Source organism: Ramlibacter sp. AN1133 (genome assembly GCF_037890035.1).
Classification (GTDB): Bacteria; Pseudomonadota; Gammaproteobacteria; order Burkholderiales; family Burkholderiaceae_C; genus Ramlibacter.
Genome location: NZ_JBBKTQ010000014.1, coordinates 55940 through 111976 on the forward strand (window position 1 = coordinate 55940; position 56037 = coordinate 111976).

At 70.0% G+C, this 56037-nt stretch carries 51 protein-coding genes (2 of these 51 only partly in view); 19 read left to right on the plus strand and 32 right to left on the minus strand.

The genetic code is table 11. From position 1 onward, the window contains the following. Window positions 1-1517, plus strand: partial view of a Na/Pi cotransporter family protein gene (locus WG923_RS19050; RefSeq protein WP_340352567.1) — the 3' portion only. Its footprint begins 154 nt before the window's first position; 1517 of the gene's 1671 nt are visible here — the last part of the coding sequence; its start codon lies off the left edge, out of view; the stop codon is at window positions 1515-1517. Here the strand turns inward: WG923_RS19050 and WG923_RS19055 are convergent. The 5 genes from WG923_RS19055 to WG923_RS19075 all read right to left on the minus strand — a co-directional run bounded on the left by WG923_RS19055 (window position 1474) and on the right by WG923_RS19075 (window position 7373). Then, window positions 1474-1920 carry a response regulator gene (locus WG923_RS19055; protein ID WP_340352568.1) on the minus strand — a complete coding sequence of 149 codons (447 nt, stop codon included), beginning with the start codon at window positions 1918-1920 and terminating at the stop codon, window positions 1474-1476. The two genes, WG923_RS19050 and WG923_RS19055, sit on opposite strands and share 44 nt — an antisense overlap. 885 nt (window positions 1921-2805) lie before the next feature. Then, a complete protein-coding gene (locus WG923_RS19060) occupies window positions 2806-3909 on the minus strand; it encodes a flavin reductase (RefSeq protein WP_340352569.1) in 1104 nt (367 codons plus the stop codon). Window positions 3910-3914: 5 nt separating this feature from the next. Further along, on the minus strand, window positions 3915-5066 hold the full coding sequence (locus WG923_RS19065; RefSeq protein ID WP_340352570.1) for an amidohydrolase family protein: 1152 nt from the start codon (window positions 5064-5066) through the stop codon (window positions 3915-3917). A gap of 10 nt (window positions 5067-5076) precedes the next feature. After that, window positions 5077-6132, minus strand: coding sequence for a CobW family GTP-binding protein (locus WG923_RS19070; protein ID WP_340352643.1), 1056 nt, complete (start codon window positions 6130-6132; stop codon window positions 5077-5079). After that, entirely contained in the window at window positions 6129-7373 is a 1245-nt protein-coding gene (locus WG923_RS19075; RefSeq protein WP_340352571.1) for an LVIVD repeat-containing protein, read from the minus strand. Before WG923_RS19075 ends, WG923_RS19070 begins: the two co-directional genes overlap by 4 nt. 114 nt (window positions 7374-7487) lie before the next feature. Here WG923_RS19075 and WG923_RS19080 point away from each other — a divergent pair, with 114 nt between their 5' ends. Both WG923_RS19080 and WG923_RS19085 read left to right on the plus strand, forming a co-directional pair. Next, window positions 7488-8477 carry a Bug family tripartite tricarboxylate transporter substrate binding protein gene (locus WG923_RS19080; protein ID WP_340352572.1) on the plus strand — a complete coding sequence of 330 codons (990 nt, stop codon included), beginning with the start codon at window positions 7488-7490 and terminating at the stop codon, window positions 8475-8477. A 51-nt stretch (window positions 8478-8528) separates the two neighbouring features. Further along, window positions 8529-9464 carry an NAD(P)-dependent oxidoreductase gene (locus WG923_RS19085; RefSeq protein ID WP_340352573.1) on the plus strand — a complete coding sequence of 312 codons (936 nt, stop codon included), beginning with the start codon at window positions 8529-8531 and terminating at the stop codon, window positions 9462-9464. A gap of 101 nt (window positions 9465-9565) precedes the next feature. Here WG923_RS19085 and WG923_RS19090 read toward each other — a convergent pair whose 3' ends face one another. Together WG923_RS19090 and WG923_RS19095 are read right to left on the minus strand one after the other, a co-directional pair. Then, window positions 9566-10354 carry an NUDIX hydrolase gene (locus tag WG923_RS19090; RefSeq protein WP_340352574.1) on the minus strand — a complete coding sequence of 263 codons (789 nt, stop codon included), beginning with the start codon at window positions 10352-10354 and terminating at the stop codon, window positions 9566-9568. Then, complete coding sequence (locus tag WG923_RS19095; RefSeq protein ID WP_340352575.1) at window positions 10354-11337, minus strand: quinone oxidoreductase family protein; 984 nt, start codon at window positions 11335-11337, stop codon at window positions 10354-10356. Before WG923_RS19095 ends, WG923_RS19090 begins: the two co-directional genes overlap by 1 nt. Window positions 11338-11449: 112 nt before the next feature. Between WG923_RS19095 and WG923_RS19100 the strand changes: the two genes are divergently transcribed. Next, the gene (locus WG923_RS19100) at window positions 11450-12349 is read left to right on the plus strand and encodes a DMT family transporter (protein ID WP_340352576.1); all 900 of its coding nucleotides are present in this window, start codon (window positions 11450-11452) and stop codon (window positions 12347-12349) included. A 142-nt stretch (window positions 12350-12491) separates the two neighbouring features. Here WG923_RS19100 and WG923_RS19105 read toward each other — a convergent pair whose 3' ends face one another. Next, window positions 12492-13289 (minus strand): SDR family oxidoreductase, encoded by a 798-nt coding sequence (locus WG923_RS19105; RefSeq protein ID WP_340352577.1) that lies wholly within the window; start codon window positions 13287-13289, stop codon window positions 12492-12494. Window positions 13290-13318: 29 nt separating this feature from the next. Here WG923_RS19105 and WG923_RS19110 point away from each other — a divergent pair, with 29 nt between their 5' ends. Together WG923_RS19110 and WG923_RS19115 are read left to right on the plus strand one after the other, a co-directional pair. Then, window positions 13319-13837 (plus strand): SH3 domain-containing protein, encoded by a 519-nt coding sequence (locus tag WG923_RS19110; protein ID WP_340352578.1) that lies wholly within the window; start codon window positions 13319-13321, stop codon window positions 13835-13837. Next, complete coding sequence (locus WG923_RS19115; protein ID WP_340352579.1) at window positions 13834-14739, plus strand: M48 family metalloprotease; 906 nt, start codon at window positions 13834-13836, stop codon at window positions 14737-14739. Before WG923_RS19110 ends, WG923_RS19115 begins: the two co-directional genes overlap by 4 nt. 104 nt (window positions 14740-14843) lie before the next feature. Here the strand turns inward: WG923_RS19115 and WG923_RS19120 are convergent, their stop codons facing one another. The 6 genes from WG923_RS19120 to WG923_RS19145 form a co-directional block, all read right to left on the minus strand. Next, on the minus strand, window positions 14844-16130 hold the full coding sequence (locus WG923_RS19120; RefSeq protein ID WP_340352580.1) for a DUF3422 family protein: 1287 nt from the start codon (window positions 16128-16130) through the stop codon (window positions 14844-14846). A 63-nt stretch (window positions 16131-16193) separates the two neighbouring features. Then, window positions 16194-16649, minus strand: coding sequence for a hypothetical protein (locus WG923_RS19125; RefSeq protein WP_340352581.1), 456 nt, complete (start codon window positions 16647-16649; stop codon window positions 16194-16196). Window positions 16650-16736: 87 nt separating this feature from the next. Beyond that, window positions 16737-18248 (minus strand): tripartite tricarboxylate transporter permease, encoded by a 1512-nt coding sequence (locus WG923_RS19130; RefSeq protein ID WP_340352582.1) that lies wholly within the window; start codon window positions 18246-18248, stop codon window positions 16737-16739. Between the two features lie 13 nt (window positions 18249-18261). After that, the gene (locus tag WG923_RS19135; RefSeq protein ID WP_340352583.1) at window positions 18262-18750 is read right to left on the minus strand and encodes a tripartite tricarboxylate transporter TctB family protein; all 489 of its coding nucleotides are present in this window, start codon (window positions 18748-18750) and stop codon (window positions 18262-18264) included. A gap of 132 nt (window positions 18751-18882) precedes the next feature. Further along, window positions 18883-20673 carry a GspE/PulE family protein gene (locus WG923_RS19140; RefSeq protein ID WP_340352584.1) on the minus strand — a complete coding sequence of 597 codons (1791 nt, stop codon included), beginning with the start codon at window positions 20671-20673 and terminating at the stop codon, window positions 18883-18885. Window positions 20674-20865: 192 nt separating this feature from the next. Continuing rightward, complete coding sequence (locus tag WG923_RS19145) at window positions 20866-21621, minus strand: spermine/spermidine synthase domain-containing protein (protein WP_340352585.1); 756 nt, start codon at window positions 21619-21621, stop codon at window positions 20866-20868. 191 nt (window positions 21622-21812) lie between these two features. On the opposite strand from WG923_RS19145, the gene WG923_RS19150 reads away from it, so the two are divergent. Then, a complete protein-coding gene (locus tag WG923_RS19150; RefSeq protein ID WP_340352586.1) occupies window positions 21813-22778 on the plus strand; it encodes a hypothetical protein in 966 nt (321 codons plus the stop codon). On the opposite strand, the gene WG923_RS19155 is transcribed toward WG923_RS19150, so the two are convergent. Next, window positions 22768-23610, minus strand: coding sequence for a TatD family hydrolase (locus WG923_RS19155; RefSeq protein WP_340352587.1), 843 nt, complete (start codon window positions 23608-23610; stop codon window positions 22768-22770). The genes WG923_RS19150 and WG923_RS19155 overlap by 11 nt on opposite strands. A 111-nt stretch (window positions 23611-23721) precedes the next feature. Between WG923_RS19155 and WG923_RS19160 the strand changes: the two genes are divergently transcribed. From WG923_RS19160 to WG923_RS19175, 4 genes are read left to right on the plus strand one after another with little or no spacing between them, the layout of a single operon-like run. Then, complete coding sequence (locus tag WG923_RS19160; protein ID WP_340352588.1) at window positions 23722-24720, plus strand: S1C family serine protease; 999 nt, start codon at window positions 23722-23724, stop codon at window positions 24718-24720. Between the two features lie 34 nt (window positions 24721-24754). Beyond that, window positions 24755-25765, plus strand: coding sequence for an AAA family ATPase (locus WG923_RS19165; RefSeq protein WP_340352589.1), 1011 nt, complete (start codon window positions 24755-24757; stop codon window positions 25763-25765). Next, window positions 25746-26735 (plus strand): DUF58 domain-containing protein, encoded by a 990-nt coding sequence (locus WG923_RS19170; protein WP_340352590.1) that lies wholly within the window; start codon window positions 25746-25748, stop codon window positions 26733-26735. Before WG923_RS19165 ends, WG923_RS19170 begins: the two co-directional genes overlap by 20 nt. A gap of 15 nt (window positions 26736-26750) precedes the next feature. Continuing rightward, complete coding sequence (locus WG923_RS19175) at window positions 26751-27791, plus strand: VWA domain-containing protein (RefSeq protein WP_340352591.1); 1041 nt, start codon at window positions 26751-26753, stop codon at window positions 27789-27791. A gap of 413 nt (window positions 27792-28204) precedes the next feature. Here WG923_RS19175 and lolD read toward each other — a convergent pair whose 3' ends face one another. Together lolD and WG923_RS19185 are read right to left on the minus strand one after the other, a co-directional pair. Next, the gene (gene lolD / locus WG923_RS19180) at window positions 28205-28933 is read right to left on the minus strand and encodes a lipoprotein-releasing ABC transporter ATP-binding protein LolD (protein WP_445322949.1); all 729 of its coding nucleotides are present in this window, start codon (window positions 28931-28933) and stop codon (window positions 28205-28207) included. Continuing rightward, a complete protein-coding gene (locus WG923_RS19185) occupies window positions 28926-30182 on the minus strand; it encodes a lipoprotein-releasing ABC transporter permease subunit (protein WP_340352592.1) in 1257 nt (418 codons plus the stop codon). The genes lolD and WG923_RS19185 overlap by 8 nt, the downstream gene beginning before the upstream one ends. A 78-nt stretch (window positions 30183-30260) precedes the next feature. On the opposite strand from WG923_RS19185, the gene WG923_RS19190 reads away from it, so the two are divergent. From WG923_RS19190 to WG923_RS19200, 3 genes are read left to right on the plus strand one after another with little or no spacing between them, the layout of a single operon-like run. After that, on the plus strand, window positions 30261-31199 hold the full coding sequence (locus WG923_RS19190; RefSeq protein ID WP_340352593.1) for a phosphoglycerate mutase: 939 nt from the start codon (window positions 30261-30263) through the stop codon (window positions 31197-31199). Beyond that, the gene (gene recJ, locus WG923_RS19195) at window positions 31196-32905 is read left to right on the plus strand and encodes a single-stranded-DNA-specific exonuclease RecJ (protein ID WP_340352594.1); all 1710 of its coding nucleotides are present in this window, start codon (window positions 31196-31198) and stop codon (window positions 32903-32905) included. The genes WG923_RS19190 and recJ overlap by 4 nt, the downstream gene beginning before the upstream one ends. 41 nt (window positions 32906-32946) lie before the next feature. Beyond that, on the plus strand, window positions 32947-34203 hold the full coding sequence (locus WG923_RS19200) for a 6-phosphofructokinase (RefSeq protein WP_340352595.1): 1257 nt from the start codon (window positions 32947-32949) through the stop codon (window positions 34201-34203). Between the two features lie 62 nt (window positions 34204-34265). On the opposite strand, the gene WG923_RS19205 is transcribed toward WG923_RS19200, so the two are convergent. The 7 genes from WG923_RS19205 to WG923_RS19235 form a co-directional block, all read right to left on the minus strand. Beyond that, window positions 34266-34595: a hypothetical protein gene (locus tag WG923_RS19205; RefSeq protein WP_340352596.1), complete on the minus strand. Its 330-nt coding sequence runs from the start codon at window positions 34593-34595 to the stop codon at window positions 34266-34268. A 7-nt stretch (window positions 34596-34602) separates the two neighbouring features. After that, complete coding sequence (locus tag WG923_RS19210; RefSeq protein ID WP_340352597.1) at window positions 34603-34917, minus strand: hypothetical protein; 315 nt, start codon at window positions 34915-34917, stop codon at window positions 34603-34605. A 536-nt stretch (window positions 34918-35453) separates the two neighbouring features. Further along, complete coding sequence (gene dcd, locus WG923_RS19215) at window positions 35454-36020, minus strand: dCTP deaminase (protein WP_340352598.1); 567 nt, start codon at window positions 36018-36020, stop codon at window positions 35454-35456. Between the two features lie 73 nt (window positions 36021-36093). Next, a complete protein-coding gene (locus tag WG923_RS19220; protein ID WP_340352599.1) occupies window positions 36094-37071 on the minus strand; it encodes a tripartite tricarboxylate transporter substrate-binding protein in 978 nt (325 codons plus the stop codon). Between the two features lie 28 nt (window positions 37072-37099). Continuing rightward, the gene (guaD, locus tag WG923_RS19225; protein WP_340352600.1) at window positions 37100-38410 is read right to left on the minus strand and encodes a guanine deaminase; all 1311 of its coding nucleotides are present in this window, start codon (window positions 38408-38410) and stop codon (window positions 37100-37102) included. 5 nt (window positions 38411-38415) lie between these two features. After that, window positions 38416-39489, minus strand: a complete 1074-nt coding sequence (locus WG923_RS19230; RefSeq protein ID WP_340352601.1) for a BMP family ABC transporter substrate-binding protein — start codon at window positions 39487-39489, stop codon at window positions 38416-38418. Between the two features lie 187 nt (window positions 39490-39676). Continuing rightward, window positions 39677-40750 carry a D-alanyl-D-alanine carboxypeptidase family protein gene (locus tag WG923_RS19235; RefSeq protein ID WP_340352602.1) on the minus strand — a complete coding sequence of 358 codons (1074 nt, stop codon included), beginning with the start codon at window positions 40748-40750 and terminating at the stop codon, window positions 39677-39679. Between the two features lie 139 nt (window positions 40751-40889). Here WG923_RS19235 and WG923_RS19240 point away from each other — a divergent pair, with 139 nt between their 5' ends. Then, window positions 40890-42584, plus strand: coding sequence for a thiamine pyrophosphate-binding protein (locus WG923_RS19240; protein ID WP_340352603.1), 1695 nt, complete (start codon window positions 40890-40892; stop codon window positions 42582-42584). 34 nt (window positions 42585-42618) lie between these two features. After that, window positions 42619-43590 (plus strand): Bug family tripartite tricarboxylate transporter substrate binding protein, encoded by a 972-nt coding sequence (locus WG923_RS19245; protein WP_340352604.1) that lies wholly within the window; start codon window positions 42619-42621, stop codon window positions 43588-43590. A 73-nt stretch (window positions 43591-43663) separates the two neighbouring features. On the opposite strand, the gene WG923_RS19250 is transcribed toward WG923_RS19245, so the two are convergent. The 8 genes from WG923_RS19250 to WG923_RS19285 all read right to left on the minus strand — a co-directional run bounded on the left by WG923_RS19250 (window position 43664) and on the right by WG923_RS19285 (window position 51195). Further along, on the minus strand, window positions 43664-44689 hold the full coding sequence (locus tag WG923_RS19250; protein WP_340352605.1) for an adenosine deaminase: 1026 nt from the start codon (window positions 44687-44689) through the stop codon (window positions 43664-43666). A 137-nt stretch (window positions 44690-44826) separates the two neighbouring features. Beyond that, on the minus strand, window positions 44827-45084 hold the full coding sequence (locus WG923_RS19255) for a DUF2442 domain-containing protein (RefSeq protein WP_340352606.1): 258 nt from the start codon (window positions 45082-45084) through the stop codon (window positions 44827-44829). After that, window positions 45056-45295, minus strand: a complete 240-nt coding sequence (locus WG923_RS19260; RefSeq protein WP_340352607.1) for a DUF4160 domain-containing protein — start codon at window positions 45293-45295, stop codon at window positions 45056-45058. The genes WG923_RS19255 and WG923_RS19260 overlap by 29 nt, the downstream gene beginning before the upstream one ends. Window positions 45296-45423: 128 nt before the next feature. After that, the gene (locus tag WG923_RS19265) at window positions 45424-46593 is read right to left on the minus strand and encodes a BMP family ABC transporter substrate-binding protein (RefSeq protein WP_340352608.1); all 1170 of its coding nucleotides are present in this window, start codon (window positions 46591-46593) and stop codon (window positions 45424-45426) included. Window positions 46594-46631: 38 nt separating this feature from the next. Continuing rightward, window positions 46632-47552, minus strand: coding sequence for an ABC transporter permease (locus tag WG923_RS19270; RefSeq protein WP_340352609.1), 921 nt, complete (start codon window positions 47550-47552; stop codon window positions 46632-46634). Next, complete coding sequence (locus WG923_RS19275) at window positions 47552-48625, minus strand: ABC transporter permease (protein WP_340352610.1); 1074 nt, start codon at window positions 48623-48625, stop codon at window positions 47552-47554. Before WG923_RS19275 ends, WG923_RS19270 begins: the two co-directional genes overlap by 1 nt. Further along, window positions 48618-50246, minus strand: coding sequence for an ABC transporter ATP-binding protein (locus WG923_RS19280; protein WP_340352611.1), 1629 nt, complete (start codon window positions 50244-50246; stop codon window positions 48618-48620). Before WG923_RS19280 ends, WG923_RS19275 begins: the two co-directional genes overlap by 8 nt. Window positions 50247-50262: 16 nt before the next feature. Beyond that, window positions 50263-51195, minus strand: coding sequence for a LysR family transcriptional regulator (locus tag WG923_RS19285; protein ID WP_340352612.1), 933 nt, complete (start codon window positions 51193-51195; stop codon window positions 50263-50265). 116 nt (window positions 51196-51311) lie between these two features. Between WG923_RS19285 and xdhA the strand changes: the two genes are divergently transcribed. The 3 genes from xdhA to WG923_RS19300 all read left to right on the plus strand — a co-directional run. After that, a complete protein-coding gene (gene xdhA, locus WG923_RS19290) occupies window positions 51312-52850 on the plus strand; it encodes a xanthine dehydrogenase small subunit (protein ID WP_340352613.1) in 1539 nt (512 codons plus the stop codon). Then, window positions 52847-55156, plus strand: a complete 2310-nt coding sequence (xdhB, locus tag WG923_RS19295; protein WP_340352614.1) for a xanthine dehydrogenase molybdopterin binding subunit — start codon at window positions 52847-52849, stop codon at window positions 55154-55156. Before xdhA ends, xdhB begins: the two co-directional genes overlap by 4 nt. Before the next feature lie 141 nt (window positions 55157-55297). Then, on the plus strand, window positions 55298-56037 hold the start of the coding sequence (locus tag WG923_RS19300; protein WP_340352615.1) for a DUF2339 domain-containing protein. It continues 2146 nt past the right edge of the window; the window shows 740 of its 2886 coding nt (coding positions 1-740); its start codon is at window positions 55298-55300; its stop codon lies off the right edge, out of view.

Consider the following 56037-nt stretch of genomic DNA (forward strand, 5'->3'; position numbering starts at 1 on the left):
TCGGCGTCACCGCGCTGGTGCAGTCCAGCACTGCCACGGCGCTGATCGTTTCCGCCTTCGTCGGCCAGGGGCTGGTGCCGCTGTCGACCGCGCTCGCGATGATGCTGGGTGCGGACGTGGGCAGCAGCCTGATGGCGGTCGTCTTCTCGTTCGACCTGTCCTGGCTGTCGCCGCTGTTCATCTTCGTCGGCGTGGTGCTGTTCATCACGCGGCAGTCCACGCCGCTGGGCCGCTTCGGCCGGGTGCTGATCGGCCTGGGCCTCATGCTGCTGGCGCTGCGGCTCGTCTCGGAATCGACGGCGATCATGGTCCGGTCGCCCGCCGTGAAGGCGCTGCTGGAGTCCCTGTACAGCGACATCCTGCTGGAGATCACCGTCGGCGCGGTGATGGCGGTGGTGGCCTATTCCAGCCTCGCGATCGTGCTGCTCACCGCCACGCTGGCGGCCTCCGGCGGCATCCCGCTGGACGTGGCGCTGGGCCTGACGATCGGCGCCAACCTGGGCAGCGGCCTGCTGGGCGTGCTGGCCACGGCGAAATCGGCGGTGCCGGTGCGGCAGGTCCCGATCGGCAACCTCGTGTTCAAGTGCTTCGGGGTGGTGCTGGCCGCGCCCTTCGTGAGCTACTGGGTGAAGTACCTGCGGCCCTACGTGCCGGACCACGCGACGGCCGTGGTGCTGTACCACCTGGCCTTCAACATCCTGATCGCCATCCTGTTCATCGGCTTCACGCAGTACGTGGCGCGCTGGGTCGAGCAGTGGCTGCCCAAGCCGGACCGCAGCATGGTCGCCGGGCGGCCGCACCACCTGGATCCCTCGGCGCTGGCCACGCCCTCGCTGGCCATTTCGAACGCCGCGCGCGAGGCGCTGCACCAGGCCGACGTGGTCGAGACGATGCTGCTCGGGATGCTGCGCGTGATCAAGGACAACGACCTGCGCCTGGCCGAGGAACTGCGCAAGATGGACGACACTGTCGACCAGCTGTACTCCGCGATCAAGTACTACCTGACCAAGATCTCGCGCGAGGCGCTGGGCGAGGAGGAAAGCCGCCGCTGGACGGACATCATCAGCTTCACGATCAACATGGAGCAGATCGGCGACATCGTCGAGCGCATCCTGCTGGACATCGAGGACAAGAAGATCCGCAAGGGCCGCAACTTCTCGGATGCCGGCATGGCGGAAATCTGCGAGCTGCACGCCCGGCTGGTCGACAACCTGCGCCTGGGCATGAGCGTGTTCCTCAACAACTCGGTGCGCGACGCGCAGAAGCTGCTGGAGGAAAAGGCGCGCTTCCGCGACCTCGAGCGCGCCTACGCGGGCACGCACCTCACGCGGCTGACGGAGAACACGGCGCAGAGCATCGAGACGAGCTCACTGCACCTGGACCTGATCAGCGACTTGAAGCGGATCAACTCGCACATCTGCTCGATCGCCTATCCGATCCTCGACTCGGCGGGCGCGCTCGCGCCCAGCCGGCTCAAGCAGGTGTTGCCGGAAGAGCCGTCGCGGGCGTTGCAGTAGCCACTGCGCCGGGCTGGCCGGCGGCGTCGTGCTGCACGTCGCGGCGGTGCTGCACGCAGTAGTCCACCAGCGCTTCCAGCTCGGTGGACTTGTCGAACACGGCATCCGCGCCGAGCTGCTTGCAGCGCCAGCGCACGTCGCGCGAGGAATGGTTGCTCAAGACGACCACCTTCTGGCCCGGCCTGCGGTTGCGGCAGGCTTCCAGCACGTTGAGGCCGCTGCCTTCCCGCAGGAACAGGTCGATGATGGCCAGGTCCCACTCGTTGCGCGCCAGCCAGCGCCTGGCCTCGTGCTCGGTCTCGGTCGTGCCCACCGGCTCGAAATGCGCGAGCTCCTTCAGGGTCTCGATCAGGTTGTCCCGGATCGTCGAGCTGTCCTCGACGATGAAGACGCGGAAGGCCATTTTGTGCTTCTCCATCGTGCCCGCGTGATGTCGCGGCGCATCGTATGGGCAGGTACTTTAGGCGCCGCGTCATGGTCCGGCTGAGAGGTTCGAGGCCAAGGTGATGTAGGAGAGGGCTACTCAGGGGTGGCATCGGCGGGGCGCTCGTCGTGCTTCCGGGGGCGTCGCGGCAGGCGCGGTGCGGTGCAGGCCCGCGGGGCGTCGGTCCGGCGGCTTCGCGCGCCGGACTTCCCCGAGAGACCGGTCCCGCTGGCACGCGCAACATAACTCCCTCCGAGTTCGCCGCGAACGGCGAACTCGGAGGGAGTTATGTTGCGGGCAGGTCCACGTACGCGAGGCTCGCGTCGCTGCGCTGCGTAGCCTCGCTGTGCCAGCGGGCCCGGTCTCTCGGGCTCGGCCCCTGATTGCGGGCCAGCACCCCACCGCGCCTGCCGCGACGTTGGGCATCGTGCGCGTTGGCGTCATGAACGCCGTTTGAAACGTCGGGCCCGGGGGCTTCGCGCTCTGGATTCCCGCCTCCGCGGGAATGACGAGGCGGTCCGGAAGGGCGCGACGCTCAACGTCGCGGCAGGCGGTGCGTGGTGCGGGACCGCGTTGGGGGCGCCCGGAAAATCGGGCCCGCTGGCACAGCATGGCTACGCAGCGCAGCGATGCGAGCCATGCGTACGTGGACATGCCCGCAACATCTGTTTGACCGGAGAGTCTGCCGCGCGCGGCAGACTCGGAGGGAGTTATGTTGCGCGTGCCGGCGGGCCCGATTTTTCGGGGAAGTCCGGCGCGCGAAGCCGCCGGACCGTCACCTTCGCGGTCACGCGCCACGCACCGCCTGCCGCGACGCCCCCGGACACCCCCGGACGCCCCCGGACGCCCCCGGACCCCAAGGAATCAGATCGCCTGCAACGGATCGTTCGAAGCCGGCGCCGAGAGACTGCGACCCCCAAGCCGGAACGAGAGCGCGGCCGCGCAATGCCGCAGCCCCATCACCAATGGGCTGCCTTCGCCCAGGTCCAGCCGCTGCGAACTGCCGATCGCCGTCAGCGCCAGCACCATCGCCCCGGTGTTGTCGAACACCGGCACGCTCGCTGCGCTGATGTTCGTGCCGTACAGGTCGGAGAACTTGTCGGTGCCCACCAGCCGCACGATGCCCGTGGCACGGACCTGCGCGAGTTCCTGCTCCACCTGCAGCAGGTCCATGCCCTGCGCCAGCTCCGCCTCGATGAAGGGCGCGGTCGTCTCGCGCGGCAGCCACGCCGCGAACGCGAGGCCGGTGGCCGAGGTGAGCACGGGCAGCACGAGCCCGGTGCGCAGGTTGTCGCTCACCGGCTGGCTCGCCTCCTCCCAGCGCACGATGGTCGGCCCCTTGTTGCCCCACACGCCGAGGCCCAGGGTTTCGTCGAGTTCGTCCGAGAGCTCCACCAGCGCCCGCGTGGCCAGCCGCACCGCCTTCAGGCGCGCGATGTTCGCCCCGCCCGGGGCTGCCATCAGGCCCAGGTCGTGCGGCTGCGCGACGAGGTACTTGCCGCCGCCGAAGACGAGGGGTTGCAGGCCGGTCCGCTCGATGCGCTCCACCTGGCCGAGGAAGACGAGGTGGTCGCCGCCGGGAAAGCTGTTGATGCGCCGGCATTCGAGGTACGCGGCGCAGCCCTCGATCAGCGGCACGCCGCCGAGGCCGGTGCGCGTCACGCAGCCGGCGAACTTGTCGCCTCCGCCGCGGGCGAACTTGTTGGAGATTTCCACCTGGTCGTCGGCCAGGATGTTGACCACGAAGCGCTCCGACTCGCGGAACACCGGATGGCTGGGCGCCGTGAGCGACTGGCTCCAGAGGATCAGCGGCGGGTCCAGCGAGACCGAGGTGAAGGAATTGGCCGTCAGGCCGTGCGGCTTGCCGTTCTTGTCGACGGTGGTGATCACGGTCACGCCCGTCACGAAGGCGCCGAGCACCTGGCGCAACGCGCGCGCATCGAAGGTCTGGGCGGCGGGCGCGTTCATGGTGCTCACTTCAGCTTGAGCAGCCGCGCCGCATTGCCGCCGGCGATCAGCTCACGCTCCGCCTTGGGCAGGCGCTTGACCTGCGCGAGCAGGCCCAGCGGATCGTCTTCGCCCATGTCGTACGGATAGTCGGTGCCCAGCACGACGTGGTCGGCGCCGAAGCGGTCGACGAGGTGCTTGAGCATCTGCGGATCGTGCGTGATCGTGTCGAAGAAGAACTTCTCCAGGTACTTCGACGGCGGCCGCTTGATCACCGTGCGGCAGTCGGGCCGCGCGCGCCACGCGTGGTCCATGCGCGCCCAGTAGTGCGCCACGAAGCCGCCGCCGTGCGCCACCAGCACCTTCAGCTTCGGGTGCCGCGCCATCGTGCCGTCGAAGATCAGGTGCGACACCGCCACCGTCGAATCGAGCGGGTTGCCGATCACGTTGTTGAAGTAGTGCTGCGTGAGGCGGTCCGCCTGCGTGTAGCCCAGCGGATGCATGAACACCAGGATGCCCAGTTCCTCCGCGCGGGCGAAGAACTTCTCCAGCCCCAGCGACGGGTCGGTCAGGTTCTTGCCGTTGACGTTGGTGCAGATCTCCACGCCGCGCAGCCCGAGGTTCTGCACGGCGTGCTCGAGCTCGCGCACGGCCAGCTCCGCGTCCTGCAGCGGCACGGAGCCCAGGCCGACGAAGCGGTCGGGCGTGTCGGCCACCAGCTTGGCGATGCCCTCGTTCACCTCGCGCGCGAGCTGCGCGCCGTAATCTGGTTCGGTGAAGTAGAAGAAGTGGTACGGCGCCGGGCAGACCGCCTGCACGTCCACGCCCATGCGGTCCATGTCCTTCAGGCGCTGGTCGACGCCGGTGAGCTTGGGCGCGCGCGTCTTCATCTGGCGCACGTTGGTCTCGCGCGTGAGCTCGTTGGCGAAGATCACCGTGGGGTCGTGCTGCGCCGCGTTCAGGTGCGCCGTCTTCGCGTTCACCTCGGGATTGAGGTAGTGGCAATGCAGGTCGACGACCTTGGTCTTGCCCTTGCGCCCCCGGACCGCGACGCTGGCTGCGGCGGCGCGCAGCGACGGGGCCTTCAGGTGGGCGGACCGGCCCGGTGCGGCATGGTGGTGCCGCGGGTCGGTGCAATCCGGTGAGCACGAATACAGCAAGTCGCCTCCTGGGTTCACGGTCGGATCATCATAGCGGGTCGGCCACCCGGGCCACCGCCTGCAGCAGGTCCCGGATCGTGCCGGCCTCGATGCGCCGCGTGATGAACACCAGCCGCGTGCGCCTGTCCTCGCCCGGCCAGCGGTCCAGCGTGACGGGCGGATGGAAGATGTGCTGCACGCCCTGCACCACCACCGGCGCGCCTTCGACGTTGACGATGCCCTTCACGCGCAGCAGGTCCGGCCCGCGCAGGGTGGCGAGCAGCTCCAGCGCGGCGGAAAAACCGTTCCAGGTGAACGGCGCGTCGAAGTGCAGCGACAGCGTGCGGATCGAGCCGTCATGCAGCGGCGGCCGCGCGCCCAGGTGCTTCGCGCCCGCGGAGCCCTCGCCCCGCAGCGGCTCGCCCAGGAAGCGCAGCGTCGCCTCGCCGGCGCGCGCGCTCGCCAGGCCCAGCCCGGTCAGCGCCTGCGGCTCGACCTCGCCGTGCAGGACCAGCCGCACCTCGGCGCCGGGGTTGATCTGCGCGATCGCGGAACGCAGGTCGTCGACCGCCTCGCGCGACGCGATGTCGCTCTTGGTGACGAACACGCGGTCCGCCAGCGCGATCTGCTTGGCCGGCTCGGCATGGTTGGCGAGCTGCTGCGCGCCGTTGGCCGCATCCACCAGCGTGACGAGGCCGTCGAGGCGGAAGTGCGCCGCCACCAGGTTGTCCGCCAGCAGCGTCTGCACCACCGGTGCCGGATCCGCCAGGCCGGTGGTCTCGATGATCACGCGGTCGAAGTCCGCGATCTCGCCGGCACGGCGGCGGGCGAACAGATCGCGCAGCGTCTCCTGCAGGTCCGTGCGCACCGAGCAGCAGATGCAGCCATTGGCGAGCAGCGCGATGTTCTCGGTCGACATCGCGACCAGGTCGTGGTCGATGCCGATCTCGCCCAGCTCGTTGATCACGACGGCCACCCGGTCCATGCCGGGGTGGCGCACCAGCCTGGCGATCAGGGTGGTCTTGCCGCTGCCCAGGAAGCCGGTGACGAGCGTGACGGGCAGCTTGCCGGCGAGCGGGTCGCGCGAAGGGCCCGGTGTGTTCAGAGGGTCAGCTCCAGGATGTAGAGCCCGCCCGTGAAGCGGTCCACCGTGTACACGATGCGGCGCTCGTCCACGTACACGTCGTTGAGCTGCACGGCCCCCGCGGGCGACAGGCGCGGCGCGCCGGGGACGTAGTACGCGATCTCCTCCACGCGGTACGGATTGCTGGTGTCGTACACGCGCACGCCGGCGTTGAAGAAGGTGCCGACGATGATCGTGTCGGAGCGGAACGAGGCCGGCCCCGGCAGGTTCTCGTGCAGGTTGTGCGCGCCGAAGCGGCCGCCGCGCCGGGCGAAGGCCTCGTACGGCGGTGCCGGGAAGGTGCCGATCGGCACCGGGTTCGCCTCGTTGCGCGCGTCGATCACCCACACCAGCTTGGGCCAGTCCGCGCCCTCGTCCTGCACGCACTCGTCGCTCACGATCCACAGCCTGCGCTCGAACAGGGGCAGCACCGTGTGCGTGAAGCCGTTGAAGGGCGGCGAGGGATTCCAGTGCGAGACGACCTTGATCGCCGAAGGATCGGCGATGTCCAGCACGAAGGCGCCGCCGTCGATGTAGCCCACGTAGGCGCGGTCGGGCCGCTCGGGGAACACGTTGGTGTTGTGGGCGCGGAATCCCATGTCGAACTTCTTCGCCAGCCGGGCGGGGGCTGGCGCTTCGTCGCCTTCGCGGGTGCCGGGGTACCACCAGCGCCCGGCCTCCACCGGTTTCGCCGGGTTCGACACGTCGAGGATGCGGTAGAACTGGTCGTCCAGCGGGTGGCGGGGCGTGAAGTCCGGCGCCCCGGAGGACATGTGGATGGTCTTGCCGTCGACGAACCACAGCGCGTGCACGCCGCGCGAATGCGGGCCCGAACAGTCGAAGTGCGAGATCCGCTTCGGGTCTTCGGGCGTGCTCACGTCGAACAGGTCCACGCCGGCGGGCGTGAGGCCCACCGTGCTGGTCTGGTACGCCACCGCGAGCGTGTCGCCCACCAGGTCCAGCGAGTTGGAGCGCACCTTGTTGTGCGGCAGCTCCGTCTGCACGATCAGGCGCGGCGCGCGCGGATCCGTCACGTCGACGCCGGAGAAGTTCTTGGGCGCCGACTCGTGCGCCAGCCACAGGATGCGGCGGCCGTCACGGGTGAGCTGCAGCGCCATGCCCTCGCCGATGCCGCCGTGGCCCTGCAGTTCGTGCTGCGCCAGCAGCTTCATGTTGAAGGACAGGGTCTGGTCGGCGCGCGCGCCGGGAGCGGAATGCAGCATGCGGGAAAGTACGGGAGTGCGGGGCTGCGAACGATCTTAGAGTGCATCGCGACGTGGCGCCACGCCGTGTTTTCCCCGGGGGCGCACACCGTGTTGCAACAAGGAGTGAATCGGATGAGAGCTGCCTTCCCCTCCCGCCGTGATGCGCACCGCCTCGTGCTCGCACTGGCGTGCGCGTGCCTCGCACCGCTCGCAGCCCACGCGCAGGCCTTCCCCGCGAAGCCCGTGCACCTGGTCGTGACCTATCCGGCCGGCGGCAGCTCCGACCTCATGGCGCGCATCATGGGCCAGAAGCTGCAGGAACACTGGGGCCAGCCGGTGGTGATCGAAAGCAAGCCGGGCGCCGCCGGTTCCATCGGCATGGAATACGCGGCCCGCCAGCCGGCCGACGGCTACACCTTCGTGGTGGGCAATCTGGGGCCGGTCGCGGTCAACCCCCTGATCAGCAAGGTGCCCTACAGCATGGACAAGGACTTCGTGCCGGTGGCCCTCACCGCCACGGGCGCCAACATCCTCGTGGTGCCGGCCAACTCGCCGTACAGGAACCTGCAGGAGATCCTCGCCGCCGCGCGCGCGAAGCCGGGGCAGGTCAGCTTCGGCACCAGCGGCCCCGGCAGCATGGCGCACCTGGGCGGCGAGCTGATCATGCGGCAGGCCAAGGTGAAGATGAACGGCATCAACTACAAGGGCGGCGGCCAGGCGGTGAACGACCTGCTGGCGGGCCACATCGACATGATGGTCGCCGACGCACTGCCCGTCTCGCAGTTCATCAAGACCAGCAAGCTGCGCCCGATCGCCAGCACCGGCGCCGCGCGCTCGAGGATGTTCCCGGACATCCCCACGTTCACGGAGGCGGGCCTTGCCGGCATCGTGGCCGAGAACTGGTGGGGCGTGTTCCTGCCCGCCGGCACGCCCAAGGCGATCGTGGACAACTACCACGCGGCCCTGGTGAAGATCATGGCCGACCCCGACCTGAAGGCGAAGTTCGCGGACCTCGGCGTCGAAGCGCAGGCCAGCACGCAGGACGAATTCCGCGCGTTCCTGGCGGCGGAGACCTCCAAGTACTCGAAGCTGGTCGCGGACAATAACATCAAGGGCGAGTGAAGCCCGTGGCCTGAGGGCGCCGGCCCTGGCGGCGCCGGCCAAGAACAACGAATGAACAACAGCAAGAACAAGGCCCCGGCGCGCAGCGCCGTGGGCGTGGTGGGACTCGGCATCATGGGCTCGGCGATGTCCGCCAACCTCCTGAAGGCGGGCTTCGAGGTCTTCGGCAGCGACCCGGTGGCGCGCGCGCGGCGCCGGCTCGCGGACGCCGGCGGCACCGCCTTCACCAGCGCCACCGAGGTCGCGCGCGCGGCGCGCTTCATCGTGCTCTCGCTGCCCAGCGAGGCCGCGCTGGAGGCGGTGTGCGAGGAACTGGTCGCCGCCGCCGCGAAGCGGCTGGTGGTGGCCGAAACCAGCACGCTGCCGGAAGGCGCGAAGCGGCGCGCGCACGACCTGCTGGCGCAGCACGGCATCACCCTGCTGGATTGCCCGCTGTCCGGGACGGGTGCGCAGGCGGTGAACCGCGACCTGGCCGTCTACGCGAGCGGCGAGGCCGCGGCGATCAAGGCCTTCGCGCCGGTGTTCGAGGGCTTCGCGCGGGCGCGCTACGACGTCGGCGCCTTCGGCAACGGCACCCGCATGAAGCTGGTCGCCAACCTGCTGGTGGCGATCCACAACGTGTCCACCGCCGAAGCGATCCTGATGGGTGCGCGCGCCGGGCTCGATCCGGCCCAGATCGTCAAGGTCGTGGCCGATGGCGCCGGCGGCTCGCGCATGTTCCAGGTGCGCGGCCCGGTGATGGTGGAGCGCTCCTGGGACCAGGCCACGATGAAGGTGTCGACCTGGCAGAAGGACATGCGCCTCATCAACGACCTGCTGCAGGCCACCGGCACGCCCGCGCCGCTGTTCGCGGCCTGCATGCCGGTCTACAACGCCGCGATGGCATTGGGCCACGGCGACGCCGACACGGCCGCCGTGTTCGCGGTGCTGGAGCAGATGGTGGGCGGCGCGCCTGCGACCGGCAAGCGCAGGAAGGCACGCTCGTAGGCTGGCGGTGGAGCGCCAGCGAAACCCCAGCGATCGGCGAGCCGCCGCAAGCTGGGGTTCCCTCCGGTCACCGCCAGCCTACGACCTCCCGCGCCTGCCCCCTACCCGAACGCCGCGACCAGCACCAGCGAAGCGTCGATCGTGAAAGCTTCGCGTTCCAGCAGCATCTCCACTTCCGGCGGCGGCATGCAGCGGAAGCCCGCCACCTCGCCGTCCTGGTTGGCGGGCTCCACGCCCGCGGGCAGCGCGCAGGCATACCAGTCGAGGACCTCGACGACGTAGCCGTGCGGCAGCTCGCGAAACGGACGGCGTGTGAGCAGCCGCCCGCCGTAGCGCAGCTCGCGCACCTGCTCCAGGCGCAGGCCCGCTTCCTCCCAGGTCTCGCGCGCCAGCGCATCCTCCACCGCTTCGTTCGCCGGCACCATGCCGCCGACGAGCGTGTCCCACAGGCCCGGGTCGCTGGGCTTGTCGAAGGCGCGCTGCTGGACCCAGTGCGCGCCGCGCGGATCGGTCGCGACGAGGTGCACCGCATGCGTCGCGATGCCCAGCGGCCGCACCACCGCGCGCTCCACCGTGCCGAGCAGGCGCCCTGCTTCATTGCGCACGGCGAGCTGCTCGTCGCGCCACGCATGCGCGAGGCCGCGCTCGCGCAGCACGAACGCGATGCGCGCCAGCGAGTCGGTGAGGTCGCCCACCACTTCCCACGTGCCCTGCGCATCGCGCCAGCGCAGGAGCGGGCTGGCGGCCATTCCCGCGCGATCGAACAGGTCGGCTTCGACCGAGCCGATGCGCTCGCCGCGCCAGGCGAGCGGCACGCGCGGGTGCCGCGGCGCGCAGTCGGCCGCGGCGTGCAGGTGCGCGCGCCACGCCGGTGCCAGCCGCAGCGGCATCAGACCGTCAGGATCGTGCAGCCCGTGGTCTTGCGCGCTTCCAGGGCCTGGTGCGCCTCGCGCACCTGCGCCAGCGGGAAGCGCTGGTCGATGCGGATCTGCACCTTGCCGCTGGTGACGGCCTCGAACAGGTCGTCGGCCATTTCCTGGTTGGACTCGCGCGTGGCGATGTGCGTGAACAGCGTCTGGCGCGTGACGTACAGCGAGCCCTTGTTGCCCAGGATGCCGGGCGCGAAGGGCGGCACCGGGCCGGACGCATTGCCGAAGCTCGCCATCAGGCCGAAGGGCCGCAGGCAGTCGAGCGACTTGTCCCAGGTGTCCTTGCCGACGGAGTCGTACACCACCTTCACGCCCTGCCCGCCCGTGATCTCCTTGACGCGCGGCAGGAAGTCTTCCTTGCTGTAGTTGATCATGAACTCGGCGCCCAGCGACTTCGCCAGCTCGCACTTCTCGTCGCTGCCCGCCGTGCCGATCAGGCGCAGGCCCATGGCCTTGGCCCATTGCACGGCGATCAGGCCGACGCCCCCGGCGGCGGCGTGGAACAGCACGAAGTCGCCGGGCTTCAGGCCGCCCTGCGGCAGCGTGCGCTTGAGCAGGTACTGCGCCGTGAGGCCCTTAAGCATCATGGCCGCGCCGGTCTCGAAGCTGATCGCGTCGGGCAGCTTGCAGACGTTCTTCGCCGGCATCACGCGCGCTTCCGAGTAGGAGCCCGGCGGGTGGCTGGCGTAGGCCGCGCGGTCGCCCGCCTTCAGGTGCGTGACGCCCTCGCCCACGGCTTCCACGACGCCGGAGCCTTCCATGCCCAGCGTCAGCGGCATCTGCTGCGGATACAGGCCGGTGCGCTGGTAAACGTCGATGAAGTTCAGGCCGATGGCCTGGTGGCGGATGCGGATCTGGCCCGGGCCGGGCTGGCCCACTTCGATGTCGACCAGCTCCATCTGCTCGGGGCCGCCATGCTGGCGAATCTGGACTGCCTTGACCATGTGAGTGTCTCCTTGCCGTTGGCTGTGCACGAATGCGGCGGATGGTGCCACGAATCCGTCAGCACCGCCTCAGCGCGGGGAACACCCCCGGGCGTAAAGTCGCGGGCTTCCCATGACCCAGCGCCTGACCCTCCCCACCGCCCTGCTGCTCACGCTGCCGCCGATGCTGTGGGCGGGCAATGCCGTCGTCGGGCGGCTCGTGTCGCCGCTGGTGCCGCCGCTCACGCTGAACTTCCTGCGCTGGGGCCTGGCCTTCCTGCTGCTGCTGCCGTTCGCGTGGCGGCTGCTGCGGCCCACCAGCCCGATCTGGCCGCGCATGGGGCGCTACGCCGTGCTGGGGCTGCTGGGCGTGGGCTGCTACAACGCGCTGCAGTACATGGCCGTCAGGACCTCGACGCCGATCAACGTCACGCTGGTGGCTTCGAGCATGCCGTTCTTCATGCTGGGGTTCGGGGCGCTGTTCTTCCACCAGCGCATCACGGGCCGGCAGGTGCTGGGCGCCGCGCTCTCCATCGCGGGCGTGCTGGTGGTGCTGTGCCGCGGCGACGCCGCGCACCTGGCCGAGGTGCGCTTCGTGCCGGGGGACCTCTACATGCTGCTGGCCACCGCGGCGTGGTCCGTGTACAGCTGGCTGCTCACCCGCCCGGGCGATCCGCCGGAGGTGCGATCGGACTGGGCCGGCTTCCTGATGGCGCAACTGGTGCCGGGCGTGGCGTGGTCGGCGCTGTTCGCCGCCGGCGAGACGGCCGTCACCACGCAGCAGATCCAGTGGGGGTGGCCGCTGGCCGCGGCGCTCGCTTATGTGGCGATGGGTCCCGCGCTGCTGGCGTACCGCTGCTGGGGCCTGGGCGTGCAGCGCGTGGGGCCCAACATCGCGGGCTTCTTCTCCAACCTCACGCCCCTCTTCGCGGCGCTGTTCTCGGCGGCCTTCCTGGGCGAGCCCCCGCGCCTCTTCCACGCCCTGGCCTTCGTGCTGATCGTGGCAGGCATCGTGGTTTCGTCGCGGCGGTGAGGGAAAACCGAATACCGGACGCAGAGGACGCGAAGGGTACGCAGAGGACGCAAAAAGAAATCCTTTAAAGGTATTCTTTGCGTCCTCTGCGTACCCTTTGCGTCCTCTGCGTCCGGAAGTCCGCCTTCAGCGGAAGTCGATCCTAATAAGTGCCCGGATACGCCCCGCCGTCGATCAGGACGTTCTGGCCGGTGATGTAGCTGGCTTGCGCGCTGCACAGGAAGGCGCAGGCGGTGCCGAATTCGTCGGGGGTGCCGAAGCGGCGGGCGGGGATGGTGTTCATGCGCTGCTGGCGCATTTCCTCCACCGTCTTGCCGGTCTTCTTCGCGCTGCCTTCCAGCGTGGTCTTGATGCGGTCGGTGTCGAACACCCCCGGCAGCAGGTTGTTGATCGTCACGTTGCCGGACGCCAGCTTGGTCGTGCGCGCCACGCCGGCCACGAAGCCGGTCAGGCCGCTGCGCGCGCCATTGGACAGGCCCAGGATGTCGATCGGCGCCTTCACCGCGCTCGACGTGATGTTCACGATGCGGCCGAAGCCGCGCGCGGCCATCCCGTCCACCGTCGCCTTGATCAGCTCGATGGGCGTGAGCATGTTGGCGTCCACCGCCTTGATCCACGCCTCGCGGTCCCAGTCGCGGAAGTCGCCGGGCGGCGGGCCGCCCGCATTGGTGACGACGATGTCGTAGTCCTTGCGGAAGGCGAACACCTTGGCGCGGCCTTCCGGCGTGGTGATGTCGACGGCGATCGGCTCGACCTGCGTGCCCTGCGGCACCTGCGGATCCTTGCGCAGCCTCTCTGCCGCGGCCTGCAGCGCCTCGGCGCCGCGGGCCACGATCACGACGTTGGCGCCTTCGCGCGCGAGCGCCTGCGCGCAGCCCCAGCCCAGTCCCTTGCTGGCCCCGCAGACCAGCGCCCATTTGCCCGTGATGCCCAGGTTCATACAATCCCGCCTGTTTGGAAGAAGCACGCATGATACGCATCGCAGTTCGCGCCGTCGCACTCGCGCTGGCCCTGGCGGGGGCCGCGTCGGCCCAGGAGGCCGCCGTCACCCGCCGCGCGACCGAGTTGCGCGAAGCCCCGGCCGAAACCGCGCGCAGCCTGGCGGCGCTGCCCGCGCAGGCGCCCGTGACGCGCGGCACCGGGCGCAGCGGCCCCTGGGTGCAGGTCCGCACCGAGGCGGGCGCCAGCGGCTGGCTGCACCTGTTCGACCTCGGCCCGGCCGGCACGGCCTCCGCCTCGGGTGCGAGCGATGTCGTCGGCAGCGCGCTGCGCGGCGTCACCGGCCTGTTCGGCAACCGCCAGCCGCCGCAGGCGTCCGCCAGCGCCGGCATCCGCGGCCTCGAAGCCCAGGACATCGCGCGGGCCAACCCCGAACCCGCCGCCGTCACCCGCATGGAAGCGCTGCGCCAGAACGAGGCCGACGCGCGCGCCTTCGCCGCCGGTGCCCAGCTGCAGCCCGTGGCCATCCAGCCCCTGCCCGCGCCATGAACCCGTCCCGCATCCTCCTCGCCGCGCTCTGCGCCGGCTCCTTTGCACTGGCGGCGCAGGCCCAGGACCCGGGCAAGGCGCTCGGCGGCCTGCTGCGACAGATCGTGCCGGGCGGCCTGCCGAACCTGCCGCAAGCCGCGCCGCGCCCCTCGCCCGCCACCGGCGACCTGGTGCAGATGCTCACCGAATCCTTGGCCCAGATCGACGAGCCGCGCGAGATCGAGATCGGGCGCCAGCTCGCAGCGGTGCTGCTCGGAAGCAAGCCCCTGCATGGCGACATGGCGCTGCAGCGCTACGTGAACCGCCTGGGCCGCTGGGTCTCGCTGCAGTCGACGCGGCCGCAGCTGCCCTGGACTTTCGGCGTGCTCGACGATCCGGGCTTCAACGCCTTCGCGGCACCGGGCGGCTACGTCTTCGTGACGCGCGGGCTGGTGGACCGTGTCGACGAGGCCGAGCTCGCGGGCATCCTCGCGCACGAGATCACGCACGTCACGGGCAAGCACCACCTGAAGGCGCTCGCCGCCAAGGCACGCGCCGGGCTCGCGACGCAGCTCGTGGCCTCGCAACTGCGCGGCAACGCGCAGGGCGCCATCTCGGCGCAGATGCTCGCGCTGGGGCGCAACCTGTATTCCAGCGGGCTGGACCAGGGCGACGAATACGAGGCCGACCGCGAGGGCGTGGCGCTGGCGGCGCGCGCGGGCTTCGATCCGTACGGGCTGCCGGCCGTGCTGCAGCAACTGCGCGCCGCGGCGCCGGACAATCCGCTGTTCACGCTGACGCTGGCCACGCATCCGCCGGCGCAGCAGCGGCTCGAGCGGCTGGAGGTGGCGATGGGTGCGCGGCTGGATGCGCTCTCGGGCAAGCCCTCGGTTCCGATCGCGCAGCGGCTGGGGCAGCGCTGACGGGCGCCTCGTAGGCTGGTGCTGAGCCGCGAAGCGCGCGAAGCCCAGCGCTTGTGGCGACGCAGGAACGCTGGGCTTCGCGCGCTGCGCGGCTCAGCGCCAGCCTACCGGTGCGCCAGCACGCGCGCGTGCAGGCGCCGCAGCGACAGCCAGACGCCGCCCGCCACGATGGGGATCGCGCAGGCCGCCGTCACCTCCGGGCTGAACGGCCAGCCGAGCGCACCGGCGCCCTTGGCGAGGTAGCTGACCAGGCCGACGATGTAGTAGGTGATCGCCGCCACCGACAGGCCTTCCACCGTGGCCTGCAACTGCAATTGCAGGTCCTGCCGCCGGTTCATCGTGGCCAGCAGGGCCTGGCTGCTTTGCTGCTGCTCGATCTCCACCCGCGTGCGCAGCAGGTTGCTGATGCGCGAGACGCGCTGCGACAGCGCGTCCTGCCGCCGCACCGACCAGGCGCAGGTGGCGCGCGCCGGCGACAGCCGCCGCTCGAAGAATTCGCCCAGCGGCTGCAGGCCCGGCAGGCGCTGCTCGTGGATGTCCTGCAGGCGCTGGTCCACCAGCTCGAAATAGGCGGCACTGGCCGAGAAGCGCGAATGCGTCGCCGCGTAGTGGCTCTCCACCTGGCCCGCCAGGCGGGTGAGCCGGTCCAGCAACTGCGGCTCCTCGTGCGGGCCCGCCAGCCGGATCGCCTCGGCCAGCGCGGCGAGTTCGCCCTCCGCCACCGCCAGCAGCGCCGACGATTCGCGCGCGGCCGGCAGGCCCAGCAGCGCCGCCATGCGGTAGGTGTCGATCTCCAGCAGGCGCTGCACCAGCCGGCCCAGGCGCCGGGGCGGCAGGTGGTCGGCCAGCAGCACCATGCGCGACCAGCCGTCGGCATGCAGCGCGAAATCCGTGAACACGCGGGCATTGCCATCGGACACCGCGCAGCCGACCAGCGTCTCCTCGTGCAGCACGTGCCGGGTGAGCGGCACCTCGCCTTCCGGGTCGCCGGGCAGCACCCACAGGTGCAGGGCCGCGAGCGTCTGCCCCGGCAGGGCCGCCAGCCACTCCTGCGGCACCGATTGCACCGCGGCCACCGGCTCCTGCTGGCCGAAGCCCGCGGCGTCGAAGGCGCGCGAGAAGGTCCACGTCACGAATTCGGTGTGCAGCTCCCAGCGGATGCGCACGCCGCCCACCTCCAGTCGCACGTGCGTGCTCTGGGCGTCGGGCTGCGGCAGGTGGTGGTCGCGCAGCAGGGTCGCCAGGTGCGCGCGGCTCGCCTCGCGCTGGCCGGCGTCGCCCACCATCACGATGTGCGACAGCGCCAGCGGCGCGGCCATCGCTTCGGGCGGGCGGGCGTGGATCTCGTTGTGCAGCGCCACCCGTTGCGGGTGGGCGGAAGGCTGGTGCATGGGAGGCGGGTGTTCGCGGGCGGACGCGCCCATTGTCGCGGAAAGCGCGGCCGCCCCGCCGCTTCAGTAGTCCGCCGAACGGCCCAGGGCCACGCCCCATCCGATCAGGATCCAGCGCCACTTGGCCACGGCGCGGAAACCCTGCGTGCGACCGGTCGCGTCGTGCATCGCCTTGCCGCGCACCAGCGACAGCGTGATCGTCCGCGACGCATCGGCGCCGGGCGGGCAGATCCAGTTGCGGCCATCCTGGACCTGGCAGCCGGTGAAGCGGCCGGACGGCTCCGCCTTGCCGAGGGTCCAGAACAGCACCTCCTGCCGCCGCGGCAAGGCGCGGAAGCGGAAGCGGTCCGCCCGCGCGAGCTGCCCGGTGCAGGTCTCGCCGCGCCACTCGCCGTTGCGGCAGCTCACGGTGTAGATGGTCGACTCGCCCTGGATCGTCACGAAGTCGGTCAACCACGCCCAGACCGCGAGCAGGACGAGGATCGGGAGGAACAGGAAGGAGACGGTCGAGGTGCGCACGATGGCCCGCATGCTAGCGTCAGCCGGGCTGTAAGGGTGAAAAAAAGAACGGCCCCGAGGGGCCGTTCTTGCCATGCCCGGGTGCCGTCAGTCTTCGACGAAGGCTTCCTCGCGCTTGCTCTTCACCGCGGGCAGCGCCACGATGATCACCAGCAGCAGGGCGGCCGCCAGCAGGCCGGCGGACAGCGGCCGCGTGACCAGCACGCTCCAGTCGCCGCGCGACAGCAGCAACGCGCGGCGCAGGTTCTCCTCCATCATCGGGCCCAGGATGAAACCGAGCAGCAACGGCGCCGGCTCGCACCCGAGCTTGATGAACAGATAACCGATCACGCCGAAGATCGCGACCATCCAGATGTCGAACACGTTGTTGTTCGTGGAGTACACGCCGATCGCGCAGAACAGCACGATGGACGGGAACAGCCAGCGATAGGGCACCGTCAGCAGCTTGATCCACATGCCGATCAGCGGCAGGTTCAGGATCACCAGCATGGCGTTGCCGATCCACATCGAGGCAATCAGGCCCCAGAACAGTTCGGGGTTGCTGGTCATGACCTGCGGGCCCGGCTGGATGTTGTGGATGGTCATCGCACCCACCATCAGCGCCATCACCGCGTTGGGCGGGATGCCCAGCGTCAGCAGCGGGATGAAGGAGGTCTGCGCACCGGCGTTGTTGGCCGCCTCGGGCGCCGCCACGCCGCGGATGTTGCCCTTGCCGAAGGGGACCTCGCCGGGCTGCAGCTTGGTCTTCTTCTCGATGGTGTAGGCGGCGAAAGCCGACAGGAGCGCGCCGCCCCCGGGCAGGATGCCCAGCGCGCAACCGAGCGCGGTGCCGCGCAGCACCGCCGGCAGCATGCGCTTGAAGTCCTGCGCGGTGGGCATCAGGCCCTGCACCTTGGCCGTGAACACCTCGCGGTGCTCCTCGCTCTTGCCCAGGTTGCTGATGATCTCGCCGTAGCCGAACACGCCCATGGCGATGGTGATGAAGCCGATGCCGTCGGTGAGTTCCGGGATGTCGAAGGAAAAGCGCGCCACGCCGGAGTTCACGTCGGTGCCCACGAGGCCCAGCAGCAGGCCCAGCACGATCATCGCGATCGCCTTGACCAGGGAGCCGGAGGCCAGCACCACGGCGCCGATCAGGCCCAGCACCATCAGCGAGAAATATTCGGCCGGCCCGAACTTGAAGGCCACTTCCGTCAGCGGCGCGGCGAAGGCGGCCAGGATCAGCGTGCCCACGCAGCCGGCGAAGAAGGAGCCCAGGCCCGCGGCGGCGAGTGCCGGGCCCGCGCGGCCCTGGCGGGCCATCTGGTAGCCGTCGATCACCGTTACCACCGAGGACGATTCGCCCGGCAGGTTCACCAGGATGGCGGTGGTGGAGCCACCGTACTGCGCGCCGTAGTAGATGCCGGCCAGCATGATCAGCGCCGACACGGGCGGCAGCGCGTAGGTGGCGGGCAGCAGCATGGCGATGGTCGCCACGGGGCCGATGCCGGGGAGCACGCCGATCAGCGTGCCGAGCAGGCAGCCGATGAAGGCGTACAGCAGGTTGATCGGCGTGAAGGCGACGCCGAAGCCGAGCGCGAGGTTGCTAAAGAGATCCATGTTGTTCTTCCTCTCAGCCGCTGATGAAGCTGGGCCACACCGGGAACTGCAGCTTGAGCAGGACGATGAAGGCCAGGTAGCTGCCGATCGCCAGGATGGTGGCGAGCACCGCGACTTCCTTGGTGTTGTGCTCCTCGCCCGCCAGGCTGGCCACGAAGGTCAGCGCGTAGATGGCGACGATCAGGCCCATGGCGGGCAGGCCGATCTTGGGCAGGCCGGCGAGCAGGATGCCGAACAGCAGGTTGGCGCCGATGATGAAGCCGAGCGGCTTCCACGCCCACTTGCCGATCGGTTCACCGTCTTCCGTCTCGACCACGAGCGCTTCGAACGTGATGAACACGCCGATCAGCGTGAGCAGGATGCCCAGCATCAGCGGGAAATAACCGGGGCCCATGCGGGCGCCTTCGCCGATCGTGTAGTTCGTGGCACCCCAGGCGAATGCGACGCCCGTGCCCATGAACATGAGCCCGGACCAGAAATCCTTTTGGCTCTTGATTCTCATGTTGTCTCCTGAGACTGGATTTGCGACCGGCTGGATTGTGGGGGATACAGCCACCTCGACCGATGTGGGTATCACCTACATCCGGTTACCCTACGGGACACTGACTCCCGAGCGGCGCGGGCGGCCTTCGTGTCACTCAGGCGACGGTGTCGCCGTCAGCACTTCCTCGATCGTGGTCAGGCCCTCGGCCACGCGCAGCGCGCCGGCCAGGCGCAGTGGGCGCATGCCATCGGCGACGCCCTGGCGGCGCAGCGCGTGCATGGAGGGGTCGCGCGCCACCTGGTCCTTGAAGGCCTCGCTGACGGTCAGGAGTTCGTACAGGCCCATGCGCCCCAGGAAGCCGGTCATGCGGCAGTCGACGCAGCCCACCGGCCGGTAGGGCTGCCAGCTGCCGGTGATCTTCCACGGCTTGACCACGTCGTCGAGCGCCGCGCGGGGCGTCTCGGTATCGGGGGTGCGGCACTGCTTGCACAGCGTGCGCACCAGCCGCTGGGCGAGCACGCCGATCAGCGTCGCGTTGATCAGGTAGGCGGGCACGCCCAGTTCCATCATCCGCGTGACGGCCGAAGGCGCGTCGTTGGTGTGCAGCGTCGAGAACACCAGGTGGCCGGTGAGCGCGGCCTGCACCGCCATTTCGGCGGTGGTGAGGTCGCGGATCTCGCCCACCATGATGATGTCGGGGTCCTGCCGCATCAGCGCGCGCAGCCCTTCCGCGAAGCCGAATTCGAGCTGCGTCTGCACCTGCGTCTGGTTGAAGGCGGGCTCGATCATCTCGATCGGGTCCTCCACCGTGCTCACGTTGACCTCCTCGGTCGCGATGCGCTTGAGCGTCGAATAGAGGGTGGTCGTCTTGCCCGAGCCGGTGGGGCCGGTCACCAGGATGATGCCGTGCGCGCGCTTGACCAGCGCCTCCCAGCGCTGCGCGTCGTGCGGCGAGAAGCCCAGCGCGTCGAGGTCCTTCACCGTGGTGTCGGGGTCGAAGATCCGCATCACCATCTTCTCGCCGAAGGCGGTGGGCAGCGTCGACAGGCGCATCTCCACCTCGTCGCCGCGGGGGTTGCGGGTCTTGATGCGGCCGTCCTGCGGGCGGCGCTTCTCCACCACGTCCATGCGACCGAGCAGCTTGATGCGCGCCGTCATCGCGTTGAGCACGGCGGGCGGCATCTGGTAGACCGGATGCAGCACGCCGTCGATGCGGAAGCGGATCACGCCCTGCTCGCGGCGCGGCTCCAGGTGGATGTCGCTGGCGCGCTGGTCGAAGGCGTACTGCCACAGCCAGTCGACCACCTGCACCACGCCCTGGTCGTTGGCATCGAGCTGCTTGTTCGACTTGCCCAGTTCGACCAGCTGCTCGAAGCTGGCGGCCCCGGCGTTGCCGCCGGCGCGCTGCGCCGCGCGCACGGACTTGGCCAGGGCGAAGAACTCCGCGGTGTAGCGCAGGATCTCCTGCGGGTTGGCGACCACCCTGCGCACGCTGCGGCGCGCCTGCCGCTCGACCTCGTCGACCCAGTCGGAGACGAAGGGCTCCGCGGTGGCGACCACCACTTCGTTGGCCGTGACCTGCACCGGGAGCACGCGATGCCGCTCGGCATAAGCGGCGCTCATGGTGTCCGCGACCTTGGCCACGTCCACCTTCAGCGGGTCGATGCGCAGGTAGTCCATCTGCGCGCGGGAGGCGAGGTACTGCGTCAGCGCCTCCAGGTCCAGCGGCTTGCCGTCGGAGGCGCGCGTCATCGCCACGGCGGCCAGCCGCACCAGCGGATGCTGGGCGCTTTCCGCCTGCGAGCAGCGCGCGATCGTGCGCCGCGCCTCCTCGGGCGAGATCACGGCGTCCTCGCTGAGCCACTCCACCATCTGCTGCCAGTGCAGCGGGCCGCGCGGCGGCGTGCGGGCGGAGATCTTCACCTTCGGGTGCGCGGTCATGGCCTCCATGGTACCGGGCGCGAACGAGGCCCGAGAAAACCGAACAGCCGGACGCAGAGGACGCAAAGAGGACGCAGAGGACGCAAAAAAGACATGAAATTTGAAATCTTCTTTTGCGTCCTCTGCGTACCCTTGGCGTCCTCTGCGTCCTCTGCGTCCGGCTGTTCGGTTCTTGCGTTCGGACTTCGGTTTCTACAAGACCGGCTTGAACACCCGCAGCCACTTGCGCGCCGGCAACCCCCAGCGCGACTCGATCACGTCGGCGCGCAGGGCCAGTTCGCCGCGCTTGGGGTGCACCGGCTCGCGCAGCGCCAGCACCACGGTGTTGCCCTCGCGGGTCGGCCGGAACGCCCAGACGGCGTCGTCGCCGAAGGCGGCCTGGATGCGCTCGAGGCTGCGCTCGTAGCTGGAGGAACGCCCGAACAGGTTGACCGTCATGCAGCCATCCTCGGTCAGCAGGCTGCGGCAATCGCGGTAGAACGCCTCGCTGTCCAGGACCGGGGCGGCCGCCTCGTGGTCGTACAGGTCCACCTGCAGCGCGTCGACCTGGCCGCGCCAGTGCCCGTGCGCCACCACTTCGGCGGCGTCGCCGAGGATCACGGACAGCCGCGTGTCGTCCTTCGGCAGCTTGAACCACAGCCGGCAGGCCGCGATCACCTGCGGGTTCAGCTCGATCGCCGTGGTCTTCATGCGCAGCTTGCGGTGGCAGAACTTGGTGAGCGCCGCGGCGCCCAGCCCGAGCTGCATCGCATGGCGCTTCGCCACCGCCTGCGGGTCCGTGAACAGCAGCCAGGCCATCATGCGCTGCACGTATTCCAGGTCGATGTCGAAGGGCTCGTCCAGCCGCATGGAGCCCTGGATCCATTCGGTGCCGAGATGAAGGTATCGGATGTCGCCCTGGTCGGAGAAATTGACTTCGGGGAGTTGCGGGTTCGCTGCGGGTGCCACGGCGCTGGATTATCCGGGCCCGGCATGGGCGTGCCCGCGACACTCCTGCACCGTTCGCGACCGGCAGGGCCCCGGCCGTCGCGCGGCCGCGGCCCCCGTGCAACGTGCGGCGGGGTCACGTGAGGTATGTCACTGGGCCCTCGGACCGGCGGCTCCAGAATGATTCGCATGCGGGTTTCCCCTGTCCATCGATGACCGAATTCCTCACGCCCACCGGGCCCGGCAAGCCCTTCGCTGCGCCCGATCCGCTGCGGCGTGTCAGCCGCACCGCGGCCTTGCGCGCCGCCGCCAGCTCGATCGCCACGCCGACGCGTTCGGCCTCGTCGCTCGCGGCCGCCGCCCACCAGGTGCTCCAGGGCCTGGCCGGCAGGCGCGTGCCGCGCCTGGGCAGCGTGCGCGAGCGGCTGCAGAACGCCGAGGCGACCTGGGACCTGCGCGAACTGGACCGCGCGCTGCACGCGCTGCAGGACGCGAGCGCGGCGGTCGACTTCCTGCCGGCCCGCGGCCGCGCCTTTCCGGTGGCCGAGTTCCAGCGCCAGGCCGGCTCCCTCGGCACCGCCGCCAGGCGGATGGCCACCCTCGGGCTGCATTTCGTCGGCCGCCATGCCGCCGATGCCGCCGTCACGCGCCTGCTGTGGGCGGAACTGCTGATGGAGTCGCGCTCCATCGACAAGCGGGTGCGCCAGGGGCTGCTGTGGTTGCGCGACATGGAACTGGAGCTGGGCGTGCGCCGGGCGGCGGCCACCGCGGAAGTCTCGCAGCGCGCCCTGCAGGAGCTCGGCCGCCGGGGCGAGGCGATCGAGGACAAGCTGCACCTGGTGCAGGGCCTGTGCGGCGCGGCGCGCTCGGCGCGCAGCCTGGGGGACCAGGTCCAGGCGCACCGCGGCGCCCTGTGCAACCTGCTGCACGAGGAGGTGCGGCCCGCCAGCCTGAAGCTGCAGCACCGCCTGCAGGCCCTGCTCGAAGGCTGCGCCACGCAGCACCCGGAGCCGGCCGAACTGCTGCACGCGATCGACTGCCGGCACGAGCTCGAGGTGGCCGTCACGCGCGCCGTCGCCGAGCTGCATCACCTGCAGTGCCTGCAGAACGAGCTCCAGACCCAGCTCGCCTGGATGGCGCAGAAGGCCAAGCCGATCGCCGAGGCGCCTAAGGCCTGACCAACGCACGCAGGCGGGGCAGCGCCTCGCAGGCATTGCGCGTGGTGAGCGCCGCCAGCTCCTGCACCGGCATGCCGCGCAGCTGCGCCAGCACGGCACCGATGGCAGGCAGTTCCCCCGGTTCGTTGCGGCCCTGGACCGCACCCGCGGCGCGTTCTTCCGCGGTGCGGTAGAGCCAGCGCGGCGGGATGTCCGGCGCATCCGTTTCCAGCACCAGCGCCTCGCCCGGCAGCTCGCGGGCCAGCCGGCGGATCTGCAGCGCCCGCTCGTACGTCACGGTGCCGCCGAAGCCGAGCCGCAAGCCGAGCTTCACGAATTCGCGCGCCTGCTGCAGGCTGCCGTTGAACGCATGGGCGATCCCGGTGGCCGGGATGCGCCGCAACTGGCGCAGCAGCTGGTCGGCGGAACGGCGCACGTGCAGCAGCACCGGCAGGCCGTGGCTTCGGGCCAGCTGCAACTGCTCGCGATAGAAATATTCCTGCCGCGCGGGGTCGAGGCCGGGAGCGAAGTAGTCCAGGCCGATCTCCCCCACGGCGACCAGGCGCGGGTCGTCGCGCGCGGCGGCGAGGGCCCGGTCGAGCACCGCGAGATCCTCGTCGGCGGCCGTGCCCGTGCACAGCGGGTGGATGCCCAGCGCGTAGCTGTCGCCATGCCGGTGCGCGAGTTCCCGCACTGCATCAAAGTTGGCGGGCAGCACCGCCGGCAACACGCAGTGCTGCACGCCGCCAGCGCGCGCGCGCTGGCGCACCGCGTCGGTGTCTGCAGCGAACTCGCCGGCGTCGAGATGGCAGTGCGTATCTATCCACATATAAGGGGTTTCCACATTCGGCATGGATCATCGCGCAAGCCGTGCAGAGCCCGGAAAAGCGTGATACCGTGCGTCATCGCCAGGGCTGCAACGGCGTGGCCCGCGGAGTCTCTCAGGACAGCCCAAGGATCACGGATGCGCAGGCCAGCCCTTTACAGTTCCAGCCGCCCTGCCCGCCCCGCGGCGGCCGATCAAACCGGCGCGTCCCTCGGCGGTGCCGAGCCACAGCCGGTGCCGGCTGCGGCGCCCCCCCGCAGATTCCGGCTCGCCTTCTCCCCCTCCAGTCCCGCGCTCCTGTGGGCCGCCATCCTGCTGCTCGGGATCGCGCTGGCGCTGAGCCTCGCGCTGCGGCCGATGCCGCGCAAGCTCACGCAGGAAGACATCAACGCCGCCGTCCTCAAGACGATGGAGACGCAGGTCATGCCGTCGGAGTACGCGCGGGCCTACGACAACATCCGGCCGGCCGTGGTGCGCGTCGTGAGCTACGTGAAGAAGAGCCGCCTGAAGGACACCGAGAGCAAGCTGGCGACGAAGACCGCCAAGCCCAAGCCGCTCGGCCCCGCCACCACCGACCAGACGGGCGACAGCGACGAAGTCGAGAACGGCGTGGGCACCGGCGTCGTCATCATCGACAAGGGCGTGATCCTCACCAACCTGCACGTGGTGCACGGCGCCGACCACGTGCGGGTGATCTTCTACGACGGCCTGGAAGCCGATGCCACCATCACGGGCGTGCAGGCGGAGAACGACCTCGCCGTGCTGCAGGCCAGCAAGATCCCCGACGACCTGATCGCCGCCACCATGCGCTCCACCAGCGACCTCGGCCCCGGCGACAAGGTGCTGGCCGTGGGCTTCCCGTTCGGCATCGGCCCCTCGGCCTCCGGCGGCGTGGTCTCCGGCCTCGGCCGCGTGTTCCGCTCGCCCGAGGGCAAGCAGGAAATGAAGAACCTGATCCAGTTCGACGCCGCCGCCAACCCGGGCAACTCCGGGGGCCCGCTGGTCACGATGGATGGTGAAGTGGTGGGCATCGTCACCGCCATCCTCAACCCCACTTCCGCGCGGACGTTCATCGGCATCGGCTTCGCCGTGCCGATCGAGAACGCCGCCACCGCCGCCGGGCTGCCGCCGTTCTGACGGCCGTCTTTTCCTTTCGAGTCACCGAGGTTTCATGGACACCACCACCGCCCGCACCGACAGCGCCACCGCGCAATTGATGGAACAGATCCTGTACGAGGTCAAGCGCGTCGTCGTCGGGCAGGACAGGTTCCTGGAACGGGTGATGGTCGCCATGCTGGCCCAGGGCCACCTGCTGGTCGAAGGCGTGCCGGGTCTGGCCAAGACGCTGACGGTCAAGACGCTGGCCAACACCATGCGCGGCCAGTTCAAGCGCATCCAGTTCACGCCCGACCTCGTGCCGGCGGACCTGGTGGGCACGCGCATCTACAACCAGAAGACCGGCGAATTCGCCACCTCGCTGGGCCCGGTGTTCGCCAACCTGCTGCTGGCCGACGAAATCAACCGCGCGCCCGCCAAGGTGCAGAGCGCCCTGCTGGAAGTGATGCAGGAGCGGCAGGTCACGATCGCCGGCGAGACGCATAAGGTGCCCAGCCCCTTCCTCGTGATGGCGACGCAGAACCCGATCGAGACCGAGGGCACCTATCCGCTGCCCGAAGCCCAGGTCGACCGCTTCATGATGAAGGTGCTGGTGGACTACCCCACCGACGACGAGGAATTCGTGATCGTGCAGCGCGTGACCGGCCCGGCGGTGGACGTGGCGGCCGTCGCCACCACCGACCAGCTCGCGCAGCTGCAGCGCGAATGCCGCCAGGTCTACGTCGATCCCTCGCTGGTGCAGTACGCGGTGAAGCTGGTCTCGGCCACCCGCACGCCGGAGCGCCACGGCCTGAAGGAACTCTCGCGCTTCATCACCTACGGCGCCAGCCCGCGCGCGACCATCAACCTCACCGAGGGCGCCCGCGCGCTCGCCATGCTGCGCGGCCGCGGCTACGCGCTGCCGGAGGACATGACCGACCTGGTGCCGGACGTGCTGCGCCACCGCGTGGTGCTGTCGTACGAGGCGCTGTCCGAAGGCCTGAGCTCCGACGCCGTGGTGCAGAAGATCATGGCCAAGATCCCGCCGCCGGCCAAGCCGCTGGAACATGAAAAGCTGGTGGCGTAAGACCCGCGACACGGCGCCGGAATCCCCGGCGTCCGCCGCCGTGCCCGCGCACCACGCGGAGCACGTGCTGCGCCGCCTCGAATGGAAGGTGATCCGCCGCCTCGACGGCCTGCTGCAGGGCGACTACCGCACCCTGCTGCGCGGCACGGGGCTGGACCTGGCGGACCTGCGCGAATACCAGCTGCACGACGACGTGCGCCACATCGACTGGAACGTGACGGCGCGCATGCAGGCGCCCTACGTGCGCGTGTTCACCGAGGACCGCGAGATGTCCGCCTGGTTCCTGATGGACCTGAGCCCCTCGGTCGACTTCGGCTCCAGCGAACTGCGCAAGCGCAACGTCTCGGCCGAATTCGTCGCCGTGCTGGCGCGCCTGCTCACCCGCCACGGCAACCGCGTGGGCGCCATGCTCTATGGCAGCGGCGTCGACACGGTGATCCCCACCCGCAACGGCCGCCGCCACGTGCTGCACCTGCTGCACAAGATGCTGGACCGGCCGCCGCACGTCGAAGGCCAGGTCACGCGCCTGAAGGACCTGCTGTCCTCCGCCGCCAGCCTGATCAAGCGCCGCTCGACCATCTACGTGGTCTCCGACTTCATCAGCGAGCCCGGCTGGGAAAAGCCGCTGGCGCAGCTCGCGCAGCGGCACGAAGTGGTCGCCGTGCGCGTGCTCGACCCGCTGGAGCTGAACCTGCCGGACCTCGGCCTGCTCACCCTGCGCGACGCCGAAACCGGCGAGCAGGTGGTGGTGGACACGCACGACGCGGGCTTTCGCAAGCGCTTCGCCCGCATCGCCGCGCAGCGCGAGTCGGAGCTGCGCGAGGCGCTCACGCGCGCCAGCGTCGACGCCCTGGAACTGTCCACCGACGCCGACCTCGTCGACGCCATCGTGCGCTTCATCGAGATGCGCAAGCGCCGCAGCCAGCTGGCGGCTGGCAGCCTGCCCGCGCACCTCAAGCGCGTCGCCTGATTCCGGAGACCCGCCATGCAATTCCTCTGGCCCCAGAACCTCTGGCTGCTGCTGGCCCTGCCGGTGCTGGTCGGGCTGTACCTGCTGCTGCTGCGCCGCAAGAAGAAGATGGCGGTGCGCTATGCGTCGCTGACCTTCGTGAAGGAGGCCATGGGGCGCGGGCAGCAGATGCGGCGCCACGTGCCGCCGGCGCTGTTCCTGCTGTCCATGGCGGCGCTGGTGCTCGCGGCATCGCGCCCGGTGGCGGTGGTCACGCTGCCGTCCAACCAGCAGACCATCATCCTGGCCATGGACGTGTCGGGCAGCATGCGGGCCACCGACGTGCAACCGAACCGGCTGGTGGCGGCGCAGAACGCCGCCAAGGCCTTCATCGGCGAGCTGCCGCGGCACGTGAAGGTGGGCATCGTCGCCTTCGCGGGCTCGGCGCAGGTCGCGCAGCTGCCGACCACCAACCGCGAGGACCTGGTCACCGCCATCGACCGCTTCCAGCTGCAGCGCGCCACCGCGACCGGCAACGCGATCGTGATCTCGCTGGCCACGCTGTTCCCCGACCAGGGCATCGACCTCGAATCGATGCAGAGCGGGCGCGAGCGCCAGCGCGGCTTCTCGATCGACAACGAGAAGAAGGGCAAGAAGGAGTTCCAGCCGGTGGCGCCGGGCTCGTATCCCTCCGCCGCGATCATCATGCTGACCGACGGCCAGCGCACCACGGGCGTGGACCCGATCGACGCGGCCAAGATGGCGGCCGAGCGCGGCGTGCGCGTCTACACGGTCGGCATCGGCACGGTGGACGGCGAGACGATCGGCTTCGAGGGCTGGTCCATGCGGGTGCGCCTGGACGAGGACACGCTCAAGCAGATCGCCAACAAGACCTCGGCCGAGTACTTCTATGCCGGCACGGCGCATGACCTGCGCAAGGTCTACGAGGCCCTGAGCTCCAAGCTGACCGTCGAGAAGAAGGAAACCGAGATCTCGGCACTGTTCGCGATGGCCGCGGCGTGCCTGGCGCTGCTGTCGGCGGGGCTGTCGCTGGTGTGGTTCAACCGGATCCTGTAGGCGGCGCCACGGGGCGGGGAAGGGGCGCGCTGCGCCCCTTTTTCATGGGACGGCGTGGGCGCGGGGTTGGGCGCGGGGTCTCATGGGCGCGGGGTTTCGTGGGCGACGGGTTTCGTGGGCGACGGGTCTCGCGGGCGACGGGTCGCGTGGGCGACGGGTCTCGCGGGCGACGGGTCGCGTGGGCGACGGGTCGCGTGGGCGACGGGTCGCGTGGGCGACGGGTCGCGTGGGCGACGGGTCGCGTGGGTCGCGGGGGCGCCGGCGCGTAGGCTGGTGGTGGAGCGCAGCGAAACCCCAGCGATGCGCGAAGCGCTGGGGTTCCGGCGCGCGTTGCGCGCGGTCACCGCCAGCCTACGGGCCGGTACCCGACGCGCACGAACGCCCACGACGTGCACGACGTGCACGCCGTGCAGTTACCCCTCGCCCAGCACCCCCGACGTCAGCCGCAGCATCCGCCCGCAGCGCGCCGCCAGCGACTCGTCGTGCGTGACCATCACGAAGGCCGTGCCGCGCTCGCGCGCCAGCCGCAGCATCAGCGCGAACACCACGTCCGCCGTGCCGCGGTCGAGGTTGCCGGTCGGCTCGTCGGCCAGCACGCAGGCCGGATGCGCGACCAGCGCCCGCGCGATCGCCACGCGCTGGCGCTCGCCGCCCGAGAGTTCGGACGGCCGGTGCTTCATCCGCTCCTTCAGCCCCACCGCAGTGAGCATCTCCGCGGCCTGCTGGTGCACCTGCTCCACCGGCAGGCGGCGGATGCGCAGCGGCATGCCCACGTTGTCCAGCGCGCTGAATTCCGGCAGCAGGTGATGGAACTGGTAGACGAAGCCCAGGTGCTGGTTGCGCAGCCGGCCCTGCGTGGCCGGATCGAGCGAGGACAGCTCGCGCCCCATCAACTGCACCTTGCCGCTGGTGGGCGCATCGAGCCCGCCCACCACGTGCAACAGCGTGCTCTTGCCCGAGCCGGAAGCGCCGACGATGGCGAGCGTCTCGCCCGCGTGCACCTCCAGGTCCACGCCCTTGAGCACCTCGACGTCCAGCCCGCCTTCGGAGAAGCGCTTGGTCAGCCCCTGGCACGCGAGCACCACGCCCTGGTGCGGTTCCACCTCGGCCAGCGCGGCATGCGGCATCGCGACGTCATTCATAGCGCAGGGCCTCCGCCGGGTTGACGCGGCTGGCGCGCCAGCTCGGATACAGCGTGGCCACGAAGGCGAGCACCAGCGAGATCAGCGCGATCGGCAGGATGTCGTTGGCCTGCGGGTCGCTGGGCATGCGGCTGATCAGGTAGATGTCCTTGGGCAGGAAGCTGGCGTTGAGCGCGTGCTCCAGCGCCGGCACGATCGTCTCGATGTTCACCGCCACGGCCAGCCCGAGCAGCAGCCCGGCCAGCGTGCCGATCACGCCCACCGCCGCGCCCTGCACGACGAAGATCCCCATGATGCTGGCCGGGCTCGCGCCCAGCGTGCGCAGGATCGCGATGTCGGCGCGCTTGTCCGTCACCGTCATCACCAGCGTGCTCACGAGGTTGAACGCCGCCACCGCGACGATCAGCGTGAGGATGATGAACATCATGCGCTTTTCGAGCTGCACCGCCGCGAACCAGGTGCGGTTCTGCCGCGTCCAGTCGCGCACCAGGAACTCGCCGGAGAGAGAGGTGGTGAGCTGCGCCGCCACCTCGCGCGCGCGATTGAGGTCGCGCAGCTTCAGGCGGATGCCGGTCGGCCCCTCGAGGCGGAAGATGCGCGCCGCGTCGTCGATGTGCAGCAGCACCAGCCCGCTGTCGTATTCGAAATGGCCGGAATCGAAGGTGCCGACCACCGTCATCTGCTTCAGGCGCGGCACCACGCCGGCGGGCGTGACCTGGCCGCCGGGCGCGATCAGCGTCACGGCATCGCCGTCGCGCACGCCCAGGTTGCGCGCCAGCTCCGCGCCCAGCACGATGCCGAACTGGCCCGGCACCAGCTTGTCCAGCGCGCCCTGCGTGGTGGCGGCCGCGAGGTCCGTGACCTGCGATTCGAGTTTCGGGTCGATGCCGCGCACGATCGCGCCGCGCATGTCCTCGCCGCGGGCGATCAGCGACTGCGTGGCGATGAAGGGCGCGGCGCCGATCACCTCGGGGTTGCGCCGCACTTCGGCCAGCGTGCGGTTCACGTCCGGCAGCACGCCGCCGCCGGGGCCGTACACCTCCACGTGCGACACCACGCTGAGCATCCGGTCGCGCACTTCCTTCTGGAAGCCGTTCATCACGGACAGCACGATGATCAGCGCCGCCACGCCCAGCGAGATCCCGAGCATCGAGACGCCGGAGATGAAGGAGATGAAGCCGTTGCGCCGCGTGGCGCGGCCGGCGCGGGTGTAGCGCCAACCCAGCACGAGCTCGTAAGGAAGCGCCATTCGCTCGTTCAGACAAAGTGTTGCATCGGCCGGCATTGTGGCATCCCCGACAATACGGCTGTGTCAGACGGAGTCCACTTGCTCGTTCCCTTCGCCCATTGCCGGGCGCAACCCTGCCGCGAGGCCCTGCGCGGCCTCGCCCTGCCCCAGTTCCGCAAGCTGCTCCAGCGCCTGGTCGTGGAGGGCACCGACGAGGGCGATCCCGACAGCCTCTCCACGCCGCACGAGCGTGCGGTGGCGCGCGCGCATGGCCTGCAACCGGCGGATGGCCTCGTTCCGATGGCCGCCATGCAGGTGCAGCAGGCGGGCGGGGATGCCGGCAGCACCGGCTGGGCCTGGATCACGCCCTCGCACTGGCGCGTGGGGCAGGACCACATCGACATGGTGCATCCGCAGGAGCTGCAGCTCGATGGCGACGATTCGCAGGCGCTGCTGGCGGCCATGCAGCCCTACTTCGCCGAGGACGGCATCGCGCTCGGCTACGACGCGCCGCTGCGCTGGCTGGCGCGCGGCGACGTCTTCCGCGGCCTGCCGAGCGCCTCGCTCGATCGCGTGATCGGCCGCGGCATCGCCAATGCCTGGATGCCCGGCGGGCCGGACGCCGGGCCGGTGCGGCGGCTGCAGCAGGAAATGCAGATGCTGCTCTACACGCTGCCGCTGAACGACGAGCGCCAGCGCGGCGGCCTGCTGCCCGTCAATTCCTTCTGGATCAGCGGCACGGGCGCGCTGCCTGCGGGCGAGGCCTTCCATCCTGCACCGGGCCTGCAGGTCACGCCCTACCTGCGCGACGCCGCCCTGCTGGGCGACTGGCACGCGTGGGCCGAGGCGTGGCAGCAGCTCGACGCGCGCGACGGCGCGAGGCTCAACGCCGAGGCGGAGCGCGGCACGCCGGTGCGCGTCACGCTGTGCGGCGAATCCAGCGCGCGCACGTGGACTTCGGCGGGCGCCTCGGGCTGGCGCCGCATGGCCGGCTGGTTCGGCAGCCCCACGGTCGCCGACCTGCTGGAGGGCCTGTGAAGATCATCGCCCGCGACGTCCCGCCGCGCGCCGCGTGGGCGCTGGAGCAGGCCGGCATCCACCCGCTGCTCGCGCGCCTGTATGCCGCGCGCGGCGTGCTGGCCCGCGAGGAACTGGACAACGGCCTGGCCAGGCTGCTGGCACCCGACACGCTCAAGGGCGCCACCGAAGCCGCCGTGCTGCTGGCGGAGGCCATCGCCGCCGGCCAGCGCATCTGCATCGTGGCCGACTACGACTGCGACGGCGCCACCGCCTGCGCCGTGGGCGTGCGCGGCCTGCGCCTGCTCGGCGCGCGCGACGTCACGTACCTGGTGCCGGACCGCGTCGTCGACGGCTACGGCCTCACTTCGGCGATCGCTCAGCGCGTCAAGGCCAGCGGGGCGCACGTGCTGCTCACGGTGGACAACGGCATCGCCAGCATCGAGGGCGTGGCCACCGCGCGCGAACTGGGCCTGCAGGTGCTGGTGACCGACCACCACCTGCCCGGCGCCGTGCTGCCGGAGGGTGCGCTGATCGTCAACCCGAACCAGCCGGGCTGCGGCTTCGAGAGCAAGTCCATCGCCGGCGTCGGCGTGATGTTCTACGTGCTGCTCGCCCTGCGGGCGGAGCTGCGCGCGCGCGGCGTGTTCGACGACCGCAACCAGCCCCGGCTCGATGCGCTGCTGCCGCTGGTGGCATTGGGCACCGTCGCCGACGTCGTCAAGCTCGATGCCAACAACCGCCGGCTGGTCGCGCAGGGATTGCGCCGCATCCGCGCGGGCGCCCTGCCCTGCGGGCTGGCGAGCCTGTTCGCGGTGGCGGCGCGCAAGCCCGAGACGGCCACCACCTTCGACTTCGGCTTCGCGCTGGGCCCGCGCATCAATGCCGCGGGCCGGCTGGCCGACATGACGATCGGCATCGAGTGCCTGCTCACCGACGATGCGGCACGCGGCGACGAACTGGCGCGCGCGCTCGACGCGATCAACCGCGAGCGGCGCGAGATCGAGGGCGACATGCGCGAGCAGGCGATCGCGCTGGCCGAGGCGCTGTTCGAGGAAGGCGAGGATCCGCCGCCCGCCATCTGCGTGTTCGATCCCGATTTCCACGAGGGCGTGGTCGGCATCGTGGCCTCGCGCATCAAGGACAAGCTGCACCGGCCGACCTTCGTGTTCGCCGCCAGCCAGGCGCCCGGGCGCGAGCACGAGCTCAAGGGCTCGGGCCGCTCCATCCCCGGCTTCCACCTGCGCGATGCGCTGGACCTCGTCGCCAAGCGGCATCCGGGCGTGCTGCTGCGCTTCGGCGGCCATGCCATGGCCGCCGGCTGCGCCGTCGCCGAGGAGCACCTGGACGTGTTCGAGCAGGCCCTGGCACAGGTGGCGCAGGAGTGGCTGGACACGGCCACGCTGCTGCGGCGGCTGCACACCGACGGGCCGCTGGCGCGCGAATACTGCCGGCCGGACCTGGTCGACGCGCTGCACGGCGAGGTCTGGGGCCAGGGCTTCGCGCCGCCGGTGTTCAGCGAGGAAGTCGAGGTCGTGTCGCAGAAACTGGTGGGCGAAAAGCACCTGTCGCTCAAGCTGCGGCACCAGGGCCAGCCGGTCGATGCGATCTGGTTCGGCCACACGCAGCCGCTGCCGGCGAAGGTGAAGATCGCCTTCCGGCTGGAGGCCGACGAGTGGCAGGGCGCCCGGCGCGTGCGCTTCCTGGTGGAAGGCGCCGAGCTGTAAGGCCTTCCTTTGCGGGCCGGAAGCCGCCATGATCTCGGACCATGGCCCGCAAGAACGCCTTCTACGCGCAGTCCGGCGGAGTCACCGCCGTCATCAATGCATCGGCCTGCGGCGTGATCGAGACCGCCCGCGCCAACCGCGACCGCATCGGCCGGGTGTTCGCGGGGCGCGACGGCATCATCGGCGCCCTCACCGAGGACCTGATCGACACCGGCAAGGAATCCGCCGCGGCGATCGCGCAGCTGCGCAACACGCCCGGGGGCGCCTTCGGGTCCTGCCGCTACAAGCTCAAGTCGCTGGAGAGCCACCACCGCGAATACCAGCGCCTGATCGAGGTGTTCGATGCGCACGACATCGGCTTCTTCTTCTACAACGGCGGCGGCGATTCGGCCGACACCTGCCTGAAGGTGAGCCAGCTCGCCGAGTCCATGGGCTACCCGATCCAGGCGATCCACATCCCGAAGACCGTGGACAACGACCTGCCCCTGACCGACTGCTGCCCCGGCTTCGGCTCGGTGGCCAAGTACGTGGCGGTGTCCGCGCTGGAAGCCTCGCTCGACGTGCGCTCCATGGCGCGCACCTCCACCAAGGTGTTCGTGCTCGAAGTGATGGGGCGGCATGCGGGCTGGATCGCGGCGGCCGGCGGCCTGGTCGAGGACCACGGGGTGCCGGTGGTGGTGCTGTTCCCCGAGATCCCGTTCGAGGAGGAGCGCTTCCTGGCGCGCGTGGAGGAACTCGTGGCGCGGCACGGCTTCTGCACGGTGGTGGTGTCCGAGGGCGCGCACCACGCCGACGGCCGTTTCCTCGCGCAGCAGGGCCCTCGCGACGCCTTCGGGCACGAGCAGCTGGGCGGCGCGGCACCCGTGGTGGCCCGCATGATCCGGCATGCGCTGGGCCACAAGTTCCATTGGGCCGTGGCCGACTACCTGCAGCGCGCCGCGCGCCACATCGCCTCCACGACCGATGCGCGGCAGGCGTACGAGGTCGGCGCCGCCGCGGTGAAGCTCGCGCTGGCGGGCCACAACGCGGTGATGCCCACGATCGAGCGCGTCAGCGACAAGCCGTACCGCTACCGCTTCGGGATGGCGCAGCTCACCGACGTGGCAAACGTCGAGAAGTTCATGCCGCGCCACTACATCACGCCCGACGGCTTCGGCATCACGGAGGAATGCAAGCGCTACCTGCGCCCGCTGATCCGCGGCGAGGACTACCCGAAGTACAAGGAGGGCTTGCCGGTCTACGCGACGCTGAAGAACGTGGCGGTCGCGCGCAAGCTGGCGACCTTCGACCTGCGCTGAAAAGACAAAGCCCCGCGTTGCGGGGCTGGCCTCGGTCCCCGCCTGCGCGGGGACGACGCAATCTACGCAGTGCCCAGCACGGGCATCGCGCTGTGCTGCGGATCGTCGAAGTAGGCGAACAGGCGGGCGGCGATCGCCGCGAGTTCCGGGTCGTCCGTCGCGCGGGCGCATGCCAGTTGCCACATCGCGTATTCGCGGTCGCCCAGCATCATGTCGGTGTTCACGCAGCGGCCCCGCCCGGCCATCAGCAGCGCGAAGCTCGCGAGCAGCGTCGTGGGGCAGTAGCGCGGCGTCGCCTCGAAGCCCAGGCTTTCGTCGCCAGCTGCAAGCAAGGGACCGGGTGCGCCAGTGCGCGTCGCGCCGGCGGAAGAACGCATGTGCAGCGGATTCATGGCGGCCTCAGCGATAGCTGAAACTGACCGGGACCGCGCCGGTCGCGGTGGGGCTGGCCAGCGGCTGCGCCGGCTGCGCATTCGGATCCATGTGGCTGCAGCTGGCGATGGTGGAACCCGGGATGTACTGCAGGCAGTCCGCCAGGGCCATCTGCTGGACGATCGTCTCGTTCTGCCGGGCCTCCGCCTTGCGCACCTGGTGGCTGCACAGGAGCCAGAACGACAACAACTGCGCCATGGCCACGCCGGCGAGCAGCATCCACAGCCATTGGCTGCGCGACGGCGGATCGGTCTCGGCGGCGGCATGGATGACGGTCGACATGGCGGACTTCCTTGGGTGGATTTCATCGTAGGCCTGCGCGCGCTGCCGCGCCAGAGTGGCCGTCGCGAGATGCTGTAGGACAAAATCTTGACGCGGCAGGAGAGGCTACGTAGCCCATGATGGAACGGCTGCGCGCAGGCGCAACCGCCTTGTGGGTGAGCCCTGGCAAAGCCCATCGCCATTGCGGCTGGTGCAGCACGCATGCGTTGCGTGCGAGCCACCGCGCCTGGACAGGGCCGCGCGGCGGTGGCAGGCTGGGCAGAAGGCGCAGGCGCGCGGATCGGCTGGGAGCGGGCGCTCGCACAGCGCCTGCAGGGCACGAAGCGCGCTGACGCCGCGGTGAGCAGGATTTCACGCTCGCGGGTCCGCTGGGCAACGCGCCGGATGCCGCCTGCGCGGCACCGTTTCGCCTGCCTGGCCGCACGCAGGGTGCCCGGCCATGCGCACCGCGAAGCGAGCGCCCACGTGAGGCCCCTCCGGAGAGGGCCGGATCGACTACAAGCGCAGTGGCGAAACCCACCCGGCGGCGGCCGCCCTCACGCCTTCGGCAGCGTCACCCCGTGCTGCCCCTGGTACTTGCCGCCGCGGTCCTTGTAGCTCACGTCGCAGGCCTCGTCGCTCTCGAAGAACAGGACCTGCGCGCAGCCTTCGCCAGCATAGATCTTGGCGGGCAGCGGCGTGGTGTTGGAGAACTCCAGCGTCACGTAGCCTTCCCACTCGGGCTCGAAGGGCGTGACGTTGACGATGATGCCGCAGCGCGCATACGTGCTCTTGCCCAGGCAGATGGTCAGCACGTTGCGCGGGATGCGGAAGTACTCCAGCGTGCGCGCGAGCGCGAAGCTGTTGGGGGGGATGATGCAGACGTCGTCGTGGAAGTCGACGAAGCTCTTCTCGTCGAAATTCTTCGGGTCCACCACCGTGCTGTGGATGTTGGTGAACACCTTGAACTCCGGCGCGCAGCGGATGTCGTAGCCGTAGCTGGAGGTGCCATAGCTGATGACGCGCCGTCCCGCGACCTCGCGGACCTGGTTCGGCTCGAACGGTTCGATCAGGCCATGCTGTTCCGCCATGCGGCGGATCCACTTGTCGCTCTTGATGGTCATCGGGGAAACTCCTGGGCGGCTATTCTAGGTGGGCGCCCCGTGGCCTCCCCTTGACCTCGCGCAGGGGGGCGCTTCAGTTGGCCTTCACGCCCGCCTTGACCAGCAGGCCGCCGAGCGTGTCGATCTCGCTCACCAGGTGCGCCCGCAGGGCCGCCGGCGTGGCCTGTTCGGCGCTCACCGCGGAAACACCCATGCCGTCCAGGCGCGCGCGCACCTCCGGGTCCGCCACGGCCTTCTGCAGGGCCGCCGTGAGCTGCTCCAGCACCGGCTTCGGCGTACCCTTGGGCGCATACAGGCCGAAGGAGATGTTGATCTCGAACCCCTGCACGCCCGCTTCCGCCAGCGACGGCACGTCGGGCAGCGAGGCCAGCCGCGCCTTGCCCGCCGCGGCATAGGCCTTGATGCGGCCGGCCTTGACCGAGGGCACGGTGCCCGAGGTCTGGTCGCACAGCACGTCGACCTGGCCGCCCATCACGTCGTTCAGCGCCGGCCCGGTGCCCTTGTACGGGATCTCGTTGAGCTTCACGTTCAGCGCGTTCATCAGCATCAGGCCGCACAGGTGCGAGGCCGAACCGATGCCGGCGTGCGCAAGGCTCACGCTGCGGCCGTTCGCGCGCAGGTAGCCCACGAACTCCTGCAGGTCTTTCGCCGGAAAGCCGTTGCGCGCCACCACCACCATCGGGCCGCTGGTGGCGGAGCCGATCGGCTCGAAGTCGTTCACCGGGTGGTAGGGCAGGTCCTTGTACATGGCCAGGTTGGTGGCGTGGCTCACGTGGATCATCAGCAGCGTGTAGCCGTCCGGCGCCGAGCGCGCCACCTTCGCCGTGCCGATGGTGCCGGAGGCGCCCGCGGGGTTGTCGACCACGATCTGCTGCCCCAGCGTCTTCTGCATCGCCGCCGCGAACACGCGGGTGATGGCGTCGCCCGGGCCGCCGGGCGCGTAGGGCATCACCATGGTGATAGGCTTCGCGGGCCAGGCCTGCGCGAACGCTCCGCTGGCGCAGGCGAGGGCGATCAGGGCGCCGGCAAGGCGCAGGACGGCAGCGTGCATGGCTTTCCCCCTTTGGCTGCGGGAGAGTCTATGCAGCGGCGGCCTTGCGCCGGCTGGTGATAACCCCATCGACGGCCACCTGCTCGACGACGCGGTCATCGCCCAGCACGATCATCGAGAACAGCAGTTCGTCGAGATTGCGGGCATGCGCCGTCTTGCGCGCCAGCAACGGCGTGGCCTGCGGGTCCAGCACCACGAAGTCGGCCTCGCAGCCGGGACGCAGGTTGCCGATCACGCCCTCCAGGCCGAGCGCCTGCGCCGCGCCGGCCGTGTGCTGCCACCACAGGTCCTGCGGTGCGAGGCTCACGCCGATCTTGGTCTGCCCTTCGCGGCCCACGTAGTACGCCGCGAGCATCGTGTGGAAAGGGCTGAAGCTGGTGCCGCCGCCCACGTCGCTCGCCAGCCCGTAGCGGAAGCCGGCGCGGCGCGCGGCCTCGTAGTCGAAGAAGCCGCTGCCCAGGAACAGGTTGCTGGTGGGACTGACGGCCGCCGCGGCGCCGCTGGCGCGCAGCAGGGCGCGATCCGTGTCGTCGATGTGGATGCAGTGCGCGTAGATGGCGCGCTCGCGCAGCAGCCCGAAGTCCTCGTACACCGACAGGTAGCTGCGCGCGTGCGGGAACAGCTGGTGCACCCAGCGGATCTCGTCGCGGTTCTCCGCCACGTGCGACTGGATCCACACATCCGGGTAGCGCGCCGCCAGTTCGCCGGCGCCGCGCAATTGGGCCTCGGTGCAACTCGGGGCGAAGCGCGGCGTGATCGCATAGCCCAGGCGCGCGCGCCCCTGCCAGCGGCGGATCAGGGCCTCGGTGTCGAGCAGCGACTGCTCCGTCTCGTCGCGCACGCCGTCGGGCGAGTGCCGGTCCTGCAGCACCTTGCCGGCGATCATGCGCAGGCCGCGGCGCTCGCTTTCCTCCAGCAGCGCATCGACCGAGTGCGGATGCGAGGTGCAGAAGGTGAGCGCCGTGGTGACCCCGTTGCGCAGCAGCTCGTCGAGGAAGACATCGGCCATGGCCACCGCGTGCGCGTGGTCGGAAAAGCGCGACTCGTGCGGGAAGGTGTAGTCCTCCAGCCAGGGCAGCAGGCCTTCGGCCGGCGAGCCGATCACGTCGGTCTGCGGAAAGTGCAGGTGCAGGTCGATGAAGCCCGGCGCGAGGATGCGGCCGGGCAGGTGCGTGACGTGCACGCCGGGGTAGTTGCCGGCCAGCGCCGCGTGCGCGCCGGCGGCGCGGATCACCTTGCGGCCGGCGGCATCGGGACCCACGACGAGGAGGCCATCGGGCTCGTAGCGGGCCGAGCCGTCGTCGTGGAAGGAAAGGAGCGCTGCGCGATAGGCCTGCATCGGGCCTATTTTGCGATCTTCCCCTGCACGCCGGAGACGAGGAAGTTCATGCCGAGGATCTGTTCGTCCGTCATGGCCTTGCCCCTGGGCACGACCAGCCGGCCCTCGTTGTCCTCGATCGGGCCCGTGAAGGGCCGCAGGGCGTGCGCGGCCATGGCGTTCTCCCCGTTGGTCACCTCCACCTGCACCGCCTTCGGGACCTTGGGGCCGAAGAAGGCCACGCGGATCATGCCTTCCCCCACGCCGCCCCAGAAGTTGCCGCTCTTCCAGGTGCCGTTCAGCACGGCCAGGGTGCGGTCCTTGTAGTACTCGCCCCACAGGTGGGTCACCGCCAGCAGCTGGGCGTCCGGCGCCACCTTGCGCATGTCGGAGTGGTAGGCGATGGCCAGCTTGCCGCGCTCCTGGGCGGCGGCCATGATCGCGGTGGACGCCGTGTGGAAGGAGACGACGTCCACGCCCTGGTCGAACAGCGCCATCGCCGCGTCGCGCTCCTTGCCCGGATCGAACCAGGTGTTGAGCCACACCACCTTGACCTGCGCCTTCGGGTTCACCGATCGCATGCCGAGCGTGAAGGCATTGATCCCCTGCAGCACTTCCGGGATCGGAAAGCCCGCCACGTAGCCGGCCAGGTTGCTCTTCGTCATGCGGCCGGCGGCGATGCCGGCCAGGTAGCGGCCTTCGTAGTAGCGCGCATTGGCCGCCGCGACGTTGGGGGCGGTCTTGTAGCCCGTGATCGACTCGAACCTGACCTCGGGATGCTCCTTCGCCACCTTCAGCGTGGGCTCCATGTAGCCGAAGCTGGGCGTGAAGATCAGCTTGTTGCCCTGCGCGACCAGGTCGCGGATCACGCGCTCGGCGTCCGGTCCCTCGGGCACGTTCTCCACGTACGAGGTCTTCACGCGGTCGCCGAAGTACGACTGCACGGCCTGGCGCCCCAGTTCGTGCTGGTGCACCCAGCCGGCGTCGGTGAGCGGCGCGACGTAGACGAAGGCGACCTTCAGCGGCTCGGCTTTCTGCGCCTGTGCGGGGAAGGAAAAGGCCAAAGCCGCCATGGCCATGGCGGCGAGGTTTTTGTACATGGTGTTCCTCTACATGGCCCCGGGGATGTCGGAAAAGAAAAAGGTCGCCGGGGCGCGACCTGTTCGTGTCTGGGGGCGATTTTACGACGGCGGCCGAGGGGGCCGGGGGAGTGCCCCCACCCCAGCCCTCCCCCGGAGGGGAGGGAGGAGGCCCGGCCCTCCCCCAAGGCGGGAGGGAGAGGGGAACTCAGGCGTCGGGGTGCTGGTGCAGCCAGCGCTTGACGATCTCGGCGTCGCGGATGCGCGTGACCTTGCTGGCGGAGTCGAGGAACACCATGATCAGGTTGCGGCCACGGACCTGCGTCTGCACCAGCAGGCACTGGCCGGCCTCGGAGATGTAGCCCGTCTTCTGCAGGCCGATCTTCCACGCGCCCTCGCGCACCAGCCGGTTGGTGTTCACGTAGTTCAGCTCGCGGCCGTCGGCGGCCTCGATCTCGTAGCCGCGCGAGGTGGAGTACTTGCGCATCAGCGGATGCGTGTAGGCGGCCTCGGCCAGCACCGCGAGGTCGCGGGCGCTGGACTGGTTGCCGCTGGAAAGCCCCGTGGGGTCGACGTAGCGCGTCTGCAGCATCCCGAGCTGGCGCGCCTTGTTGTTCATCGCGCTCACGAAGGCCGGCAAGCCGCCGGGGTAGGTGCGCCCGAGCGCATGCGCCGCGCGGTTCTCGCTGGACATCAGGGCCAGGTGCAGCGCCTCGCGGCGCGTGAGCACGGTGCCCACCTGCAGGCGCGAGCTGCTGTGCTTGATGCGGTCCACGTCGTCGCTGGCGATGGTGATCTTCTCGTCCAGCGGCAACCGCGCCTCGGAGACGACCAGGCCCGTCATCAGCTTGGTCAGCGAGGCGATGGGGCGCACGTCGTCATCGTTCTTGCCCAGGAGCACTTCATCGCTTTCGGTGTCGATGACGTAGGCGACGCGCGCCTTCAGCGGCAGCATCGCCGGGTCGGCCGGCAGCACCTGCACCACCACGGGCCGCGGCGCGGCAGCCACCTTCCTGGCGCGGCGCGGCTTCGCGGCCACGGCAATCTTCACGGATTTCGCGCGGCTGGCCTTCGCGCCATGCCTGGCCTTCGCGGCCACGGCCTTCGCGCCGGGCCTGGCCTTCACGGCCCGGGCCTTCGCGCCGTGCTTGGCTTTCACGGCCACCGCCTTCGCACGCGGATGAGGCTTCGCCGCGAAGCTCTCCAGCGGAGCCAGCGCGATGAAGAAGGCCAGCAGGGCGAGCCACCAGCGGGCAGCGAGGGGGCTTCGGGAAACGGTCATCCCTCCTAGGGTGCTTGCGTCGGAGAAAGTTCCGCCGCGGGCGAGGTATCCGCCTACACGGATGCGGACTGCATACGAAAGCTCCTGCGGTGCTGGAGGCGGCTCCCTATACTGGCCCGCTCAGCTTGAAGGAGGCGGGATGACCCCCATGAACGGCGCCGACGCGCTGGTGCGGATGCTCCAGCTCAATGGCGTGAAGCACATCTTCGGCCTGTGCGGCGACACGAGCCTGCCTTTCTACGACGCGCTGGCGCGGCTGGACCACGGCATCGACCACATCCTCACGCGCGACGAGCGCAGCGCGGCCTACATGGCCGACGGCTACGCGCGCGTGACCGGCAAGCCCGGCGTGTGCGAAGGCCCGAGCGGCGGCGGCGCCACCTACCTGCTGCCCGGCATCGTGGAGGCGAACGAGTCCGCGATCCCCGTGCTGGGCATCACGTCGGACGTGTCGGTGGGCGCGCGCGGCAAGTTCCCGCTGACCGAGCTGGACCAGCTCGCCCTGTACCAGCCGCTGACCAAGTGGAACACGCGCATCGACCGCGTCGACCAGATCCCGCAGGCCGTGCGCGCCGCCTTCCGGGCGATGACCACCGGCCGCCCCGGCGCCGCGCACATCTGCCTGCCGTACGACCTGCAGAAGCAGGCGATCGACCCGGCGGAGGTATGGGCGCAGCCGGGGCACGACCGCTATCCGGCCTACCGCTTCGCGCCGGACCGCGCCGACGTCGAACGCGCCGCACAGATGCTGGTCGCGGCGCGCGCGCCGGTCTTCCTCTGCGGCGGCGGCGTGGTGATCTCGGGCGCGGGCGCGGAACTCGATCGCCTGGCGACGCTGCTCGACGCCCCGGTGTGCACCACCGTCAGCGGCCAGGGCAGCCTGGCCAGCGCGCATCCGCTGAATGCCGGCGTGGTCGGCACCAACGGCGGGGTCGAGGCGACGCGGGCGGTGGTGGCGCAGGCGGACCTGGTGATGTTCGTCGGCGCGCGCGCGGGCTCCACCAGCACCGAGCACTGGAAGATGCCGGGGCGCGAGCGCACGATCCTGCACCTGGACATCGATGCGATGACCATCGCCACCAACTACCGCACCGACGTGGCGCTGGTGGGCGACGCGAAGCTGGGACTGGCCGCGCTGGCCGATGCAGTGCAGCGACGCATCGCGCATCGTCCCACCGATGCCGTCGACGGACGTGCCGTCACCGCCCGCTGCCGCGCGCAGAAGCACGCCTTCTTCGCCGGCCTCGCGGAGTCGCAGGACCGCCCGATCAAGCCCGAGCGCGTGGTCGATGCGCTCAACAAGCTGCTGCCGCGCGAGGCGATCGTGGTCGCCGACCCCGGCACGCCCTGCCCCTACTTCGCCGCCTACTTCGACGCCCCGCAGGCGGGCCGGCACTTCATCACCAACCGCGCGCACGGGGCGCTCGGCTTCTCGCTCTCCGCCGCGGTAGGCGCGCAGTTCGGCCGGCCCGATGCGATGGTGGTCTCGGTGATGGGCGACGGCAGCTTCGGCTTCACCTGCGGCGAACTCGAGACCCTGGTGCGCCGCAGGATCCCGCTCAAGATGATCGTGTTCTCCAACTCGGTCTTCGGCTGGATCAAGGCCAGCCAGAAGACGGGCTACGAGCAGCGCTACTTCTCCGTCGATTTCAGCCGCACCGACCACGCCCGCGTGGCCGAGGCCTTCGGCGTGAAGGCGTGGCGCATCGAGGACCCGGCGGACGTGCACGGCGCGATCAAGGCCGCGCTGGCGCACGACGGCCCGGCCCTCGTCGATGTGATCTCGCAGGAACTGCAGGACACGGCGGTGCCGGTGAGCCAGTGGATGGGTTGAGTTTCCTCTTTCGCACTCGAAGAAAGGCAACACGATGAGCAGCAGTTGGAACCGTCGCACGATCCTCGCCGGCCTGGCGGCGCTGGCCTGCGGCACGGGCGCCCTCGCGCAGGGCGACGCGCCGCTGCGCCTGGTGGTCACCTTCCCGCCCGGCGGCAGCACGGACATCGCGGCGCGCATCCTCCAGCCGGAGCTGGCCAGGCGCACCGGCCGCACCGTGGTGGTCGACAACAAGCCGGGCGCGGCCAGCCAGGTCGCCACCAGCTTCGTCGCCAAGGCGCCGCCGGACGGCAACACGCTGCTGGTGAGCTTCGACACGCACGCGATCAACCCGATCGCCAAGCCGAAGCTGCCCTACGACACCTTCAAGGACTTCGCGGGCGTGACGCTGGCGGTGCGCTTTCCGCTGGTGATCGGTGCCTCGGCCTCCGTCGCCGCCAAGGACCTGCGCGGCTTCCTCGACGACGCGCGCCGGCAGCCGGCGAAATTCAGCTATGCCTCGACCGGCGTCGGCTCGATGAACCACCTGGTCATGGAGGACATCAAGCGGCGCGCCAACGTCTTCGTGCTGCACGTGCCGTACGGCGGCGGCGGGCCGGCGGTGCAGGCCGTGCTGGGCGACGTGTCGCAGCTCACGCTCCTGAGCTATGCGGCGCTCAAGGGGCAGATCGCCGCCGGCAAGATCAAGCCGCTGGCGGTCACCGGGGCGAAGCGCCTGCCGGACCTGCCGGACGTGCCCACCGTGGCGGAGTCCGGCTTCCCGGGCTTCGAGGCCTATTCGTGGATCGGCATCTTCGCGCCGGCGGGCACGCCGCCCGACACGCTGCGCAAGCTCACCGAGGACTTCCGCGCGACGCTGAACTCCCCCGAGGTGCACGCGAAGCTGACGCAGGCCGGCTTCGAGGTAATGGCCACCGATGGCGCCGGCGTCGAACGCCACGCGCGGCAGGAGTACGAGCGCTGGAACGCGTTCGTGCGGAATACAGGGTTGAAGCTGGAGGACTAGCTCTCGGGCTCCCTCCCCCTCTGGGGGAGGGCTGGGGTGGGGGCGCTCCCCGCGCTGTCCTGCCTGCCGGGTGCTACGCGGCCGCGAACTCCACGTCGAGCCGCTCGATGTACCGCTTCTTCGCCGAAGGCTCCGCGAAGCTGCCCTCGAAGCTGTTGCGCGCCAGCTGGTACGCATGCCGCACGTCCATCCCCGTCGCGGCGAACGTCTGCAGGAAGTTCGCGTTGATGTAGCCGCCGAAGTAGGCCGGGTCGTCCGAGTTCACCGTTGCGACCAGGCCCGCATCCAGCAGTTCGCGCAGGTTGTGCTGTTCCAGTTTGGGGAACACCTGCAGCTTCAGGTTCGACAGCGGGCACACGGTCAGCGGGATGCGGTCCTGCGCCAGCCGCTTCACGAGCGCAGGGTCCTTCATCGACTGCACGCCGTGGTCGATGCGTTCGACCTTCAGCACGTCGAGCGCAGCCCAGATGTATTCCGGCGGCCCCTCCTCGCCCGCATGCGCGACGAGGTGCAGGCCCTGCTGGCGGCATTTGGCGAACACGCGCGCGAACTTCTCCGGCGGATGGCCCACTTCGCTCGAATCGAGGCCCACGCCGATGAAGCGATCCCGGAACGGCAGCGCCTGCTCCAGCGTGTCGAACGCCTCTTCCTCGCTCAGGTGGCGCAGGAAGCACAGGATCAGTTCCGCATCGACGCCGAGGTTCTTCGCGTCGGTGCAGGCGCGGTGCAGCCCACCGATCACCGTTTCCATGGGCACGCCGCGCGCCGTGTGCGTTTGCGGATCGAAGAAGATCTCCGCGCGCAGCACGTTGTCGTGCCGCGCCCGCTGCAGGTAGGCCCAGGCCATGTCGTAGAAGTCCTGCTCCTTGAGCAGCACGCTGGCGCCGGCGTAGTAGATGTCGAGGAAGCTTTGCAGGTTGCTGAAGGCGTACGCGCGGCGCAGGTCTTCCACGCTGGCATACGGCAGGCTCACGCCGTTGCGCCTGGCGAGCTGAAAGATCAGCTCGGGTTCGAGCGAACCCTCGATATGGATGTGCAGCTCGGCCTTCGGCATCGCGGCGAGCAGGGACTGCAGGTCGGCGGGGACGGGTGCGTGCATGGTCTGCACAGCATACGGCGTCGGGGGATGATCTGCCGCTGTCGCGGGATCCGGCTCGTCGCGGGATTCGTGGAGAGCAAGGGTGAATCGACGGCAAGCCTCTTGCACAGATGCGAGCCGGACGAAGCCCGCTGCCGTCAGACGTCGACGCCGGATACGAGTGGAAATGCTCCGGGATCTCGAAGCGACTCGACGGACAGATCGATATCGAGGAGCGGCCAGTAAAGGTGATTCTCGCTGGGGCGTTCGACCGCCAGAATTTGCTCCACGGTCGCCTTCCTGAACCAGGGGAAGGCAGCGTAAGGAACCGCCAGTTCCTCGTCCCCAAGCAGCACCCAGAAACCATGAGCCGAGATGTGGGTGACTTCAGCCCCCGAAGTGACGGCGCCACGCATCTTCGATCTCCTTCAAATGGGCGCTGACCACGGCCTGCGCTTGCCGGAGCTGGGCCGCTGACAGCCCCATGTTCACGGCCAAGTGTACGTCGGGCGTCAGCCAGAACTTGGCCTCACCATCGGGATGGGCGACATGCACGTGGATTCGTGGCTCTTCGCGGGAGAAGAAGAAAAGTCGGAACTGCCCGTCACGAACGATCGTCGGTGCCACTTTGGGACTCTACCCCACGCTGCCCCGCCACAGGCACGCCCCGCCGCAGGACGAGGGCCCGTCAATGCAAACAAAAAGCCGGAGCGGCTCACACCACTCCGGCTTCGCGATGACAACGCAGAAGCGCGTTACTTCTTATCCCCGCCCGGCACCTTCCCCTCCACGCCCTTGACGTAGAAGTTGATGCCGCCCAGGAACTTGTCGTCGGCCGCGGCGTCCTTGGCCAGGACTTCCTTGCCGGTGTTGTCGGAGAGCGGGCCCTTCCAGATCACGAGGCTGCCGTCCTTGAGGCCGGCCTTGACCTTCTCGAGCTGCTGCTTGGCGGCGTCCGGCACGTCGGCGGCGACGTTCACGAAGTCGATCGCGCCTTCCTTCACGCCCCACCAGCTCTGGCCCGTCGTCCACTTGTTCTCGAGCACGTCACGCACGGCCTTGATGTAGTACGGGCCCCAGTTGATCACCGCGGAACCCAGGTGCGCCTTGGGACCGTAGTTGCTCATGTCGCTGTCCCAGCCGAAGGCGCGCTTGCCCATCTTCTCGGCCGTCTGCAGCACGGCGGAGGAGTCGGTGTTCTGCATCAGCACGTCGGCGCCGCCGTTGATCAGCGAGGTGGCCGCTTCGGTTTCCTTCGGCGGATTGAACCAGTCGCCCACCCACACCACGCGGGTCTTGACCTTCGGGTTCACCGACAGCGCACCGAGCGTGAAGCTGTTGATGTTGCGCACCACTTCGGGGATCGGGATCGAGCCGACCACGCCCAGCGTGTTGGTCTTGGTCATGGAGCCCGCGATCACGCCGGCCATGTACGCGCCTTCGTAGGTGCGGCTGTCGTAGGTGCGCAGGTTCTCGGCGGTCTTGTAGCCGGTGGCGTGCTCGAACTTCACGTCCTTGTGGTCGGCCGCGACCTTGAGCATCGGCTCCATGTAGCCGAAGGTGGTGCCGAAGATCAGCTTGTTGCCCTGGCTCACCATGTCGCGCATCACGCGCTCGGCGTCGGCCGACTCGGGCACCTTCTCGACGAAGCTGGTCTCGACCTTGTCGCCGAATTCCTTCTCCACCGCCTTGCGGCCGTTGTCGTGCGCGAAGGTCCAGCCGCCGTCACCCACGGGGCCGACATAGGCGAAGGCGATCTTGAGCTTCTGCGCCGCGGGAGCGGGCGCCGAGGCCGGGGCCGCCGCGGTGGGCGCGGGCGCCGGGGCGGGCGCGGGGGTCTCCTGCTTGCTGCAGGCAGCGAGGCCCGCCACGGCGGCCGCGAGGGCCGCGGCCTGGAGCAGGGAGCGTTTCTTCAGATCGGTCATGCCAGTTCCTCTGGGGGACGGTTGGGGTGAAACACGAATTATGTTCCGGGATAGAAGGGCTTACCAAGCGAGGCCGGCATGTTGACGCGGATCCACGCCGGGTTGCGCGAGATCAGGGCCAGCACCACGATGGTGGCGAGGTAGGGCAGCATGTTCAGGAATTCGCTCGGCACCTCGACGCCCGTGCCCTGCAGGTGGAACTGCAGCATGGTCACGCCGCCGAAGAGATAGGCTCCGAGCAATACGCGTGCCGGCCGCCAGGTGGCGAAGGTGGTCAGCGCCAGCGCGATCCAGCCCTTGCCCGCGACCATGCCCTCCACCCACAGCGGCGTGTAGATCACCGAGATGTACGCGCCGGCCAGCCCGCACAGGGCGCCGCCCGCCACCACCGCCATCAGCCGGATGCGACGCACGGGATAGCCCAGCGCGTGCGCCGCCTCGGGCGACTCGCCCACGGAGCGCAGCACCAATCCGGCGCGCGAGCGGTACAGGAACCACACGAGCCACACCACCAGGCCGATGGCGAGGTAGACCATGGGATGCTGGCGGAACAGCGCGGGGCCCAGCACGGGGATGTCGCCCAGCAGCGGCAGCGAGAAATGCGGCCGCTCGGGCAGCTTCTCCTGCACGTACTTGATGCCGGCGAAGGCCGAGAAGCCGGCGCCGAACAGGCTCAGGGCCAGCCCGGTCGCGTACTGGTTGGTGTTCATCCAGATCACCAGCAGACCGAAGGCGGCGGCGAGCAGCGCGCCCGCGCCCATGCCGGCGAGGAAGCCGAGCCAGTCGCTGCCCGTGTGCACCACCGCGGCGAAGCCGGCGATGGCGGCGCACAGCATCATGCCCTCGGCCCCGAGGTTGACGATGCCGGACTTCTCGTTGATCAACAGGCCCAGTGCGGCGATGGCCAGCACCGTGCCCGCGTTGAGCATCGAGGCGAAGAGGAGTGCGTACTGGTCCATCAGGCTTGCGCGGGGGTGGAGGGCGAAAAGCGGATGCGGTACGCCATCAGCGTGTCGCAGGCGAGCAGCGTGAACAGCAGCAGGCCCTGGAACACGCCCGTCAGCGACTTGGGCAGGCCCAGGCGCGACTGCGCCAGCTCGCCGCCGATGTAGAACATGCTCATGAGGATGGCCGAGAACACCATGCCCACCGGATGCAGGCGGCCGACGAAGGCGACGATGATCGCGGCGAAGCCGTAGCCCGCCGGCACGTAGGGCGTGAGCTGGCCGATGGGCCCCGCCACTTCCAGCGCGCCGGCCAAGCCGGCGGCGCCGCCGGAGACCAGCAGCGCCGTCCACAAAGCCTTGCGCGAAGAGAAGCCGGCGTAGCGGGCCGCGGCCGGCGCGAGGCCGCCCACCTGCTGCGCGAAACCCGCGCGCGTGCGGAACAGGAACACCCACAAGGCCGCCACGCCCGCCAGCGCCAGCAGCACGCCGATGTTCACGCGCGAGCCCTGCATCAGCTTCGGGATCTGCGTGACCGCCTCGAAGGTCTTGGTCTGCGGGAAGTTGTAGCCCTGCGGATCCTTCCACGGGCCGAACACCATGTAGTTCAGCGTGAGCGTGGCCACGTAGACCAGCATCAGGCTCACCAGGATCTCGTTGGCGTTGAACTTGTCGCGCAGGATGGCGGTGAGGCCTGCCCAGGCCATGCCTCCGACCACGCCGGCCAGCAGGATCGCCAGCACGATCAGCCGGCTGGTGTCCTTGCCCGCGAGCAGCGCCACGCCGCCCGCGGCCACGGCCCCGATCACGAACTGGCCTTCGGCGCCGATGTTCCACACGTTGGAGCGGAAGCACACCGCCAGCCCCAGCGCGATGATCAGCAGCGGCGTCGCCTTGACCATCAGCTCGCCGAGCCGGTAGCCGGAGCTGATCGGCTCCCAGAAGAACACCTGCAGGCCGCGCACCGGGTCCTTGCCCAGCGCCACGAACAGCAGCGTGCCGAGCAGCACCGTGATCACCAGCGCCAGCAGCGGCGAAGCGATGCCCCAGAAGCGCGAGGGTTCGGGCCTTGGCTCCAGCTTAAACATTGTCCCTGCCTTTCTCCCTCTCCCTTTGGGAGAGGCCTCCGGGGTCCCCGGAAAAAGCGCTTGCGCTTTTTTCGGGGTGGGAGGTGGGGGTGAGGGCACTCGCCGCCGCCTCCCGCAACGGATGCACCACCCACAACCCGCTCATCCACTCCCCGATCAGCGTCACCGTCGCCCGCGCCCGCTCGATGCTCGGCGACAGCCGGCCCTTGGCGATCACGTGCAGCCGGTCGCTGATCTCGAACAGCTCCTCCAGCTCCTCGGAGACGACCAGCACCGCGCAACCGGCGTCGCGCAGCGCCAGGATCTCGGCGCGGATCTGCGCCGAGGCGCCGACGTCCACGCCCCAGGTCGGCTGCGACACGATCAGCAGCTTCGGGTTGGCGTCGATCTCGCGCCCGACGATGAACTTCTGCAGGTTGCCGCCGGAGAGCGACTTGGCCGCCGCGTCCGGCCCGCCCGCCTTCACGTTGAACTTCTCGATGATGCGCAGCGCCTGCTGCTTCAGGCCCTTGACGTCGATCCAGCCGCTGCGGTTGACCGCGTCGGTGCGCGTGAGCAGCAGGTTCTGCGCGAGGCCCAGGCCCGGCACCGCACCGCGGCCCAGGCGTTCCTCCGGCACGAAGTGCAGCCCGAGGTCGCGCCGGTCGGCCGGGTCCAGCCGGCCGGCGTGGATGCCGCTCACCTGGATCATTTCCGGGGCAGCCCGCCGATCCTCGCCGGACAACGCGAACAGCAGCTCGCGCTGGCCGTTGCCCGAGACACCGGCGATGCCCACCACCTCGCCCGCGTGCACCTCGAAGGAGATGTCGTCCAGGTCGTGGCCGAACTGGTCCTCGCGCGGCAGTGTCAGGCGCTGCACCTCCAGCACCACCGGCCCGGGCTGCCGCTCGTGGTGTTCCAGCTGCGGCGGCTCGGCGCCGATCATCATGCGCGACAGCGACGCATTGCTCTCGCGCCGCGGATCGCAGTCGCCGGTGACCTTGCCGCCGCGCATCACGGTGCAGGCGGTGCACAGCTCGCGGATCTCGTGCAGCTTGTGCGAGATGTAGAGGATGCTGCAGCCCTCGGAGGCCAGCTGCTTGAGCACCACGAACAGCTTTTCCACCGCCTGCGGCGTGAGCACCGAGGTCGGCTCGTCGAGGATCAGCAGCTTCGGGTTGGTCAGCAGCGCGCGGATGATCTCCACCCGCTGCATCTCGCCCACCGACAGCGTGTGCACGGGCCGCGCCGGATCGACCTCCAGCCCGTATTCCTGCGCCTTGGCGGTGATGCTGTGCGTCACCTGGTTCAGCGTGAGGCTCTTGTCCAGGCCGAGCCACACGTTCTCCGCCACGGTGAGCGTGTCGAACAGGCTGAAGTGCTGGAACACCATGCTGATGCCCAGCGCCCGCGCCTCCTGCGGGTTGCGGATGTGCACGGGCTGGCCGTCGAACAGCACGCTGCCTTCGTCCGGCTTGACGGCGCCGTAGATGATCTTCATCAGCGTGGACTTGCCCGCGCCGTTCTCGCCGAGGACGGCATGCGTCTCGCCCGGCAGCACCTGCAGCGAGACGTCGCTGTTGGCCACCACCGAGGGATAGCGCTTCGTGATGTGCGCGAGCTGCAGGCGCGGGATGCTCACTCGTCGGGTCTCCACGTCATTGCGGTTTCAGGCCCGCGGCCGCCTCGCGCACGCGCTCGCGCAGCCAGCGGGCGGCGGCGGACTGGTGCGTGCGCTCGTGCCACAGCTGGTAGTACACGAGGTCGGGAAAGGCCACGGGGCACTCGAGCACCTGCACCGGCAGGCGGTCACGGAAGCGCTCGCAGAACTGGCGGCCGGTGGTGAGCACGAGCAAGCTCGATGCCACCATGCGCGGGATCAGGCCGAAGTGCGCGCAGCGCGCCGTGATGTTGCGCGCCAGGCCCTGCTCTTCCAGGTACTCGTCGATCACGCCGCGCGCCCCGGGGTGCGTGGGCGTCGGCGCGATGTGGTCTGCCTCCAGCCAGCTCTCGGTGGTCCAGCCGCGGCGCACGGCCGGGTGCTCGCGCGAGACCATGCACACGATCCGGTCGGTGAACAGTTGCGACAGGTGCAGGTCCTGCGGGGGCTTGAGCCAGTTGCCCACCACCACGTCGATCTCGCCCTGCGCGAGCCGCGCGTGGTAGTCGGAGGCGGCGGTCAGCGGATGGATCTCGATGTGCGCCTGCGGTGCCTGCGCCTTCACGGACGCCACCACCTGCGGCAGGAAGGCGGGGTCGAGGTAGTCGGCAGCGGCGATGCGGAAGGTGTGGGCCGCCGTCTGCGGCTCGAAGCCGCGCGCGTCCGAGAACAGCACCTCGGCGGCACGCAGGATGCTTGCACTGGGCTCGATCATGCGCAGGCCGGCGTCGGTGGGCACCATCGCGGTTCCCGAGCGCACCAGCAGGGGGTCGCCCGCGAGTTCGCGCAGGCGCTTGAGGGCGGCCGAGACCGCCGGCTGGTGCATGCCCAGCCGAAGTGCGGCGCGCGAGACACTGCGTTCCGTCAGCACGGTATGCAACACCCGAATCAAGTGGAGGTCTATCCTGTCGAAAAGCGCCTGGTCCCTCATACCTTTGCCTGCATTTCGCGCATAACACGGTGCGTATGCCAAGGGCGAGGCTGGCCGTTAACCTCGCTGCACGGCCACCTGCGGCCACGAACAGCCCGATACTTCAGCGCAACCCCATGGAATCCAGGACGATCCGATTCATCCGCCGAGGCGAACTCGTCAGCTTGGGCAATGTACCACCCGAGCGCACGCTGCTGGAGGTGCTGCGCGAGGACCTTTCGGCCACCGGCACCAAGGAAGGCTGCGGTGAAGGCGACTGCGGCGCATGCACCGTGGTGCTGGCCGAGCCCGACCAGGGCAGGCTCAAGTATCGCGCGATCAACGCCTGCATCCGCCTCGCCCACTCCATCGACGGCATGGCCCTGTGGACGGTGGAGGACCTCGCCGGGCCCGACGGCACCCTGCACCCCGCGCAGGAGGCGATGGTGCAGGCGCACGGTTCGCAGTGCGGCTTCTGCACGCCGGGCTTCGTGATGAGCCTGTTCGGCATGTACCAGAACCACGTGCTGCGCGGCGAGGCCGTCACGCGCGAGCTGGCGCAGGAAGAGCTGTCGGGCAACCTCTGCCGCTGCACCGGCTACCGGCCCATCCTCGATGCGGCGCAGGCCATGGCCAGCCTGCCGCGGGTGGAGCAGGACGAGCAGGCGATCCTGCGCAAGCTGGAGCAGCTGAACGCGCAGCGGGCGCCGGCGGGCGCTTCCGGCGCCGCTTCGTACCTGGCGCCACGCTCGCTGCCCGAGCTGCTGCGGCTGCGCGCCGCGCACCCGAAGGCGCAGATCGTGGCCGGCTGCACCGACGTGGGCCTGTGGGTCACCAAGATGCACCGCCAGTTCGAGCAGGTGCTGGACGTGACGCAGGTCGCGGAACTCAAGCGCGTGGAAGAGTACGAGCACCACGTCGCGATCGGCGCGGCCGTGACGCTCACCGCTGGCTTCGAGGCCTTGGCGGCGCAGCGGCCACAGCTCGCCACCTTCTTCCAGCGCTTCGCCGGCCTGCCGGTGCGCAACGCGGGCACGCTGGGGGGCAACGTGGCTAACGGCTCGCCCATCGGCGACTCCATGCCGCTGCTGATCGCCCTGGGCGCGCACGTGGTGCTGCTGAGCGTGCGCGGGCACCGGGAGCTGCCGCTGGAGCAGTTCTACACGGGGTACCGGCAGACCGTGCTGGCGGCGGACGAGGTGGTGGGGTGGATCAAGGTGCCGCGGCCGGTTCGCCCTCACCCCGGCCCGCTCCCGCAGGCGGGAGAGGGTGGGAACGGCCCTGTCGGGATGCAAGCGACCGAATTCCTGCGCGCCTACAAGATCTCCAAGCGCTACGACGACGACATCTCCGCCGTGTGCCTGGCGATCCGCATGCGGCTGGCGGACGGCATCGTCGAGGAGATCGGCATCGGTGCCGGCGGCGTGGCCGCGACGCCGGTCCGCGCCCTGCAGGCCGAAGCCGCCTTGCGCGGCCGGCCCTGGACGGCCGAAGCGGCGCAACGGGCTGCCGCGGCGCTGGGCAGCGAATTCCACCCGATCAGCGACATGCGCGCCTCGGCCGCGTACCGCGCGCAAGTGCTGGCGAACCTCGTGCAGCGCTTCTGGCTCGAAACGCAGGGCCATGCCAACATCAACCTGGAAAGCTTCCGCCTCGAGGAAGTCGCCCTGCCATGAACGCGCCCGAGAAATTCGTCGCCCAGGCGGCGGCCCGGCCCGCCACCGGCCAGCCCCGCATCCACGAAAGCGCGCGCGCGCACGTCGCGGGCGCGGCCACCTACGTCGACGACATCCCCGAGGTGAAGGGCACGCTGCACGCGGCGCCCATCCTGTCGAAGCTGGCGCGCGGTCGGCTGCTGGCGGTGGACGCCACCCTGGCGCTGGAGATGGAAGGCGTCCAGGACGTCATCCTGGCGCGCGACATCCCCGGCGACCCCTTCCTCTCCACCTTCGTGCACGACGAGCCGGTGCTCGCCCTCGACACGGTCGAATTCGTGGGCCAGGTGATCGGCGTCGTCGTCGCCGAGACCGTGATGCAGGCCCGGCGCGCGGCGCGGCAGGTGCAGGTCGACATCGAGCCGCTGCCGGCGATCCTGGACGTGCGCGAGGCCGTGCGGCAGCAAAGCTTCGTGCTGCCGCCGGTGACCGTGCGCCGCGGCGAGCCGGAACAGGGCATCGCGCGCGCGCCCCACCGGCTGGCCGGCGCGCTCGACGTCGGCGGCCAGGAGCACTTCTACCTCGAAGGCCAGGTCGGCTACGCGCTGCCGCTGGAACAGGGCCAGTGGTGGATCCATTCCAGCACGCAGCACCCGGCGGAGGTGCAGCACTGGGTCGCGCACGCGCTGGGCGTGCCGGCCAACGCGGTTCGCGTCGACTGCCGTCGCATGGGCGGCGGTTTCGGCGGCAAGGAAACGCAGGCCGGCCACGTCGCCGTGTGGGCGGCGCTCGCGGCGCACAAGACCGGCCGGCCGGTGAAGATGCGGCTGGACCGCGACGACGATTTCCTGGTCACCGGCAAGCGCCACCCCTTCGCCTACGACTACGAGGTCGGCTTCGACGACGCCGGGCGCATCCTCGGGCTGAAGCTGATGCTGGCGGCCAACTGCGGCTGGAGCGCGGACCTGAGCGGGCCGGTGGCGGACCGCGCGGTGTTCCACGTCGACAACGCGTACTTCCTCGGCGACGTGGAGATCGTCTCCTACCGCTGCAAGACCAACGTGCAGAGCCACACCGCCTTCCGCGGCTTCGGCGGGCCGCAGGGGATGATCGTCACCGAGGCGCTCCTGGGCGAGATTGCCCGCGTGCTGGGCATGGATCCGCTGGACGTGCGCAAGGCCAACCTGTACGGCATCGAGGACCGCAACGTCACCCACTACCAGATGCCGGTGGAGGACAACATCCTCGCGCCGCTGATCGCGCGCCTGGAGCACGACGCGGACTACCGCCACCGGCGCGCGGCGATCGCGCAGTGGAATGCGGCCAGCCCGGTGATCAAGCGCGGCCTGGCGCTCACGCCGGTGAAGTTCGGGATCTCCTTCACCGCGACCTTCTTCAACCAGGCCGGCGCGCTGGTGCACGTGTACACCGACGGCAGCGTGCAGGTGAACCACGGCGGCACCGAGATGGGCCAGGGCCTGCACACCAAGGTGTGCCAGCTGGTGGCCGACGAACTGGGCGTGCCCTTCGAGCGGGTGCGCATCAGCTCCACCGACACCGGCAAGGTGCCGAACGCGAGCGCCACCGCGGCCTCCAGCGGCACCGACCTGAACGGCCGCGCCGCGCAGTTCGCCGCGCGGCAGATCCGCCAGCGGCTGGCGGAGTACGTGGCCGGAAAGCAGAACTGCCGCCCCGAGCAGGTGCTCTTCGCGCACGGGCAGGTGAGCGGACCGGATGCCGTCATGGGCTGGGAGCAGCTGGTCGACGACGCCTGGCATGCGCGCGTGCAGCTCTGGAGCGACGGCTTCTACCGCACGCCCAAGATCCACTACGACCGCCACACGCTGACCGGGCGGCCCTTCTACTACTTCGCCTACGGCGCCGCCTGCACCGAAGTGGCCATCGACACGCTCACCGGCGAGAACCGCGTACTGAAGGTGGACATCCTCCACGACGTGGGCCACTCGATCAATCCGGCCATCGACATCGGCCAGATCGAGGGCGGCTTCGTCCAGGGCATGGGCTGGCTCACCACCGAGCAGCTGGTGTGGGACGCCAAGGGCCAGCTCGCCACGCACGCGCCCAGCACGTACAAGATCCCGGCCACCGGCGACGTGCCGGCGCACTTGCGCATCGCGCTGTGGCCGGAGCCCAATCGCGAGGACAACGTCGGCGGCAGCAAGGCCGTCGGCGAGCCGCCCTTCATGCTCGCCATCAGCGTGTGGGAGGCCCTGCGCGATGCCGTGGCGGCCGCGAACGGCCAGCCGCGTGTGGCGTTGGACGCACCGGCGACGGCGGAGAACGTGCTCAAGGCCTTGCGCGGCTGACGCGCGTCAACAAACGCACGCTGCGGGCCGCGTCGCGCGGTTCTTCCGGTACCGCTTTCCTATACTGGCCCGAGCCAAGCCCCGGCACAGGGGCCGGCCGCGCGCACAGTCGCCCGCAGGCCGACAACCGGAGGAAGCAGCATGGTGATCTGGGGAGCCGTGTGGGGGGCGTTGTTCGGGACGCTGTGGCGCAGCTACGACTGGCAGTTCCATACCGTTGCCGGCGCGATCGTCGGCGCGCTGATTGCGTGGACCTTGCGCCGGGCGATGCGCAAGGAGATCGAGCGGGCGGTGGCCCAGCGCGCCGCGGCCCTCGCGCCCGCGACCGCGCCGGTGACGCCGGCAGCGCGAACGCAGGCGCAGGCGCAGACACAGGCGGACACACAGACACCGGCGCCGGCGCCGGCTCCGATCCGGGCGGCCGCCCCGCCGGTGCGGGCGGTGCGCGAGCCGGAGCCGCTCGACATTCCGACCGTTCCTTCTCCCTTGCCCGAGGCCGAGCCTGAGGCGGCCTCGCCGCGCCCGCGCGCCGACGCGCAGCCGGATTTCTTGACCGTGCTGGTGCAACGCGCCCGCGACTGGCTCCTGGGCGGCAACACCGTCGTGCGCATGGGCGTCGTCGTGCTGTTCATCGGCCTGGCGTTCCTGGCGAAATACGCGGTGGAACACGCCCTGCTTCCGCCGGAGCTGCGCCTCGCGGCCATCGGCGCAGCGGGCATCGCGCTGTTCGTGCTGGGCCTGCGGGTGCGCAGCAGGAAGCCGGACCGCCTCGGCTACGCCACGACGCTGCAGGGCGCCGGCATCGCGGTGCTCTATCTCACCGTGTTCGCGGCCTTCCGGCTGTACCAGTTCCTGCCGGCGGGCATGGCCTTCGTGCTGCT

Excerpts from the sequence above, each read along its gene's own strand:
- WG923_RS19275 (WP_340352610.1), bottom strand. The coding sequence starts at position 48,625 with ATGTTTAAGCTGGAGCCAAGGCCCGAACCCTCGCGCTTCTGGGGCATC.
- WG923_RS19090 (WP_340352574.1), bottom strand. The coding sequence starts at position 10,354 with ATGCCGCTGCGGCTGGCACCGGCGTGGCGCGCGCACCTGCACGCCGCG.
- WG923_RS19130 (WP_340352582.1), bottom strand. The coding sequence starts at position 18,248 with ATGGATCTCTTTAGCAACCTCGCGCTCGGCTTCGGCGTCGCCTTCACG.
- WG923_RS19255 (WP_340352606.1), bottom strand. The coding sequence starts at position 45,084 with ATGCGTGGCGCCGTCACTTCGGGGGCTGAAGTCACCCACATCTCGGCT.
- WG923_RS19080 (WP_340352572.1), top strand. The coding sequence starts at position 7,488 with ATGAGAGCTGCCTTCCCCTCCCGCCGTGATGCGCACCGCCTCGTGCTC.
- WG923_RS19265 (WP_340352608.1), bottom strand. The coding sequence starts at position 46,593 with ATGACCGATCTGAAGAAACGCTCCCTGCTCCAGGCCGCGGCCCTCGCG.
- WG923_RS19185 (WP_340352592.1), bottom strand. The coding sequence starts at position 30,182 with ATGGCGCTTCCTTACGAGCTCGTGCTGGGTTGGCGCTACACCCGCGCC.
- WG923_RS19245 (WP_340352604.1), top strand. The coding sequence starts at position 42,619 with ATGAGCAGCAGTTGGAACCGTCGCACGATCCTCGCCGGCCTGGCGGCG.
- WG923_RS19105 (WP_340352577.1), bottom strand. The coding sequence starts at position 13,289 with ATGAACCTGGGCATCACGGGCAAATGGGCGCTGGTCTGCGGGGCCAGC.
- WG923_RS19200 (WP_340352595.1), top strand. The coding sequence starts at position 32,947 with ATGGCCCGCAAGAACGCCTTCTACGCGCAGTCCGGCGGAGTCACCGCC.
- WG923_RS19175 (WP_340352591.1), top strand. The coding sequence starts at position 26,751 with ATGCAATTCCTCTGGCCCCAGAACCTCTGGCTGCTGCTGGCCCTGCCG.
- WG923_RS19210 (WP_340352597.1), bottom strand. The coding sequence starts at position 34,917 with ATGTCGACCGTCATCCATGCCGCCGCCGAGACCGATCCGCCGTCGCGC.
- WG923_RS19165 (WP_340352589.1), top strand. The coding sequence starts at position 24,755 with ATGGACACCACCACCGCCCGCACCGACAGCGCCACCGCGCAATTGATG.
- WG923_RS19085 (WP_340352573.1), top strand. The coding sequence starts at position 8,529 with ATGAACAACAGCAAGAACAAGGCCCCGGCGCGCAGCGCCGTGGGCGTG.
- WG923_RS19155 (WP_340352587.1), bottom strand. The coding sequence starts at position 23,610 with ATGCCGAATGTGGAAACCCCTTATATGTGGATAGATACGCACTGCCAT.
- WG923_RS19285 (WP_340352612.1), bottom strand. The coding sequence starts at position 51,195 with ATGAGGGACCAGGCGCTTTTCGACAGGATAGACCTCCACTTGATTCGG.
- WG923_RS19060 (WP_340352569.1), bottom strand. The coding sequence starts at position 3,909 with ATGAACGCGCCCGCCGCCCAGACCTTCGATGCGCGCGCGTTGCGCCAG.
- xdhA (WP_340352613.1), top strand. The coding sequence starts at position 51,312 with ATGGAATCCAGGACGATCCGATTCATCCGCCGAGGCGAACTCGTCAGC.
- WG923_RS19075 (WP_340352571.1), bottom strand. The coding sequence starts at position 7,373 with ATGCTGCATTCCGCTCCCGGCGCGCGCGCCGACCAGACCCTGTCCTTC.
- WG923_RS19170 (WP_340352590.1), top strand. The coding sequence starts at position 25,746 with ATGAAAAGCTGGTGGCGTAAGACCCGCGACACGGCGCCGGAATCCCCG.
- lolD (WP_445322949.1), bottom strand. The coding sequence starts at position 28,933 with ATGAATGACGTCGCGATGCCGCATGCCGCGCTGGCCGAGGTGGAACCG.
- WG923_RS19160 (WP_340352588.1), top strand. The coding sequence starts at position 23,722 with ATGCGCAGGCCAGCCCTTTACAGTTCCAGCCGCCCTGCCCGCCCCGCG.
- WG923_RS19270 (WP_340352609.1), bottom strand. The coding sequence starts at position 47,552 with ATGGACCAGTACGCACTCCTCTTCGCCTCGATGCTCAACGCGGGCACG.
- guaD (WP_340352600.1), bottom strand. The coding sequence starts at position 38,410 with ATGCAGGCCTATCGCGCAGCGCTCCTTTCCTTCCACGACGACGGCTCG.
- xdhB (WP_340352614.1), top strand. The coding sequence starts at position 52,847 with ATGAACGCGCCCGAGAAATTCGTCGCCCAGGCGGCGGCCCGGCCCGCC.
- WG923_RS19135 (WP_340352583.1), bottom strand. The coding sequence starts at position 18,750 with ATGAGAATCAAGAGCCAAAAGGATTTCTGGTCCGGGCTCATGTTCATG.
- WG923_RS19205 (WP_340352596.1), bottom strand. The coding sequence starts at position 34,595 with ATGAATCCGCTGCACATGCGTTCTTCCGCCGGCGCGACGCGCACTGGC.
- WG923_RS19095 (WP_340352575.1), bottom strand. The coding sequence starts at position 11,337 with ATGGTCAAGGCAGTCCAGATTCGCCAGCATGGCGGCCCCGAGCAGATG.
- WG923_RS19115 (WP_340352579.1), top strand. The coding sequence starts at position 13,834 with ATGAACCCGTCCCGCATCCTCCTCGCCGCGCTCTGCGCCGGCTCCTTT.
- WG923_RS19230 (WP_340352601.1), bottom strand. The coding sequence starts at position 39,489 with ATGTACAAAAACCTCGCCGCCATGGCCATGGCGGCTTTGGCCTTTTCC.
- WG923_RS19240 (WP_340352603.1), top strand. The coding sequence starts at position 40,890 with ATGACCCCCATGAACGGCGCCGACGCGCTGGTGCGGATGCTCCAGCTC.
- WG923_RS19110 (WP_340352578.1), top strand. The coding sequence starts at position 13,319 with ATGATACGCATCGCAGTTCGCGCCGTCGCACTCGCGCTGGCCCTGGCG.
- WG923_RS19100 (WP_340352576.1), top strand. The coding sequence starts at position 11,450 with ATGACCCAGCGCCTGACCCTCCCCACCGCCCTGCTGCTCACGCTGCCG.
- WG923_RS19120 (WP_340352580.1), bottom strand. The coding sequence starts at position 16,130 with ATGCACCAGCCTTCCGCCCACCCGCAACGGGTGGCGCTGCACAACGAG.
- WG923_RS19150 (WP_340352586.1), top strand. The coding sequence starts at position 21,813 with ATGACCGAATTCCTCACGCCCACCGGGCCCGGCAAGCCCTTCGCTGCG.
- WG923_RS19055 (WP_340352568.1), bottom strand. The coding sequence starts at position 1,920 with ATGGCCTTCCGCGTCTTCATCGTCGAGGACAGCTCGACGATCCGGGAC.
- WG923_RS19220 (WP_340352599.1), bottom strand. The coding sequence starts at position 37,071 with ATGCACGCTGCCGTCCTGCGCCTTGCCGGCGCCCTGATCGCCCTCGCC.
- WG923_RS19250 (WP_340352605.1), bottom strand. The coding sequence starts at position 44,689 with ATGCACGCACCCGTCCCCGCCGACCTGCAGTCCCTGCTCGCCGCGATG.
- WG923_RS19140 (WP_340352584.1), bottom strand. The coding sequence starts at position 20,673 with ATGACCGCGCACCCGAAGGTGAAGATCTCCGCCCGCACGCCGCCGCGC.
- WG923_RS19235 (WP_340352602.1), bottom strand. The coding sequence starts at position 40,750 with ATGACCGTTTCCCGAAGCCCCCTCGCTGCCCGCTGGTGGCTCGCCCTG.
- dcd (WP_340352598.1), bottom strand. The coding sequence starts at position 36,020 with ATGACCATCAAGAGCGACAAGTGGATCCGCCGCATGGCGGAACAGCAT.